Here is a 54813-nt window from a genome sequence, read left to right on the forward strand (position 1 = left end):
CTCGGCCGGGCGCGCGCTGGGTTTGGGGGCCGCCGGCCTCGCGCCGGGCTTGGGCGCGGACGGCGCCTTGGCCTCCTTCTTGCCCTCCGCGGGCTTGGCGGCCTTGGAGGCCGCGGCGGCCTGGGCCGCGAAGTGCTCGCGCACGCGGCGCGCGACCGGGGGCTCAACCGCTGAGGAGGCCGCCTTGACGAACTCCCCCTGATCCTTGAGCCACGAGAGGATCATCTTCGAGGTGATCCTCTTGCCAGTGGGGTCGAGCTCCTTGGCGAGCTCGTGAACGCGTGGTTTTGCCACTTTTCTCCTGTCAGGTTGCCCGCTCCCTGACAGGAGCGGGCGCTAGTAGAGGCAGCTCATCGCTGGGTACTCATCGGGTGCCCATCGGCTTCCTACCCGCCTTCGCTATCGGTGGTCCGGCCCCGCGCGGGGCCGGTCGGATCATGCGCGGCCGCCTGCGCCGCATGGGCGGCGAGCCAGTCGCGCACAGGGGCCGCGTCGAGCGGTCCCTCGGCGCGCAGCGCGCGCCCGGGGGCGCGCCTGCGCTCGGCGAGATCGAGGCACGCTGGATCCGCGTGGATCCAGGCGCCGCGCCCCGGCATGAGGGCCCGGGCGTCAACCGCGAGCTCGCCACTCGTGGTCAGGGCCAGTCGCAGCAACTGCGATCTGGGGGCCTTGGCGCGGCAGCCGATGCAGGTCCGCTCGGGCACGTGCGAGGAGGCTGTCACCGACTCACCGTGTCCTTCCGGGAACTCATCGCCCACTGCTCGCGGGCGCGAGAACGCGCTCAGCGTCTGCTCAGCGTCCCGCGACCCGCCCAGGGCCCGCGGGAATTCTACCGAAAGCGCTGTCAGGAGCCGTCGTCGGGGGTTGAGGTACCTGTCACGTCGTCGGCGCGCGACCCGTGGCCCGGGGCGATCTCGCCGAGCTCGGCGTCGGCGTGGATGTCGATCTTCCAGCCGGTCAGGCGCGCGGCGAGGCGGGCGTTCTGGCCCTCCTTGCCGATGGCGAGCGAGAGCTGGAAGTCCGGGACGACGGCGCGGGCGGTGCGCTCGGCCTCGTCGATGACCGTCACCGAGGCCACACGGGCCGGGGACAGGGCGTTGGCCACGAAGCGGGCCGGGTCCTCGGAGTGGTCGACGATGTCGATCTTCTCCCCGCCGAGCTCGGCCATGACGGCGCGCACGCGCTGGCCCATGGGGCCGATGCAGGCGCCCTTGGCGTTGACTCCGCGCGTGCGGGCGCGCACCGCCATCTTCGTGCGGTGCCCGGCCTCGCGGGCGATGGCGACGATCTCGACGTCGCCGGAGGCGATCTCGGGGACCTCGCGCTCGAAGAGCTTCTTGACCAGCCCGGGGTGGGTGCGCGACAGGATGATCTGGGCGCCCTTGATGCCCCGGGAGATCTCGGTGCAGTAGACGCGGATGCGGTCCCCGTGGCGGTAGCGCTCGCCGGGCACCTGCTCATGGGGAGGCATGATCCCCTCGTGCTCCTCATCGAGGCGCACGTGGATGATCCGGGGGTCACGGCCCTGCTCGACGACGCCGGAGATGAGCTCCCCGGTTTTGTCCTTGAAGGCGCCCAGGACCTCGAAGTCGCGGCGGTCCTGGATGCGCTGGACGATGACGGAGCGGGCCGTGGCCTGCGCGATGCGGCCGAAGTCGTCCGGGGTGTCGTCGAAGAACTCGCCAGTGGGCTCGTCCTCCTCGTCCACCTCGGGGGCCAGGACCGACATGTGGCCGGTCTTGCGGTCGATCTCCACGTGGGCGCCGCGGATGGCCCCGGGGACCTTGGAGTAGGCGCCGAGGATGGCGTCCTCGATGGCGGGCAGCAGGGCCTCGAGGTCGATGCCCAGCTCGTCGGCTGCGACGCGCAGCTCCGGCATGTTGATGTCCATGGTTCCTCTTGTCTGGTGCCGTGTGCGGATTCGGGGTGGGGGCGGCGGGCTCGGGTGGTCAGAAGACGACGATCATCCGCGCGCTGGCGATGTCGTCGAGGCGGAGCGCCGTGGTGGCGCCGTCGGCCTCGATCGTGACGGTCTCGTCGTCGGCCTGGGTGACGACGCCGGTCACGGTGGTGGGGGCCGCGCTCCCAGCGCCATCGCCGCCAGTGGTGGTGATGGTGGCGCTGTGGCCGACGGCGCGGCGGAAGTGGCGGGGGTCGCGCAGCTCGCGCTCGGCGCCCGGGGTGGAGACCTCGAGGGTGTACTGGCCCTTGACCGGGTCGGCGTCGTCGAGGGCCGCGGAGATCGCGGCAGTGGCCTCTCCGATGCGGTCGAGGTCGAGGTCGCCGGGGCCATCGGGGAGGTCGATGAGGACCCTCACCACCGAGTGCTTGCCGGCCCGGGTGGTCTCGATGCCCTCGAGGAAGAGGCCCTCGGCCTCGACGACGGGGGCCAGCAGGTCGGTGAGCCGCGACGCGAGCGTGTCCGTCATGGTGTCCCTCGTTCCTCATCGGCGTGGATGGTCTCGTCGTGATGCCGGCGGGCATCGCGCGTTCGGTCGGGCCAATCGTACCTGTCGTGCCTGCCCGTGCCAGGCGGCGCTGTGGACGGGCGGGCCGCGCGGCGCCGCGGCGGCGTCGGGCCCCGCGCGGCGCGCGACCCGGCCTCCCCATCCCCCATGGGGCGCCTCATGCTGACCATGGCGGCGTCGCGTGGGAGGATCGGGGCGTGAACGACACCGCGCGCCCACGCTCCCCGCAGCCCTTCCCCCAGGCGGCCCGCCCCCTGCCCTCCAGGCGCGCCGCTCTGGCCAGGATGGGTTTGGCCGCGCTCGGAGTGGCCGCCATCGCGGGGACCGCGGCCTGTGAGGTCCCGCTGGGCGCCTCCGAGCCGGACCCTCTGCCCACGATGGCGGGGGACGAGGCCTCGCGCGAGGCGCTGGCCCGCCGGGCCGCCCTCATCGCCTCCGCCGCGCGCGCCGTCGCCGCTCAGGGCGGGCAGGGGGATATCAGCGCGCAGGCGGGCGTGATCGCCGAGGAGGCGGATGCCCAGCTCGCCGCGCTCGGGGGAGTGTGGGAGCCCTGGCCCACCGGCGCCCCGACCGGATACCCCACCGCCACCCCTGTGGAGACGGCGCCCGGGACAGCAACGAGCGAGGATCTGGTCTCAGCGCTGCGCGATGGCGCGGCGTCGGCGCGCTCGGCGCTGGAGGCCGCTCAGGCGGAGGACATCGCGAGGCTCGCCGCCTCGCTGGACGTCGCCTGGTCCCTGCGCCAGGAGGAGCTCTCCCCCGGCTCGGTGACGGCGCCCGCGCGATCAGCCTCGACGACGACCTCCCCGCTGCCGGATTCCACCCTGGCCCTCTACGACCAGCTGCGCTACACCGGCGAGCTGCTCGCGGCGGAGTCGGCCTCCGACTCGGCGACGAGGAAGCGGGCCGTCGAGGACGCCAAGGCCGCCACAGCGGTGGTCAACGCCTCCATCGCCGCCAAGGGACCGGCGACGGCGCAGGCCTCAGACCCGCGCCAGCCGGCCTATGGGGCGCCCGCGGGGGCCGACTCGGCGGACACAGCCTCTGGCCAGTGGATGGGGGCGCTGTGGCGCTCGATCATGGTCGAGGAGCTGTCGATCGCCGTCGCGGGCTCGGGCGATCAGCGCATGGTGGCCGCGGACGCCGCCGTGGCAGCCGCCCTGCGGGCGACCTCCTGGGGGGTCGAGACCGCCGAGGCGCTGCCCGGGACCGCTGGCTGAGGCGCCCGCCGGCCCCGCGCGGGTTCACCAGGCCCGCTTCCCCGCGCCCTCCGGCCTGTCCCCGGTGCGCCGGGGTCAGTCCCAGATCCACAGCCGCGTGGCCCGCACCCGGCCCGCGGTCCCGTCCAGCCCGCGCGCGGCGGTGAGCGCCCCGAGCCCTTCGGTCCCCTGAACCAGGTGGAGGCGGCAGGGTCCCACGGTGGTCCGCCACGCCGTCGCCAGGGCCTCGGCGCCCTCGCGGGAGCGGCCCAGGGCGGTGGGCAGGGGCAGGGCGAGCTCGCCGGCGCGCAGGGGCTGGAGAAGGTGCTCCAATGCGGCGGCCGCGGCCCGGTGCCGCAGGCCCGGGCGGGTCCTGAGCGTGCGCCGGTAGGCGATCCTCGCCAGGCGCCAGCGCAGGCCGTGGGCGCCCGTGGCAGCGGTCATGAGCGAGATGGCGGTGCCGACCAGGACGAAGCGGGGCCTGCGCTCCATGGGGGCCAGGAGGTCGGCGAGCGCGCCCATGGCGGTCTCGGCCTGCGCGGTCCAGGCCGGATCCGCCCCGTGATCGGGCGGCGCGCAGGAGACCAGCACGTTGCCAGAGGCGTCGCGCCAGGCCTCGAGGCGATCGGCGCCGAGCTCCGCGCCCACGCGTCCCGTGGCCCGCAGCGAGGCCAGGACGCAGCCCGCGACGCTCGTCCAGAACTCGGGGGCCTGCCCGGCGATGATGCCGTCCAAGGCGCTGATGCGCACGGCGGGCCGCGCCCCGTGGTGGGTGGTGTGGGTGGAGTGGGTGCTGGAGCTCCCCGCGCCACTCGGGCCGACCAGTCCCGTGCTGGTGATGGCATCGATATGCCAGGCGTCGCGCTCGGCGGAGCGGTCCCCGAGGGTGGCCAGGGTGATCGCGTTGAGGCGGGCGATGAGGGCCTCGTCGACGGCGCTCGCCTGCCCGGAGGCCCCCAGCCCGAGGATGCCCATTTGCTCCTCCTCCAGGACGGCCGGGGCCCCGGTGGTCAGCAGCGCGCCGCCCGCGGGTCCCCTGGGCCCAGCCTGACCGACGGCCTCGGGCGCGAGGGCGGATCGCGGCACCGCCCAGAGGTGGGCGTGGCGGCGCTCGAAGCGGTCGAGGTCCGCGCGGGCGCGCAGGCCGTCGTCGCCGGGCAGGAGGCAGACGACGGACCAGTTGTGCGAGACCTTCCCCTCCCAGCCCGGGTCGATCCTGATGGTCCGCCCGCGCAGTTGCTGGACGGCGGCCGAGGTGGTGACGGTGGTGAGGTCCACGAGGGTGTTGACGGCGGGGCAGTCCCAGCCCTCCCCCAGCAGCCCGCGCGTTCCCACGATGATCCGGATGTCCCCCGCGGCGATGAGCTCGCTGATGGCCAGCACGACCTCGGCGCTGCGGGCGCCCCCGCCAGTGACGCTCAGCGTCCAGCCGTCGTCGATCGCGGGCAGCTCCAGGCCGGTGCGCTCGCGCAGGGCGTCGAGGATGGCGCCGTCATCGCGGGCCACGGCCAGGCGGGAGGCGGTCAGCAGGACCGGGTGGAGGGCGCGCAGGGCGCCGTCGCTCAGGATCGTGGAGAAGCAGCGGGTGGCGCCTCCGGCCGCCCCGGGCCGGTCGGCGCCGATGAGGACGTCGAGGGCCCGGTGGGGCGCGGAGCGCTCGGCGGCGTCGGTGACGACGACGGCGCGCAGGCGCTCCCCCAGGGCGTCGAGCTCGTGGCGCAGGATGTCGATGACGGCGGTGTCCTTGGCGCGCGAGGCCGCCGTCATGACGTCGAGGGGCGAGCGCCCGGCCCGGATGCCCGAGTCGGTGAGGCTGATGCCGAATCCTCGCAGTCCCTCGCGGGCGTCGTCCCAGTCGGCGCGCCTGGCGGGGTCGGGCAGGAGGCGGTCGAGGGCGTAGCGGGCGAGCAGGGAGAGCTCCTCCTCGGTGTCGGGGCTCGCCAGGCTCGGCAGCAGGGGCGTCACGAGGGTGCTCAGCGGCGTGGGAGTGTAGCGGTCGGCACGCGACAGGAGCGCTGAGGCGGTGGCGGCCTGGTCGGGGTCGGCGTCGAATCCGGCCGCCAGCGCGGCCAGGAGCCGGGGGTCATCGGCGGCCAGTGGCTGGGGCCCGCCGTCGCCCGGGTCCCCGCTGCCCTGGGCCGGAGCGAAAGCGTCGGGGCTGATCCCCGGCGCGACGAGGCCGAGGAGGTAGTCGATGCCGTCGGGGGCGAGGAGGTACTGGCCGATGCGGTGGGAGAGCTCGGCGCCGGCGGTGGACAGGAAGGAGCGCTCCTCGGGGGTCGGCAGCGTGAACCAGGCCAGCGGCCGGTAGGGGGCGAGGTGTCCGGAGCGCACGACGGCGGGGATGGGGACGGCGGCGTCGACGTCCCCCAGGAGCGCGTGGTAGCGGTCCCAGGCGGGGTCCTCGCGACTGGGCTCGGTGGCGGTCAGCCCGATGAGGGTGGGGCGGGCGCCGACGGCGCGCAGGCGCCGCAGCAGGTAGTGGACGACGAGGGCCCAGTGGGCGCGCAGGTGGTGGCACTCGTCGACGATGATCGTGGCGATCCCGGCGGCGACGAGGGCGTCGAGGCGCTTGCGGGCGCCGGCGCCGAGGAGGGCGGCGATGGCGTCGTCGTCGAGCTCGTCGACGCGGGAGCGGATCGTGGAGGCGCGCGAGGCGATCCCGCGCTTGTAGGCGGCGGGGTTGTCGCGGGCGAGGGCGTCGAGCCAGTCGGTGGCGCGCTCGCGGGCGCGCCCGTCGCGCATGAGGTCGGTGGTCCAGCGCTCGCGGGCGGCCTCCTCCCAGGGCCCGTCGGTCTCGACGACGGACAGGGCCTGGTAGGTCAGGGCGGTGAGGTCAGCCGGGGCCCGGCCCTCGGTGGGGGCCCCGTCGGCGGTGCTGGGCGCCCCGCCGTCCGGCAGGGAGAAGAACTCGGCGGCCTGCTGGATCCATTGGGCGCGGATGACTGTTGTGGGGGCCAGGACGAGGGCCCGGCGCCCGTTGCGCGCGGCCAGGCCGAAGCCGATGACGGTCTTGCCAGCCCCGGGTGGGGCGACGATGTGGAGGGTGGCGCCGTCGTCGGGTCGCGCGGAGCGCAGGATGTCGGTCTGGTAGTCGCGGAACGGCGCCCGCTGGCTCCAGGAGGCCAGCGGGCGCGCCTGAGCCCCCGTCATCGCGGTCTAGCGGGCGAGGGCGTCGCGCACGAGGGCGGCCACCTGCTCGGCGGCATCGCCCGCGGGCACGGAGCGGCGCTCGCCACTGCGGCGGTCGCGGATCTCGACGGTGCCCTCCTTGGCGAGGTCGCGGCCGACGACGATGGTGAAGGGCAGGCCGAGGAGCTCGGCGTCGGCGAACTTGACGCCGGCGGAGACCCTGCGGCGGTCGTCGTAGAGGACCTCGACGCCGTCGGCGTCCAGCGCGGCGGCGATCCCTTCCGCGGTGGAGAAGACGGCGTTGTCCTTGCCGGTGGCCAGGACCTGCACGTGGTAGGGGGCCACCGCGATGGGCCAGGCCAGGCCGTGCTCATCGTGGTTGGCCTCGGCCAGGGCGGCCATGACGCGGGAGACGCCGATGCCGTAGGAGCCCATGGTGACCACGCGGGCCTTGCCGTTCTCGTCGAGGACGGTCAGCCCCAGGGCCTCGGAGTACTTGCGGCCCAGGGCGAAGATGTGCCCGACCTCGATGCCGCGCGCCAGGGTGAGCAGGCCGGAGCCGTCGGGGGCGGGGTCGCCCTCGCGGACCTCGGCGGCCTCGATGGTGCCGTCGGCGGTGAAGTCGCGGCCCATGACGAGGCCGAGGACGTGCTTCTTGGGCTCGTTGGCGCCGGTGACCCAGCTGGTGCCGTTCACGATGCGAGGGTCGACGAGGTAGCGCACGGAGCCCACGAGGCGCTCGGTGCCGTCCTCGTCCTTCTCCACGCGGCGCAGGGGAGAGTTGGGCCCGATGGCGGCGGGGCCGATGTAGCCGCGCACGAGCTCGGGGTGGCCCTCGAAGTCCTCCTCCTCGGCCATGGCGACCTCGGCGGGGGCGACGGCGGCCTCGAGGCGCTTCATGTCGAGGTCGCGGTCACCGGGGATGCCGATGACGAGGAGCTCCTTCTCCCCACTGGGGTGGGTGAGGGTGACGACGAGGTTCTTGAGGGTGTCGGAGGCCTGCCAGGCGCGCCCGTCGGGGCGCGGGTAGGCCTCGTTGCACAGGGCGACGAGGGTGTCGATGGTGGGCGTGTCCGGGGTGTCGACGACGCGGGCCTCGGGGGCGCCGGTGGCGTCGATCTCCTCGGGGACGACCGTGGTGACGGCCTCGGCGTTGGCGGCGTAGCCGCCGGGCGAGCGCACGAAGGTGTCCTCGCCGATGGGCGAGGGGTGGAGGAACTCCTCGGAGTGGGAGCCGCCCATGGCGCCGGACATGGCGTTGACGATGGCGTAGTCGAGGCCGAGGCGCGTGAAGAGGCGCTCGTAGGCGTCGCGGTGGAGCTGGTAGGAGGCGTCGAGGCCCGCGTCGTCGATGTCGAAGGAGTAGGAGTCCTTCATGACGAAGTCGCGTCCGCGGATGATGCCAGCGCGGGGGCGGGCCTCGTCGCGGTACTTCGTCTGGATCTGGTAGATGATCGCGGGCAGGTCCTTGTACGAGGAGTACATGTCCTTGACCGCGAGGGTGAACATCTCCTCGTGGGTGGGGGCCAGGAGGTAGTCGCCGCCCTTGCGGTCATTGAGGGTGAACAGGGTGGGGCCGTACTCGGTCCAGCGCCCAGAGGCCTTGTAGGGGTCGGCGGGCAGCAGACCGGGGAAGTGGAGCTCCTGGCCACCGATGGCGTCCATCTCCTCGCGCACGATCGCCTCGATCTTCCGCAGAGTGCGCAGGCCCAGGGGCAGCCAGGTGTAGATGCCGGGCGCGGCGCGACGGATATAGCAGGCGCGCACGAGGAGCTTGTGGCTGGCGACCTCGGCGTCGGCGGGGTCCTCGCGCAGGGTACGGATGAAGGCGTTCGACATCGTCTGTAGCACGGCCCGATCCTACGTGCTTGGCGCGCGGAGGCCCCAATCAGTACGGGCTTGGCGCCGGGCGGCGGCGAGGCCGGGATGATGGTGGCGCCTGCTCGGAGTGGGCGGGGCCCACTGGTTCAGCACCGTGCATCATGAGATGATGCAGTCATGCGCACCACTGTTGATCTGCCGCCCGCGCTCCATCTGAGGGTCTCCCGTGTGGCGGCGGCCCGCGGAGCCTCGCTCTCATCGACCATCAGCGAGCTCACGGCGATCGGCCTGGAGCGGGAGGAGGGCCCGGATATCCCCGAGATCCCCACGAGCCCGGTGACCGGGCTTCCCCAGTTGAGGGTCGGGCGCCCGGTCACCGCCCGCGAGATCGATGATTTCCTCGCGGAGGAGGAATGAGCGCCTTCCTCGCCGACGCGAATGTGCTCATCGCGCTACTCGTCCCCACGCATGAGCACCATGATGCCGCTGAGCGGTGGATGATGGCGCTCACCGACGATGATTCCGTGGCATCAGATCCCGTGACGGAGGGCGCTTTCGTTCGTTACGCGGTTCGAGTCGGATATCCAGCAGGGCACGCGCAGCGCATCCTCGAGCATGTGCACAGCGTCAAGCGCTGGGAGTTCTGGGATCGTGGTATGTCCTATGCCGACGTCGATCTGCGCGCAGTCCGGGGCCATCGGCAGGTGACGGATGCCTATCTGGTGTCCCTGGCTCGCAGCCATGGAGGCATTCTCACTACTTTCGACCAGCCGCTGGCAGCGCGCTTCCCCACCGACGTCGTGCGCATCGACTGACCGATCACCCTGGTGTCCGCAGGCGGCGGGCCGCCCCCTTCACGACAAAGGCGCGGTCGCGGGCATGCCCGGGGCCTCCGGCAGCTCGGGCCGCCTGGCGCGCCGCTGCGCCAGGAGCAGGAGGGCGAGCTCCTCACCTGTCATCGGCAGGACGTCCGCGCTGATCACCCCAGGCGGGACATTGAAGCGGGCATTGGAGCGGATGAGGAAGCGGGCGATCGGACCAGCGGTGCGCATCGGGTAGCCAGGATCGGCCCAGACGACGGAGACGAAGTCGTTCGTCACCCCGACTGTCTGGAATGGCGTGGGGAAGAATCCTGTCGCCTGCTCCCACGGGATGAAGCCGACCGACATCCCCGAGGTGTTGTCGTGGATCCCGGCGTCGTCGATGGCGAGGATGGGACGGGTGAGCATTCTCAGGCCCAGGAACCCGAAGAAGCCGAAGACGACGACGGCGATGAGGCCGACGATTCGCAGCAGCGGGAAGAGCGCCTCACGGGAGGAGAGAAGCGACGGGTCGAGGAGCATGACAATGCCGATGAGGACGAAGGCCGCGCTGCCGATAAGCGTGAAGGCCATACGGCCACGGCTTCGAGGGTACTGAACTGCGGGCAGTGAGGACATATCGTCATGGTGCCACAGGTCACTTCCACGGGGAACGACCCGGATGGCGCCTGGCATCCTCGCGGTGAGGCCCCGGGCCAGCCCTGATGAGCAGCGCCACGGGGCGCGACGGGCGGCTCAGAGCAGGACCGTGGCGAAGGCCCCGTGCGGGGTGAAGCCAAGCGAGTCGTAGAGGGCGCGCGCCGGGGCGTTGAAGTCGTTGACGTACAGGCTCACACCGCCGCCCGGCCCCACGTGCTCGCGCCGCACGGCGTCGACGACGGAGGCCAGCGCCACGCTGCCCACTCCCCTGCCGCGCAGGTCCGGGCGGGTCCAGACGCCGGTGAGCTGGGCAACCGCGCCGTCGGGGGCGTGCCAGATCCCGCCGACGTCGGCTTTGAAGGCCACCCGCGCCGGGCGGTCGGGGAGCGCGGGGCCCCCGTGGCCGTCGTCGAGGAGGATGTAGCTGCGCCCCTGGCCGATGAGCCAGGAGACGTTGCGGGCGTAGGAGCCACCGGCGGACATGGGGTCGTAGCCGACCTCCTCGGTGAACATGGCCACCGAGGCCGGTAGGACGAGCGTTTCCTCCTCGGGGCGGGCCTTGCGCGTCCCTCGCGCGGCCCAGGACAGGCTCTGCCGCCGGGCCACCGCCTGGGCGGCGAGGCCCCCGGGCGGGCTCGGAGCCACGAGGACGGGCTGGTTCCAGCGGGCCTCCCGGCAGCGCATCCCAGCGGCCTCGAGGCGCTCCCATAGGAGGCCGACGTCCTCGGGGGTGCCGAGGATCGATCCATTGCGGGTCAGGCGCGGGCGCGCGTGCTCGGCGAGCGCCTGGGCACTGGCGCGTCCCGCCCCAGGCAGGCCGAGCTCGGGGCGCGGGGCGAGACCGGTGACGATGAGGGAGCCAGTGGACCATGCGGCGGCGTCGGGGGCGGCGGGCCGGCCCAGGACGACGACGTCGCCCGATCCCCAGTGCTTCCAGCGCTCGAGCTGCTGGGCGAGCGGCAGACAGAGGACGGGGTCGCGGGAGCACAGGGCGAGCACGCCCCCGGCACGGCGGGGGCTCACGGGGGTCAGTCGGCGCGAGAACAGGGGCATACCGCGAGTGGCGGGCGCGCCCGCCGGAATGGGATCCCTCTCAGACCAGGACCGAGGGGGCCGTGCCCTCCAGGGCTTCCTCGCCGAGCTCAGCGCGCATCTGCTCGGCCATGGCCTCGGCGTGCTTGATGAGTGTCTCGACGACCTGGTCCTCCGGGACGGTCTCGACGACCTTGCCATGGACGAAGATCTGCCCCTTGCCGTTGCCCGACGCGCAGCCGAGGTCCGCCTCGCGGGCCTCACCGGGGCCGTTGACGACGCAGCCCATGACGGCCACGCGCAGCGGGGCGCTGATGGACTTCAGGCCCTCCTCGACGGACTCGGCGAGGGTCCACACGTCCACCTGGGCGCGCCCGCAGGAGGGGCAGGAGACGATCTCGAGTTCGCGCTCGCGCAGGCCCATGAACTCCAGGAGCTTGGTGCCGACCTTGACCTCCTCGACCGGCGGTGCGGACAGGGAGACGCGGATGGTGTCCCCGATGCCCTGGGCGAGCAGCGTGCCGAAGGCGGCGCAGGACTTGATGGTGCCCTGGAAGGCGGGGCCCGCCTCGGTCACCCCGAGGTGGAGGGGCCAGTCGCCCTTCTCGCTCAGCAGTTGGTAGGCCTGCACCATGGTGACGACGTCGTGGTGCTTGACCGAGATCTTGAAATCGTGGAAGCCGCACTCCTCGAAGAGGCCGGCCTCCCAGACGGCGGACTCCACGAGGGCCTCAGGGGTGGCCTTGCCGTGCTTCTTGAGCAGGCGCGGGTCCAGGGAGCCTGCGTTGACGCCGATGCGCAGGCTCACCCCGGCGTCGGAGGCGGCCTTGCAGATCGCCGCGACCTGGTCGTCGAACTTTCGGATGTTGCCGGGGTTGACGCGCACCGCGCCGCATCCGGCCTCAATGGCGGCGAAGACGTACTTGGGGTTGAAGTGGATGTCCGCGATGACGGGGATGCGCGACTGCTTGGCGATGATGGGCAGCGCCTCGGCGTCCTTGTCCGTCGGGCAGGCGACCCGGACGATGTCGCAGCCGGCGGCGGTGAGCTCCGCGATCTGCTGGAGGGTGGCGCCGATGTCGTGGGTCTTCGTCGTCGTCATCGACTGCACGGTGATGGGGGCGTCACCGCCGACGAACAGGTCTCCGACCCGGACCTTGCGGGTGGGCTTGCGGGGGGCGAGAACAGGGCGCTCCTCGCGCATGGAGGGGATGCCAAGGGCGATCGCTTCAGTCACGCGCTCCAGTATGTCACCGCGCTGCGCGCGCGCACGACGCCGCCGGGTGTGGTGAGCGCGATGAGCCACCACGGCACCGGGCGGCTGGGCGCCAGCCTGAAAGAGTTGCTGAACAAGGCAGCGACAACCGCGCGATAGCCTGCGAGCCCTGCCCAGCCACCGAGCATGTAGCCGAGCAGCACTCCACCCACGTGCCCATCCGCTACCAGGCACACGCCCACGATGATGGGCTAGCAGAATACTCCTGATCAGCGCGTTCAACCGGTGATCGGCGCGACGAGGTCGACCCACACGAGGATGACGGTCATGACGATGAGCACGCCGAAGACCACCTGCCCCACGGGGAGGAGGCGCGCGGTGTCCACGGGGCCGGGGTCGGGGCGCCCGTGCGCCAGGGCCCAGCGTCGCCGGGCCCCCTCCCAGAGCGCGCCGGCGACGTGGCCGCCGTCGAGGGGCAGCAGGGGGATGAGGTTGAAGGCGAAGAGCGCCAGGTTGAGGGAGCCGAGCAGCATGAGCATCTGGGCCACGCGGAGCGACAACGGGATGCTCCCGGTGTCCGCGCCCGTGCCGGCGCTGGAGACCTCCCCCGCGATGCGCCCGACCCCCACCAGGCCGATGACGCCGGTGGCGGAGCGCTCCTCGTGGCCGAGCCCGGCGGACACGGCGTGGTAGAGGCCCACGGGAAGGGTGACGATCGCCTTGAGCGTGCCGGTCACCGCCTGCCCGATCGTGGAGGGGAGCTCGCCGACCGGCATGGGCACCGCCCCGTAGGTGGGGGTGATGCCGACGTAGGGGCGGGCGGTGGTCGTGGGATTGCCGTCCGCGTCGAGCACGGGGTTGCCCTGGGAGTCGCGGACCTTGCGCTGGACCTCGACGGCGGTGACCGTCAGGGTGACCTCCGCGCCATCTCGCTCGACGACGACGGGCACCGACCGCGTTCCGGACGCGGCGATGGCGCTCTGCACGTCCTTCCAGGACGAGGTCCGCGCGCCGTCCCAGGAGCGGATCTCGTCGCCCGCCTGGAGGCCGGCCACCGCGGCGGGGGAGGCGGGGTCGGACTGCCCGCAGGGGGCGTCGGACTCGACGTCGGCGGTCAGGCAGGTGGAGATGGACTTCAGGGTGGTGGTGCTGCCCGGCGCGCCGATGCCGCCCAGGGCGATGGCCAGCAGGACGATGCCGAGCACGAGGTTGGTGAGGATCCCCCCGGCCATGACGACGAGCTTGCGCGGAACGCTGAGGCGGTAGAAGGCGCGGTGCTCCTCACCGGGCCCGATCTCGGCCAGGGCGTCCGCGCGGGCATCGGCGACCTGCGAGCCCGGCTTGTCCGGGCGGTCCGCCCTCGCCGGGGGGATCATGCCGACGAGCTTGACGTAGCCGCCCAGCCAGATCCATTTCACGCCGTACTCGGTCTCCCCCCGGCGCGTGGACCACACGCGGGGGCCGAAGCCGATGAAGTACTCGGGGACCTTCACGCCGAAGCGCTTGGCGGGGATCATGTGCCCGAGCTCGTGGAGCGCCACCGAGATGCCGATCCCGATGACGAGGACGAGGATGCCGAGGGCGTATGCGAGGGCCTGGGTCATGCGCGCAGTCTGCCACGGGAGGCGATGAGCTCGTCGGCGCGCGCCCGCGCCCAGGCCTCCGCCTGCGCGACGTCGTCGAGGCTGGGAGCGGCCAGGCCCTCGTGCTCGCCCAGGACGGCGGCGTCGATGGCCACGATGTCGAGCCACTCGAGCCCGCCCGCCAGGAAGGCGGCGACGGCCTGCTCGTTGGCGGCGTTGAGGACGGCGGGGTGGGTGGCCGAGGCGGCGACGGCGCTGCGGGCCAGGCCGACGGCGGGGAAGGCCTCGTCGTCGAGGGGCTCGAAGCCCCAGGACACGGGCGCGGTCCAGTCGTTGGGGGCCACGAGCCCGGCGAGGTCCGGCCTGCGGGGCCATGTCAGCCCCAGCGCGATGGGCAGGCGCATGTCCGGGGGCGAGGCCTGGGCGATCGTGGCGCCGTCGATGAACTCGACCATCGAGTGGATGACCGACTGGGGGTGGACGACGACGTCGATGCGCTCCGGCGGGATGTCGAACAGCAGGTGCGCCTCGATGAGCTCGAGGCCCTTGTTGATGAGGGTGGAGGAGTTGATGGTCACCACGGGGCCCATCGCCCAGGTGGGGTGGGCCAGGGCCTGCTCGGCGGTGACGCCCGCGAGCGAGTCGCGGTCGCGGCCGCGGAAGGGGCCGCCGGAGGCGGTGAGGACGAGGCGGCGCACCTCGCTGGCACCGCTGACGACGGGGCTGGTCAAACCCTTCTCGTGGCGGCCCGACGCGAGCGCCTGGGCGATCGCGGAGTGCTCGGAGTCCACGGGGACCACCTGGCCGGGGCGGCGCAGCGCCTCCTTGACCAGCGCTCCGCCGACGACGAGCGATTCCTTGTTCGCCAGGGCGAGGCGCGCCCCGCTGGCCAGCGCCGCCAGCGTGGGGCGAAGGCCCACCGAGCCGGTGATGCCATTGAGGACGGTGTCCCCCTCCCCCGCGCCGGAGGCCTCGATGACCGCGGTGGCGGCGTCGGGGCCGGTGAGGATCGTGGTGACGGGGTCGGGCCGGCCCAGGCGCTGGGAGGCGGCGGCCAGGGCATCGCGCAGCGCCTGCTCGGCCCCCGGGCGCTGGGAGGCCAGGGCGATGAGGGGGACGTTGAATCGCAGGGCCTGCTCGGCCAGGAGGTCGAGGCGGGAGCCGCCGGCGGCCAGGGCGCTCACGCGGGGCGCGCGCTGGCCGAGGCGCCGGACGACCTCGAGCGCCTGGGTGCCGATGGATCCTGTGGAGCCGAGCAGGACGAGGGACTTGGGGGCTCCGGCGTGGGTGGTCGTGCTGGTCATGCTCGTCCCTTTCCGGACGCGGCCCAGGAGGGCATCACTCGACGGAGAAGACGACCTCGACGACGCGCGCGAGGTAGCGGTCGACGCTGGACTCGTCGTAGGCCTTGGCGCCGCGCGCCGTGCCGAACACGGCGGTGCGGACCTCGGCGGAGGTCAGGGGCTCCTCGGAGTCGAAGTAGGCGGCGATGCGATTCATGAGGGCGTCGACGTCGGCCTTGGCGTAGCCGTGGCGGCGGGCCGGGGCGAAGCGCTCCCCGGAGGGGCGCAGGAGGCGGGGGTAGAGCGTGGTGGCGAGCTCGGCGACCTGGTCCATCCAGGCCTGGCGCCCGTTCTGGGCGACGAACTCGGCCCTGCGCCGCTGCAGGAAGGCGGTCTCGAGGCGGTCGAGGGCGGCGTCGACGGCACCCGGCTCGTAGCCGCGGCGCACGATGTCGAAGGCGACGGTGCGCACGCCCTCGGAGTCCATCTCGTCGAGGTCCTCGGACTCGTAGATGTCCTTGGCCGTCTCGAAGTAGCCGTCCACCTGCGAGGGACGGTATCCCCGGCGGAAGAACGACGTCCTGGGGAACATGGTCATGACCTGATCCTCTCCTGCTTGTCCTGCTTGAGAACCTCCGCCGCCAGTTGGCCGCAGGCTCCATCGATGTCGCTCCCGCGCGTGTCGCGCACGGTGGTGGTGATGCCGGCGCGCCGGAGCGTGCCCACGAATAGATCTTGCACGCTGGGCTCCGAGCACGTCCAGATCGAGCCCGGCGTGGGGTTGAGCGGAATCGGATTCACATGCGCCCAGCCGTGCCCGCGCCGGTTCAGCTCATCGGCGAGCATCTGGGCCCGCCAGGCGTGGTCGTTCATGTCCTTGATGAGGGCGTACTCGATGGACACGCGCCTACCGGTGGCCCGGAAGTAGTCGTGGGCGGCGTCGAGGAGCTCGCCGACCTTCCACTTGGAGTTGACCGGGATGAGGGCATCGCGCAGCTCGTCGTCCGGCGCGTGGAGGGACACGGCGAGCGTGACGGGCATTCCCTCCCCCGCCAGCTTGCGGATGAGCGGGACGAGGCCGACGGTGGAGACGGTGATGCCGCGGGCGGACAGGCCGAAGCCCTCCGGGGCGGGATCGATGAGCCGGTGGAGGGCGGCGACGACGTTCTTGTAGTTGATCATCGGCTCGCCCATGCCCATGAAGACGACGTTGCTCAGCCGCGCGGGACCGCCGGCCAGGGCGCCGTCGGCGGAGACGCGGGCGGCATGGCGGACCTGCTCGACGATCTCAGCCGTGGTGAGGTTGCGGGTGAGTCCCATCTGCCCGGTGGCGCAGAAGGGGCAGGCCATGCCGCAGCCCGCCTGGGAGGAGACGCACAGGGTGGTGCGGTCCTTGTAGCGCATAAGCACGGACTCCACGCGCACCCCGTCGTGGAGCTCCCAGAGGTGCTTGAGGGTCCGGCCGCCGTCGGCGCGCATGACCCTCGCCTCGGTGATGAGCTCGGGCAGGAGCTCGGCGGCCAGCTGCTCGCGCACGGCGGCGGGCAGGTCCGTCATCTCGGCGGCCTCGCGGGTGAAGCGGGTGAAGTAGTGGCGGGAGAGCTGGTCGGCGCGGAAGGCGGGCAGGCCGGCCTCGGCCAGTGCCTCCTTCCTGCCCGCGAGGTCGAGGTCGGCCAGGTGGCGGGGGGCCTTGCCCCGGGCGGGCGGGACGGCGAAGGACAGGCGGGGGCGCGCGTCGGGGGTGGTGGCGCCCTCGGGCGGCTGGTCCGTGGGCATCACCTGGACCTCGCCGGGCGCGGGCCCACCGGCCCGGCGCTTCAGGGCGACGGGCTCGGGGCGCCTCGTGCGGGCGCGGCCGGCGGTGGGGCTCACGAGGCTCAGGGTCCTTTCTCTCAGTGGCGTCTCAGGTCTCGTCCCGGGCGGCTCTCACCAGGGAATGAGGGTGAACAGGTACACGATAGGCGCGGTGACCAGGATGGAGTCGAGCCGATCCATGAGCCCGCCGTGCCCTGGCAGGAGGGTGCCCATGTCCTTCAGGCCGAGATCGCGCTTGAGGAGGGACTCCCCCAGGTCCCCGAGCGTGGCCACGAACGTGCAGCAGGCGCCGAGCGCCGCGCCCGCCCACAGCGGCCCGTCGAGGAAGAACAGGCAGGCCGCCCCCGCCCCGACGGCGGCGATCAGCGATCCGGCGAAGCCCTCCCACGACTTCTTCGGGGAGACCGAGGGCGCCATGGGGCGGCGGCCAAAAGTGATGCCGGCGAGCCAGCCGCCGGTGTCATTGGCGATCGGCAGGGCGAAGAGGGTGATCACCTTGGCCACGCCGTGGTCCTGGGCGACGAGCAGCACGGCGAAGCTCGCGAGGAACGGGAGGTAGGTGGCGGCCAGGACGGAGGCCGTGGCGTCCACGGAGCGCGAGCGCCGGGCCTCGTCATGGGCATCGGTGCGCGGAACGTCGTGGGGGCTGTCCTCGAGGACGGTGCCGTCCTCGGCCTCGGCGCGGTCCACGAAGGACCACAGGACGCAGGCCCCGACGGTGGCGAGGTAGGCGCCGAAGGCGCCCTCGGCGCCGAGCTTCCAGGCCGTGACGGCGATGCCCGCGGTTCCCACCCACAGGGGAAGGAGCGGGAGGGCGACGCCCTTGCGGGCGAAGGCGCCCGCGAGCTCCCAGAGCGCCCCGCACACGGCGAGGATGACCACGCCGACGAAGTACTTCTTCTCGAAGACCAGGGAGGCCAGGATGCCGCTGATGAGGACGGCGGAGACACCGATCGCGGCCGGCAGGTTGCGACCGGCCCGGCCCGTGGCGGGCAGGGGCGCGCGATTGCGCGTCGGAGGCGGTGTCAGCAGGGCGTTCAGAATGGTCACGAGGGGTACTTCGGGTTGGGGCGGGGCCGCGCCGTTCTCGTCCTCCCCGCGCGGGCGGGGCGGGCAGCGGGCTCAGACGGAGAGGAGCTCGGACTCCTTGGAGGCCAGGGACTTGTCGATGGCGTCGACGAAGCGCTTGGTGAGGTGGTCGAGCTCGCCCTCGGCGCGCTTGACGTCGTCCTCGCCGGCCTCGCCGTCGCGCTTGATGGCCTCGAGCTCCTTCTTGGCCTTGCCGCGCACGCCGCGGACCTGCACGCGGGCCTCCTCGGCGCGGGAGCGCGCGAGCTTGACGTAGTCCTTGCGGCGCTCCTCGGTCAGCGCGGGCAGGGTGACGCGGATGACCGTGCCGTCGTCGGTGGGGTTGACCCCGAGGTCGGACTCGCGGATCGCGGTGGTGATCGCCTTCATCGCGGAGCGGTCGAAGGGGCTGACGATCACCGTGCGGGCCTCGGGGATCGTCAGGGAGGCGAGCTGCTGGAGGGGGGTGGGGGCGCCGTAGTAGTCGACCAGGATCGAGTTGAACATGGAGGGGTTGGCGCGGCCGGTGCGGATGGCGGCGAGCTCCCCCTTGGCGGCCTCGAGGGCCTTCTCCATCTTCTCCTCGGTGGAGAGCATGACATCGTCGATCATCGTTCTTCCTTCGCTTGGGGTGGCTGGGTGGTTGTCGCGCCGCGGCGCTGGGTGGATCGGACGTTGATGGGGGGCTCGCGCGCCCGGGGGCTCAGGGCTTCGGGCTGGCCACGAGCGTGCCGATCTTCTCACCCAGGAGGGCCTTGGTGATATTGCCGTCCTTGCCCATGCCGAACACGCGCATCGTCAGGCCGTTGTCACGGGACAGGGCGAAGGCGGAGGCGTCGACGACGGCGAGGCCGTCCGCCAGGGCCCGCTCGTAGGTGAGGTGGTCGAGCTTGACGGCGCTGGGGTCCTTGCGGGGATCGGCCGTGTAGACGCCGTCGACGCCGTTCTTGCCGACCAGCAGCTCATCGCAGCCGGTCTCCAGGGCGCGCTGGGCGGCCACGGTGTCGGTGGAGAAGTAGGGCAGGCCCGCGCCCGCTCCGAAGACGACGACGCGCCCCTTCTCCAGGTGGCGGATGGCGCGCAGCGGGATGTAGGACTCGGCGACCTGCCCCATGGCGATGGCGGTCTGCACGCGGGCGGGGACGCCGGCCTTCTCGATGAAGTCCTGGAGGGCCAGGGCGTTCATGACGGTGCCGAGCATGCCCATGTAGTCGGCGCGGGCGCGTTCCATGCCGCGGGCGGAGAGCTCGGCGCCCCTGAAGAAGTTGCCGCCGCCGACGACGACGGCGACCTGCACCCCGGCGCGCACGGCGTCGGCGATCTGCGTGGCGGCATCGGAGACGACATCGGGATCGAGGCCGATGGAGCCCCCGCCGAAGACCTCACCCGAGAGCTTGAGCAGGACGCGCCGCGGGTGGTGCCCGTGCGCGACGCGATCGTCTCTGCTGCCCGTGCCTGTCATCTCTGCCTCTCTGCCTGTGCCGTGGATCGCCCGCGGGCGACCGGGGAACGCCCGCGCATTGGCGGGGCCGCGGTCGCGGGCGGGCATTGCGCCGTCCGATAGAGCGTACCCGCTCGCGGCGTCCCGGGCGGCCCGCATGAGTCGGCGAAGCAGCGCTTGGCACGTGGCGGGCGCTCGTCGAGCGCGGGCAGATCGGGGCTCCGAAACGGTCACAATCCGTTATCACGGGCGTTAGGCTCACGAGGAGCACCCATTCACGTGTCTCGGTTCACACGCAGGAGGCGTTGATGGCCCTGTCCCACTCGTTCCTACCCCTCGCCGCTTCGGGCTCCTCCACCCTGCTAGAGGCCCGCTGGTACGACTACTTCCCCATCGTCGTCTACTTCGCCTTCGTCCTGGGCGTCGGCTTCATGGCCAAACGACGCATGGCCTCCTCCGATGACTTCCTCACCTCCGGCCGCTCCCTTCCCGCCTGGGTCACCGGCATCGCCTTCGTGTCGGCCAACCTCGGCGCGGTGGAGATCATGGGCATGTCCGCCAATGGCGCCCAGTACGGCCTGCCGACCTTCCACTACTTCTGGATCGGCGCCATCCCGGCCATGATCTTCCTGGGCCTGGTCATGATGCCCTTCTACTACGGCTCCGGCGTGCGCTCGGTGCCGGAGTTCATGCTCAAGCGCTACGGCAAGGCCGCCCATCTCATCAACGCGCTCTCCTTCGCGCTGGCCCAGCTGCTCATCGCCGGCGTCAACCTCTACCTGCTGGGCTCGATCGTCCACCGGCTGCTGGGGTGGCCACTGTGGGTGGCGCTCATCGTCGCCGCAGTCATCGTGTTCAGCTACATCAGCCTGGGCGGCCTGTCCGCCGCCATCTACAACGAGGTCCTCCAGTTCTTCGTCATCATCGTGGCGCTGCTCCCGCTGACCCTCATCGGCCTCAACCGCGTGGGCTGGTGGGGCGGCCTCAAGGAGAAGATCACGGAGGCGGCCACCGCCCACGGCACCGGCGCCTACGCCGACCCGAGCGCGCAGCTGCACTCCTGGCCCGGCAACCTGCTGTCCGGTTTCGACTCCTCGGCCCTGTCCGTCTTCGGCATCGTCTTCGGCCTGGGCTTCGTGCTGTCCTTCGGCTACTGGACGACGAACTTCGTGGAGGTCCAGCGCGCCATGGCGGCCGACTCGATCTCCGCGGCGCGCTCGGCCCCGATCATCGGCACCTTCGCGAAGATGATCGTGCCCTTCCTCGTCATCATCCCGGGCATGGTGGCCGCGGTCCTCGTCTCCGAGATCGTCGGGCTCAAGCAAACCTCGCTCAGCGGCGCGACGGCCAGCGGGGAAGTCACCTACAACGACGCCGTCTTGCTCCTCATGAGAGACGTCCTGCCCAACGGCCTGCTGGGCCTGGCGATCACCGGCCTGCTCGCCTCCTTCATGGCGGGCATGGCGGCGAACATCTCCGCCTTCAACACGGTGTTCACCGTGGACCTCTACGAGCGCTACATCAACACGAAGGCCGATGACGCCACCTACCTGCGCATGGGCAAGATCACGACGGCGATCGCCACGACCGTCGCGATCTTCACCGCGCTCATCGCGTCGAACTACTCCAACCTCATGGACTACCTCCAGCAGCTCTTCTCCATGTTCAACGCGCCGCTGTTCGCGACGTTCATCATCGGGATGTTCTGGCGGCGGGCCACGAGCCACGCGGGCTGGTCCGGGCTGGCCTGCGGGACCCTGGCGGCCCTCGCCCTCAACGTGGCCTCCTGGACGGGGCACCTGACGCTGCCGGGCCAGGGCCTGGCCTTCCTCGCCGCGGGCACGGCCTTCGCCGTCGACATCCTCGTGACCGTCATCGTCTCCATGATGACGGCGCCCAAGCCCGCGGCGGAGCTGGAGGGCTTCGTCTACTCCCTCACCCCGCACGAGGCGCGCACCGACCCGAACGAGGCGGCGCTGCCGTGGTTCCGCAGGCCGGTCCCACTGGCGATCTGCGCGGGCACGCTCGTCATCCTGCTCAACTCGATCTTCCACTGAGGAGCCACCGACATGTCACTGCTGTCAAAGATCCTGGCCGATATCCGCACGGTCATCGCCGCGGTCCTCGGCATCTTCGGCCTCTTCCTGCTCGTGTGCTCGGGCTTCCTGAACGGCGAGGACGAGATGACCAAGACCGGCGGCGTCAACGCGAACCTGTGGGCGGGCATCGCCCTCATCGTGGTCGCCGTGCTCATGGGCCTGTGGTGGGGCGTCTCCCCCAGCGAGTCCGGCAAGGGCTCGGGCGGCTCCCCCTCCGACCCGAACGGCGCGGCCCAGGGCTGAGCCCAGCCGCCCCGACCCGAGCAAGGGGCCTGGATCCATGATGCTCATGGATCCAGGCCCCTTCATCATCGCTCTTCGTCCCCTACTCGTCGGGCTCGCACGGATGCTCCGGGCATCGCGGCGGCGCGCCAATGCCGCCAGGGCGCGGCGCGGGGTGTGACAAAGCAGGGCGTTGTCACACCCCGGGCTGCGACTCCTCCTGAGGATCTTCCTCTGATGGCGGGCCCGCGGATAGCGTCGGAGGCGCCACCGGGCCGCAGCGTCGCTGCCCGGAATCACGGAGCCAACGGAGTCCCCGGGAGGAACGCCATGACACGCATCCCTGATCACCCGCTCGTCATCGCTGTCGACTCATCCACCACATCCTCGAAGGCGATCATCGTTGACGCCACGGGCCGGGTCCTGGCCCAGGGCAAGCACGAGATCGAGCTCCACTCGCCCCGATCCGGCTGGTACGAGCACAACCCCGCGGACTGGTGGGAGAGCACCGAGGCCTCCATCGCCGACGCCGTCGGCCAGCTCGACGACGAGCAGCGCGCGGCCATCACCGCCATGGCGATCACCCACCAGCGGGAGTCCTTCGCGCCCTTCACCGAGGACGGCCAGGCGCTGCGCCCCGGGATCCTGTGGCTCGACGGGCGCGCCTCGAAGCAGATCCTCGCCTACGGCAGCGACGAGATCCACGCGCTGTCCGGCAAGCCCGCCGACATCACGCCCGGCCTGTACAAGATGGCCTGGGTCAAGGAGAACGAGCCCGAGGCCCTCACCAACGCCCACAAGGTGTCCGACGTGCACGGCTACCTCGTGTGGAACCTGACCGGCCGCTGGTGCACCTCGGTGGCCTGCGCCGACAGCCTCGGGCTGTTCGACATCTCCCGCCTGACATGGTCCGACACCCTGCTCGACATCGCCGGCGTCACCCGCGAGCAGATGAACGACCTCGTCAACCCGGGCGAGTTCATCGCGAACGTGAAGCCCGAGATCCGCGAGCGCTGGGGGCTGGAGCAGGGCCTGCCCGTCATCGCCGGCTGCGGCGACGGGCAGGCCGCCGGCATCGGCGCGGGCGTCGTCGAGCCCGGCTGCGGGGGCCTGCTCACGCTGCCGTACTGGCAGGCGGTCCAGTCCCCCTACTGGGACCCCATCGCGCGCGGCGCCTTCATCGGCTGGCGGGGCTCGCACGACCGGGCGGCGATGTACCGCTCGATCCTGGAGGGCCTGAGCATCGAGATGGCGCGCGACATCGACGCGATGCAGGCCTCGACAGGAGTGCCGGTCACGCGGATCGGGGCGATGGGCGGCGGCACGCGCAGCCCGCTATGGCGCCAGATCATGACCGACGCGACGGGCCGGCCGATCACCGCCTGCGCCGAGGACGAGATCGCGGCGCTGGGCGCGGCGATCATCGCCATGGCCTCCACGGGCGCCCATGGGGACACGACGATCCCGACGGCCGCCAAGGCGATGGCTCGCTTCGGCGACACCACCGAGCCCGACCCCGCGACGCATGAGCGCTACAGCGAGGCCGCGGCGATCCAGGGCGAGATCTACCGGGCCATCAAACCGGTCGTCGACCGCATCGACGCCTTCGCGGAGAAGTACCCGATGGCGGCGCCCGCGGGAGCCGACGCCTGACGCCGGGGCGGCGCGCCACAGTCCGCAGTCCAGGCGACGAAGGAGAAGAGCAATGAGCACGATCACCGTTCTGGGAGCGGGCGCGATGGGCTCGGCCCTGTGCACGCCCGTCGCGCGGGCGGGCTGGGATGTCCGGCTATGGGGCACCTGGCTCGACGACCACCTCCTGGACGCCCTGGAGGCGGGCAGGCCGCACCCCGCACGAATGCCCCACTGCCGAGCAGTGTGGCCCTCTTCCGCTCCGATGACCTCGAGGAGGCCCTCGACGGCGCCGACGTCGTCGTCATGGCGGTCGCGTCGGTCGGCGTCCCGAGGGTGACCGAGATGGCCCTCGATGGGATCACAAGGGCCCAGGCCCTGTGGCTGACGAGCAAGGGATTTTGCCCCGACGCCGAGGGGCGCGTCCAGCTCCTCCCCGACGCCATCCGCCGGATCGCGGGCGATCGCGGGCTGCCCCCGATCGTCGCGATCGCCGGTCCGGTCAAGGCCAACGAGTGCGGCGTCGAGGAGCCCACCGCCACGATCTTCGGCTGCCGGGACCTGTCCGTGGCGCAGGAGTATGCCCGCCAGGCCCGCACGGACCGCTACGCCATCGCGCTCGGCGTGGCCGACGGCCTGGAGGAGAGGACGGGCGTGCCCCACCACAACCTCAAGGCCGCCGCATTCGCGCGCGGTCGAGGAGATGTCCCTGCTCGGCCGAACCCTGGGAGCCCGGCCCGAGACGGCCTTCGGCCTGGCCGGCGTCGGCGACCTCGAGGTGACCGGGCTGTCCGGCCGCAACAAGGTCTACGGCACGCGCCTCGGCCGGGGCGAGGGCGCGGCCCAGGCCCTTGAGGAGATGACCCGCCTCGAGCAGACCGTCGAGGGCGTGCCCGCCGTCGCGCTGGCGACGAGGCTCGTCGAGCAGTCCGCCCCTCAGCTCGTGGGCGAGTTGCGCTTGCTCGCGGCCGTCGCCCGGCTCGTCGCCGGCGGTGTCGACGACCCGCAGGAGCTCCTCATCCCCGCGGTCCTCCCCGCGCGGCCGTGATCGGGGCGCGGTGATGAGCCAGATGATGGATGCGGCCGTCATGCACGGCCCCGACGACATCCGCTTCGAGAGCGTCCCGCGGCCGGCGTGCCCGCCGGGCGGCTTCGTCGTGCGGGTCGACGCCGTCGGCCTGTGCGGCTCCGACATCCGCAACCTGACGACGGACTCGAGCAAGGGCGCCTACCCCCACATCTACGGCCACGAGGTGGTCGGCGAGGTGGTCGAGGCCGATCCGTCGGTCAGCGCGTGCGCGGTGGGCCAGGAGCTCTACATCTACCCGGTCGCCCATTGCCTGCGCTGCGAGCAGTGCCGCTCGGGCCACCACGAGCAGTGCACCGAGGTCGAGGAGTACACCGAGCGCCCCGGTGGCTTCGCCCAGTACATCTCCTACACCGCCACGCGCGCCGGGCGCGGGGCATTCTTCGCGCTCCCCGACGGCGTCGGCCCGGTCCTCGCCACGCTGGCCGAGCCGCTGTCCTCGACCTACGCGTGCGTGGAGAACATCGATGTCCGCATGGGCGATACCGTCGCGATCCTCGGCGCGGGGCCCGTGGGCGTCATGCTGGCGGTCCTCAGCCGGATGCGCGGGGCGGACAGGGTGATCCTCATCGACATCAACGCCGAGCGCCTGGAGAAGTCCCTCGCCTTCGACATCGACCACCGGATCGACTCCAGCCGGGACGACGCCGTCCAGGCCGTCCTCGATCTCACCGATGGGCGCGGGGCCGACAGCACGCAGGTGGAGAGGGCCTTCGAGCTGGCGATATCGCCGCGCTTCCCCACGCGGCAGTTCCTCACCCACGTGCTGCCGCTGTCCGAGATCAACGAGGCCATCCGGCTGCCCCGCACGGGCGAGGCGCTCAAGGTCGCCCTCCTGCCCCAGCAGCGGCCTGCCGCATGAGACCCGACCACACCACTGAGGAGCACCACCATGATCCTCCACGACGAGCGCGCCAGCGTTGTGCGCGCGTGCCAGGAGATGCAGCGGCTGGGACTCGTCGTCGGCACGGCGGGAAACGCCTCGACGCGAGTCGGCGACCTCGTCGTCATCTCTCCCTCCGGCGTCGCCTATGAGGAGCTCAAGCCGGGGATGATCGGCGTCCACGATCTTCAGGGGGCGCCCGTGGACGCGCCCCTCAAGCCGTCGAGCGAGCTGCCCCTCCACCTCGCCATCTACAACGGCACCCAGGCGCGAGCGGTCACGCACAACCACGCCCCCGCCTCGACGGCGATGGGCCTCGTGCGCGACACGGTCCCGACCTCCCACTACTACTCCGCCTTGTTCGGCGGAGTAGTGAGGGTCGCCCCGTACGCGCCTTTCGGAACCCAGCGGCTCGCGGACAATGTGCTCGCGGCGCTGGAGGACCGGCTCGGCGCGCTCATGCGCAACCACGGGGCCGTGACGATAGGCCCGAGCCTGGACAAGGCATTGTCCTTGCTGCCCTATCTCGAAAACATTTGCGATTCCCACCTGCGCGCGATGGCGAGCGGCGCCCCCGTGGCGCTGCTGAGTCAGGCGCAGGTCACCGACGCCGTCGAGGCGCTCAAGGGCTACGGCCAGGGCCACTAGGGCAGGGGCCGGGGCCCACCGGCAGCGCCGTCAGGAGGGACATGGCAACCGCGATGACGCGGGCGCAGCGGTTGGCGACGATCGCTGACTCCGTGATGGAGGCCGGCGCGCTCACCGTCCACGAGCTCGCCGATCGCTTCCGCGTCTCACGGATGACCATCTACCGCGATCTCGCCGAGCTCGAGGCCGCGGGCAGCGTCTGGCTGGAGCAGGGCAAGGCGACCGCGCGCAGGTCCTCCTTCACCGAGACCTCGAGCGACTTCCGCGCCACACTGCGCCAGGCGCTCAAGCAGTCGCTGTGCGAGGCGCTGCGCCCGATCCTCCGCCGCGGCCAGACGATCATGCTCGACGACTCCTCGACGGTGCGCCCGCTCATCGCCATGCTCGGGGGCGCCGGGCCCATCACGCTCATCACGCATTCCCAGACGGTGGCGCTCGAGGCCCGCCAGCACCCGGAGCTGCGGCTCATCCTGGCCGGGGGCGCCTACAACCGGGCGCTGGACTCGTACTACGGGCTGACGACGCTGTCGGTGCTGCGCTCGCTGCGGGCGGACCTGTGCGTGATGTCGACGGCGGCGCTCCAGCGCGGTGTCCTCTACCACCCGTTGGAGGAGGGGGCGGCGGTCAAGGCCACGATGCTCGAGCAGTCCGAGAGACGGGTCCTGTTGGTGGATCACGCGAGGTTCGGCCATCACGCGACGCATGTCGTCGCGCGCGCCGGCGGGAAATAACGGGCCCCGCCGCTCCGATGCGGAGCGGCGGGGCCGGTTGCCGCGGGCGCGCGATCAGGCGCCGACGCGGAAGCGGACGAAGCCGACGAGCTCGCCGCCGGTGGCCTCGATGACCTTGCCGACCGTGGTCTTGGGGTCCTTGGCGAAGGCCTGCTCGACGAGGCAGTTCTCCTTGAAGAAGCCGCCCAGGCGGCCCTCGACGATCTTCGGGATGGCCTTCTCGGGCTTGCCCTCGGCGCGGGTGGTCTCCTCGGCGATGGCGCGCTCCTTCTCGACGACGTCGGCGGGGACGTCCTCGCGGGTGGCGTAGGCCGGGGAGTAGGCGGCGGTGTGCATCGCGACGTCGTGGGCGACCTCGGCGGCCTTGGCGTCGGTGCCGACGAGCACGCCCACCTGCGCGGGCAGGTCAGGGTTGGTGCGGTGCAGGTAGAGTTCGACCTTGGGGGCGCTCAGGCGGCCCACGCGGCGCACGACGATCTTCTCGCCGATGACGGCCTGCATGCCGTCGGTGAGGTCCTTGACGGTGGAGCCGTCGACCTCGACCTCGGCCAGGGCCTCGGCGGTCTCGGCGCCGGAGGACAGGGCCGCGGAGAGGACCTTGTCGGCGAAGTCGAGGAACTTCTCGTTCTTGGCGACGAAGTCGGTCTCGGCGTTGATCTCGACGAGCACGCCGGTCTGGCCGTCGGCGTCGTCGACGACCTTGGCGGCGATGAGGCCGGCCGAGGCGGCGCGGCCCTCGCGCTTGGCGATGCCCTTGAGGCCCTTGACGCGGATGATCTCGATGGCCTTGTCGACGTCGCCAGCGGCCTCGTCGAGGGCCTTCTTGACGTCGAGCATGCCGGCGCCGGTCTTCTCGCGGAGCGCCTTGATGTCAGCGGTGGTGTAGTTCGCCATGGATTCTCCTGGTGTTGGAACGTGAGGAATGTCGTCGGGGTCGCTCAGGCCTGCTCGGCCGGGGCCTCGGTGGCGGCCTCAGCCGGGGCAGCATCGGCGGGAGCCTCGGCCGGGGCCTCAGGGGCCTGCGCGGACTGCTCGGCCGTGGCGGCCTCAGCGCCGGCCAGGAGCTCGGCCTCCCACTCGGGCAGCGGCTCGGCCTCGGGCGTGCCGGCCTCGGGCTCGGCGCCGGTGCGGGCGCGGCCAGCGGAGCGGGCGAGGAGGCCCTCGGCGGCGGCGTCGGCGACGACGCGGGTGAGCAGGCTGACGGAGCGGATGGCGTCGTCGTTGCCCGGGATGCCGTAGGTGACCTCGTCGGGGTCGCAGTTCGTGTCGAGGATCGCGATGACCGGGATGTTGAGCTTGGAGGCCTCGGAGATCGCCAGATGCTCCTTCTTGGTGTCCACGACCCACACGGCGGCGGGGAGCTTGGCCATGTCGCGGATGCCGCCGAGGGTGCGGATGAGCTTGTCCTTCTCGCGGCGCATCATGAGCAGCTCCTTCTTCGTGCGGCCGGAGCCGGCCACGTCGTCGAAGTCGATCTGCTCGAGCTCCTTCATGCGGTCCAGGCGGGCGCGCACGGTGGAGAAGTTGGTGAGCATGCCACCCAGCCAGCGCTGGTTGACGTAGGGCATGCCGACGCGCTGGGCCTGCTCGGCCACGGCGGCCTGCGCCTGCTTCTTGGTACCGACGAACAGGATGTTGCCGCCGCGGGCGACGGTCTCCTTGACGAAGTCGTAGGCGGTGTTGATGCCCTCGACGGACTTCGTGAGGTCGATGACGTAGATGCCGTTGCGCTCAGTGAGGATGAAGCGCTTCATCTTGGGGTTCCACCGGCGGGTCTGGTGCCCGAAGTGGACACCGGACTCGAGGAGCTGGCGCATGGTCACGACTGCCATGACTTGTCCTTTCGCGCGGCCGGGAGGTTGCCCGGTCCGCCATGTGTCAGGGGGCGCCGCCGATCGGCGACGACGTCCCATGGGTTCTTTGAGTTCGTTCCCCATGCCCGGGCGAGCCGGGTCCGCCCTGGGGCGGGCGGATAGGGCCTGGTGCCCGCGACGCGCGGCCACCCGCCTGCGCCTCCCGTTGCGTCAGGAGGGGCCTGCGGGACCGCGACCGCGGCGTCCGAAAGGACGATCCCAGGGCCCGAGGGCCCTGGGTGCGGGCACGCGAAGTCAGTCGCTGCTGCGGGATCCGGGGAGGCCGGGTCCGCGCTGGACCGGTGATCCCAGAGGAGGTCATCCCGTGGGAACTCGACCAGCACGCTTCACAGCGGACCGCGTGCGCGAGGCTATCACAGCGATACCGACCTTTCCGCATCGTGACGGGCAATGACGGCACTGCTCAAGTGTCGTTCTCGTCACGGGGGTGGGAGCCCGCCGGGAACCACAGGCGCGGTGGCGCAGGGGCTCCCAGCGCTCCTGTGCGGACGGACGGCGACGGGGCGATGGCGGGGCCGAGCATGGGGCATGACCTCCTCACGGCCGCGCCACGCGCTCCTGGCACCGGTGGCCCTGCTCGCCGCACTCGCCCTCGCGCTGCTCGTCCCCTCCCCCGCCGCCGGCGCGCCGCCGGTGGGAGGCGGCACCGGGGCGGCGGCAGCTCACAGCGGGCCCGCGAGCGCGCCGGTGGCGCGTGAGGATGACGCGCGTCGGCGCACGCGCTACGTGTGGCCCACGGGAGGGCCGGTGGCCGTGGTCGAGGGCTTCGATCCTCCCGCCGTCGTCTGGGGCTCGGGGCACCGGGGCGTGGACCTGGCCCTGGCGGCGGGCAGCCCCGTGCGCGCGGCGGGCGCGGGCACGGTGGCCTTCGCGGGGATGGTGGCGGGGCGGCCCGTGGTCTCGATCGATCATGCGGGCGGGATCCGCACCACGTATGAGCCCGTGGAGGCGTCGGTGTCGGCGGGCGAGGCGGTGAGCGCGGGGCAGGTGATCGGCACGCTGGCGCCGGGCCACCGCTCGGACGGCGTCGACGCGCTGCACTGGGGCGCGCGCACCGGGAAGAAGTCCTATATCAACCCCCTGCGCCTCCTGCGCCCGCCCGTCATCCGCCTCAAGCCCGTGTGAGCGGGACGCATCACTCGGGCGTGGCCCGGGGGCCTGCTCAGGCGCGAGGGAAGGCCTGGTCGTAGACGGCGCGCAGGCGCTCGGCGCTCACATGCGTGTAGCGCTGCGTGGTGGCCAGGGACGAGTGCCCCAGGAGCTCCTGGACGCTGCGCAGGTCCGCTCCCCCGCCGAGGACATGCGTGGCCGCGGAGTGCCGCAGGCCGTGCGGGCCGAGGTCCGGGACCCCCGCGGCCGCCGTCGCCCAGTGGACCACCTCGCGGATGGCGCGGGTGTCGACGCGCCCGCCCCTGGCGCCGAGGAACAGGGCGGCACCGGTGCGCGGACCGACCAGGGCGGGGCGCTCATTGAGCCATCGCTCCAGGGCCCGGGCCGCGGGCGCTCCGTAGGGGACGGTGCGCTCCTTGCCGCCCTTGCCCAGGACGCGAATGGTGCGCCGGCCGGCGTCGACGTCGCCAAGGTCGAGGCCGGCGAGCTCGGAGACCCGCATACCGGTGGCGTAGAGGACCTCCAAGAGCGCGAGGTCGCGCTCGGCCAGAGGACGCTCCTCAGCAGGAGCCTGGCTGGCGCGCTCGGCCGCGGCGGCCAGGAGCGCGGCGGCCTGCTCGGCGGTGAGGACCGTGGGCAGGCGGTTGTCCACGCGCGGGGAGCGCAGGCGAGCAGCGACGTCGGAGGACAGCAGGCCGCAGCGGTGGGCCCAGGTGGAGAAGGAGCGGATGGCGGCGCTGCGCCGGGCCATGGTGGCCCGCGAGTGGCCGGAGCCGGACATGCTGGCGAGCCAAGCGCGCAGATCGGCGAGGTCCAGGCTGGCCAGGGCAGGACCGATGGGCTCTGCCTCGGCCGGGCCCACCCCCAGGAAGTCGAGGAGGTCCTCCAGGTCGCCCACGTAGGCGCGCACGGTGTGCTCCGACAGGCCCCGCTGGAGGCCAAGATGCCGGAACCAGGCGTCCAGGAGCTCGCCGCGCAGCGAGGGCGCCGAGGACGCTGGGGGCGGGGCCTGGCCCGACCTGGGGCTGTGGTCGCGCTCGGGGCTCATGCGCCCAGGGTAGAGGACGCCGCGCCGCCCGCCGGGGCACGGCGGCGCTGGGCGGGGCGGCGCCAGCGGGCGCCGTCGCGCTGGGCGCGGCCGGCCAGCTCGAGAGAGCCCAGGGCGGCGAGCGTGTCACGCTCGGACAGCCCCGCGGCCCGGGCGACGGACTCGATGCTGGCCGCGGTGCGCACGGGCAGGGCATCGACGACGGCGGCCGAGACGGCGTCGAGCCCATCGAGCAGGCCGGGCTGGCGGGCCTCGGCGCTCTTCTCCTTGGGGGCATCGGCGTCGGCGGCTCCCACGGGCAGGAGGAGTTCGAGGGACTCCTCGACGTCGGTGACGCAGGTGGCCCCCTGCCGCAGGAGCCGGTGGCACCCACCGGAGGCCATGGAGGTCACCGGCCCGGGCACGGCCCCCACGGGGCGACCGATCTCCATGGCGTGGTGGGCGGTGGACAGCGCGCCGGAGCGCCAGGCCGCCTCCACGACGACGGTGGCGCCCGTCATCGCGGCGATGACACGATTGCGGGTGAGGAAGCGGTGCCGCCCCGGCTGGCTGCCGGGCGGAACCTCGGCCACGAGCGCCCCGTGGTCGACCACCGCCTGGAGGAGGGCGGAGTTGCCCGCCGGGTAGAGGCGGTCCACTCCCCCGGCGGAGACGGACAGCGTGGGCCCGGCGGCGAGGGCGCCCCTGTGGGCAGCGGCGTCGATGCCGAACGCGCCGCCGGAGACGATGAGCGCCCCGCGCTCGGTGAGCCCCTGGGCGACCTCGATGGCCATGCGCTCTCCGTAGGCGGTGGAGTCGCGGGCGCCGACGAGCGCGAGCGCGCGGCCGGCCCCGCGACCGGCTCCCTGGCCATCCCCCATGCGGTCCTCCCGTGTTGGCAGGCCCGACGTCCCAGCGGCGGGGACCATCTCCTCGCGGCCCACGAGCAGCGCCGGATCCCCGCGCAGCCAGAGGCAGAAGGGAGGCTGCTCCAGGTCGTCCAGGCCCGGCGGCCACCAGGGGTCGCCCGGGACGACGAGCGAGCCGCCCAGGCGCTCCAGGACGTCGAGCTCGCGGCGGATGTCCAGGCCGGTCAGCCTGGGCGCCCAGCGCTCGACAGCTTTGGCCCATTGGCGGGGCGTGGTATCCGCGAGCAGATGGTCGGGCAGCGGCGGGTACTCGGGGCTCCCGGAGCCCTGCTCGGCCCTGTGACGCGCCCAGGCCAGGGCCTCGGGCGCTCCGAGGCCCGCCACGAGGAGGGCCGCGGCATGGTCAGCGGGCTCGGCCAGGCGCGACCAGGTGGCGCGCGCCAGGAAGTCCGGCTCGCTGGGCGCGGTGACGGTCTGTGCGCTCATGGGCGGGCTCCTCGTGTGCGCAGGGCCAGGGCGGCCCCGAGGTCGGGCAGGGTGGGACGGTCGCGCTCGGCGAGGTCGGCGAGCGTCCAGGCCAGGCGCAGGACGCGGTCCACTCCGCGAAGAGTGAGGTCTCCCCGGTCGAGGGCCTCCATGAGCGGGCGCATGAGCTCGGGATCGGCCCCGCCCTCCTCGCTGCGCAGGTAGGAGCCCGGGACCTGGGAGCTGAGGCGCCAGGGCGTTCCCGCCAGCCTGGCCGCGGCCCGCTCGCGCGCGGCGAGCACCCTGCGGACCACCACGGCGCTCGACTCCCCGGGGGCGCCCGAGGCGAGATCGGCGGCGCTCACGGCGTCGACCTCCACCTGGATGTCCACCCGGTCCAGGAGGGGCCCGGACAGCCGGGAGAAGTAGCGGCGGCGCTGCAGCGAGGTGCAGGTGCATTCCAGGCCCTTGCCGCTGGCGCGCCCGCAGGGGCAGGGGTTGGCGGCCAGGACGAGTTGGAAGGCCGCCGGGTAGTCGGCGCGCCCGCCGACGCGGTCGATGCTCACCTCCCCGGCCTCGAGGGGCTGGCGCAGGCAGTCCAGGACGCTGGCGGGGAACTCCGGGGCCTCGTCGAGGAAGAGGACGCCGCGGTGCGCCAGGGACACGTCCCCCGGGCGGGGCAGGCCGGAGCCCCCGCCGATGATGGCGGCGCGCGTGGCGGTCTGGTGCGGGCAGCGCATGGGTGGCTCGGAGAGCAGGCCAGCGTCGGCGTTGAACAGGCCCGCCAGGGAGTGCAGGGAGGTGACCGTGACGGCGTCGCGCTCGGTCAGGGGAGGCAGGATCGAGGGAAGGCGCTCGGCGAGCATGGTCTTGCCCGCCCCGGGCGGCCCCACCATGAGCAGGTGATGCCCGCCAGCGGCGGCGACCTCCAGGGCGTGGCGGGCCTGGGCCTGCCCGACGACGTCGGCGAGGTCGGCCCGGTGGGCGGAGGCCGCGCGGCCGCTCGTGGGCGCGGCGATGGGCGCCGGGGGACGCGCCTCGGCCCCGCGCATGATCTCGACGGCGGCGCGCGGCAGGCGGCCCCCGTAGCCCTCGACGAGCTCGCCGATGTGGTGGACCGCCTGGATGCTCGCACCCGGCACCAGGGAGGCCTCCCTCGCGCAGGCGGCGGGGACGACAATGCTGCTCACACCCGCCTCGACGGCGGACAGGACGGCGGGGAGCACGCCGCGCACGGGATGCACGGCGCCGTCGAGGCCGAGCTCGCCGATGTAGACGACGCGGGCCATGGTGGCCAGCGCCCGGGGTGGGAGGGCGCCGCGCGCGCCGAGCACGGCCAGGGCGAGGGCGAGGTCGAAGCCCGTGCCGGTCTTGGGAAGGTCCGCCGGGGACAGGTTGACGGTGAGGCGCTGCTCGCCCCAGGTGGTGCCGCAGACGGTGAGGGCCGCGCGCACGCGCTCCCGGGACTCGCGGATCGCGGCGTCGGGCAGGCCCACGAGCATGAAGCCCGGCAGGCCGGAGGCGGCGTGGGCCTCAACGTCGACGAGGTGGCCGCGCAGCCCGGTAAGGGTGACGGCGAGGGTGCGCGCGATACTCATGATCCGCACACCGCCCGGTGGTGGCGCAGGAGGGCGGGGGCGCCCTCGCGCAGGAGCACGGAGACGACGTCGAGGCGGAGGCGGTGCTGCGGGGCTCCCCGCTGCCCGGCCCAGGCGGCGGCCAGTCGGCGCAGCCGCGCCTCCTTGGGCGGGGTGACGGCCGCGGCGGGCGGCCCGGCTCGCAGGCTGGATCGGGCCTTGACCTCGACGATGACGAGGGCTCCGGCGGGGTCCTCGGCGATGAGGTCGAGCTCGCCGCGCAGCCCGGATCCGGCGGGGGCGCGCCAGTTGCGCTCGAGGATCCGCCAGCCGGAGTCCCGCAGGTAGCCCGCGGCGATGTCCTCGCCCCGCTGGCCGGTGAGGCGGCGCTTGTCCGCAGGGCTCGTGGGCGGGGCGGGCGGGGCCTCCCGCGGGGCGGGTGGGGTCTCCCTCGAGGCGGGAGGGCTCGGCTGTTTGGGCAGCGCGGCGGGTGGCGCGGGGATGGTCGGGTTCGTCGGGGTCACGGTGGTCACCTCCGTGACCACGGTGCACCGCCGTCGTCCTCACCGGGGCCCGCCGTCCCCAGGAGCGGGCGGGGCCCGCGCGCGGCGGGCCCGGTGGTTCCCGGCGCGCGTGGCCGCAGGAGCGCGCCGGTCAGGCCCTCAGGAGGGGATCTCCATCTCCGGCTTGGACAGCTCCTCGACGTTGACGTCCTTGAAGGTGACCACGCGGACGGACTTGACGAAGCGGGAGGAGCGGTAGATGTCCCACACCCACGCGTCCTCCAGGCTCAGCTCGAAGAACACCTCCCCGCCGTTGGTGCGCACCTGCACGTCGACGGAGTTGGCCAGGTAGAAGCGGCGCTCCGTCTCGACGACGTAGTCGAACAGCCCCACGACGTCCCGGTACTCCCGGTACAGGTCGAGCTCCAGATCGTTCTCGTATGCCTCAAGGTCCTCTGCACTCACCGGGCCATCATGCCCGCCGCCCCTGCCCTGGCGCGAGAGGCGGGCGGGTTGCGTCGCCCACCCGCGGCCGCCCCGATCCCACACGCGGCGCCCCCATCCCCGCCGCGGCGGGCGCAGTGGCCTCAGCGCAGCCCGGGCAGGCGCCAGCTGCGTCGGTGCTGCTCGCAGGCGCCGAGCTCGGCGAGGCCCGCCTGGTGCGCCGCCGAGCCGTAGCCCTTGTTGGAGGCCCAGCCGTAGCCGGGGTCCGGCAGAGCGGACATGATCGCGTCGCGCTCGACCTTGGCCAGCACGGAGGCGGCCGCGACGACGGCGCAGCCCGCGTCGGCCTTGACGCGCATGACGACGCCGGGGACGTCGTCGTCTGGGATGGCGGGGCCGTACTCGCTGGTGGGGGCAGGCGCGCCTGGCTGGTCGAGGGCGGTAAGGAGGTCGCCCGCGGGCTGGGCCAGCCAGTTCGCGGTGCCGTCGAGGATGATGATGCCGGGCAGGTGCCCGCGCTGGCGGACCTGGGCCAGGGCGCGGCGCCCCGCCAGGCGCAGGGCCGCGGCGATGCCGAGGGCGTCGATCTCGGCCGGTGAGGCGTGGGCGATGGCGTGATCGGCGAGCCATGCGGCGCAGGGGGCGACGAGGGCCTCGCGCCGGGCGGGGCTGAGCATCTTGGAGTCGGCCAGGCCCTCGGGGAAGGCATCGGCGGTGCTCCGGGAGACGATCGCGAGTCCGACGGTGACGGGGCCGGCCAGCGCGCCCCGGCCAACCTCGTCGAGCCCGCCCACGAGCTCGTGGTCCTCCAGGAGCGAGGTCTCGAGCTCCCTGTCTGGGCACAGGCGCGCCATGGGTCAGGCCGCGCGGACCATGCCGTGGGCGGCGTCAGTGCCGTCAGCCGCGTCCCGGGCGGCGGGGGCCGCTGCTGCGGCGGCAGGGTCCGCGGCGGGGATGTCCTTGAAGGCGTCGCGCCCGCCGGCGAGCGTGTCCCAGTGGGACAGGGGCCAGACGATCCTCTTGGCCACCCCCACGACGTTGGTCAGGGGCAGGGCGCCGCCGTGGGCGTCGGAGGTGTGGAAGCGGGAGTCGGCGGAGTTGGATCGGTTGTCCCCCATGACCCACACGCAGCCCTCGGGCACGACGACGTCGAAAGCCGTGGTGGACGGCGAGGTCCCCTCGCGCAGATAGGGCTCGTGGAGCTGGACGCCGTTGACGGTGAGGCTGCCGTGGCCGTCGGCGGCGACGTGGTCCCCCGGCATCCCGATGATCCGCTTGATGAGGTGGTGCCCGGAGTCCTCCGGCAGGAGGCGGATCGCGATGAAGAAGTCGCGCATCGCGCCCTTGAAGCCCGTTGGGTCGGTGGTGTCGAGCCAGGAGTCGGGGTCGCGGAAGACGATGATGTCGCCGCGGTGCAGGTCCGTGGAGTCGTACATGGTGACGGCCACGCGATCCCCGTTGACGAGGGTGGGCTCCATGGAGGCCGAGGGGATCTCGAAGGTCTGGACGACGAAGGACTTGATGAGCGCCGAGCCGGCCAGGACGACGGCGATGACGATGATGCTCGAGAGCAGGCGCCGCCAGCGGCTGGGGACGGCGGGGGTGGGGGCGGAGTCGACCAGGCGCGTGCCCGTGGCGTTGGCGACGGACTGGCGTGGGGGGAAGGTGGGAGGGAGGGGCTCGGGGGTGTCCTGGCCGTCCCCGCCGCCGGCGCGGGGGTCCTCGTCCTCAGGGTCATCCTGGGAGGTCCCCAGGACGATGATCGGCTGGCGCTGATCGGTCACAGGGCCTCCTCTCGACGATCGTGGTGGTGGGCGTGGGCGGGGCGGCGCCAGGCGCCGGATGGACTCAGCGCCCGGGGCGCGGTGCCCCGGGCGCTTGAGGGAGAAGCGGGATCAGGCCTCCCGGCGCTCCTTGATCTTGGCGGCCTTCCCGCGCAGGTTGCGCAGGTAGTACAGCTTGGCGCGGCGCACGTCACCACGGGTGACGACCTCGATCTTCTCGATCGAGGGGGTGTGCACCGGGAAGGTGCGCTCGACGCCGACGCCGAAGGAGATCTTGCGGACCGTGAAGGTCTCGCCGATGCCGCCGCCGTGACGGGCGATCACGACGCCCTGGAAGACCTGGACGCGGGAGCGGTTGCCCTCAACGACCTTGACGTGCACCTTGACGGTGTCGCCGGGGCGGAAGCTGGGGATGTCGTCGCGCAGCGACTTGGCGTTGATCTCGTCGATCAGGTTCATTGTTCTCTCCTGCGCACGTGCCACTGGTCATGAGCGCTTGCTAAGTGGGGCCGCACCATCCGCGCTGGATGGGGCCGCCCCGGTGCGTGAGCCCGACGGGTCCTGCGATAGCGGGCCCTCCCCAGTGGCGGAGGCGCCCCGAGTCCCGTGGGCGGGCCCAGTCTGCCACAGGGCCGCGGGGCGCGGCGATGACGCCCGCGCCCAAGTGCGCGACCTCACGCGCGCCCGCGGCGTCAGGAGGCGGCGGGCACGCCAGCGAAGGCGCTCTCGCCGTCAGTGAGGCCTCCCCAGCGGGAGATGGGCCAGGCCACGCCCTTGGCGACACCGACGACGTCGCCCAGCGGCACGAAGCCGCCGTTGGCGTCATCCTGGTGGTAGCGGGAGTCCTGGGAGTTGGCGCGGTTGTCCCCCATGACCCAGACCTTGCCCGGCGGGACGACGACGTCGAAGGCGAGCTCGGAGGGGGCGCGGCCGGGCTTGATGTAGGGCTCGTTGATCGGGGTCCCGTTGACGGTGATGGGGCCGACGCCGTCGGCGACGACGTGGTCCCCGGGCATCCCGATAACGCGCTTGATGAGGTAGTCGCCGGTGCGGTCGGGCAGGACGCGCACGGCGATGAGGGCGTCCTGGAGGAGCCCCCTCAGGCCGGTGGGCTGGGGGTCGTTGAGCCAGTCGTCGGGATCGGCGAAGACGACGACGTCGCCGCGCTGGATGTCGGTGCTGTCGTACATGGTGACCACGACCCTGTCGCCCTTCTGGAGGGTGTTCTCCATCGACCCGGATGGGATGACGAAGGACTGGGCGACGTAGGACTTGAACAGCGCGGCGCAGACGAGCCCGATGACGAGGAAGGCGGCGACGATGAGGCGGCCCCGCCAGCGGCTGGACCGGGACTGCTCGGCATCGGCGTCCTGGGTCTCCTCGGCCTCCTCAGCAGCGCTGGTCTCCTCGGGGGCCTCGGCCGGGTCCTGCGCGGCCTGGTGGTCCGGGGCGTCCTCGGCACGGGTGGGCGCGTCGCTCATGGGCGCGGCTCCTTCCTGGGGCTGGGCTCGACAGCGGGGTCGAGGGCGAGGGACATGACGACGTCGCGGCAGGTGGTTCCACCCACGTCGTAGCTGCGCTTGCCGCGCAGCCGGAAGCCGGCGCGCTTGTAGGCCTTCTGCGCCCGCTTGTTGCCCTCGTGGGTGCCCAGCCAGATCTCGGTGGCGCCGGCGCGGGTGGCGGTCTCGATGGCGTGGGCCATGAGGGCGGAGGCCAGTCCCGAGGATCGCAGACGGGCATCGGCGTAGACCTTGGACAGCTCGGCCACGGCCCTGCCGCTGGCCGGGTCGGGCGCGGCGATGCTGGGCGGGCGGGCGTCGAGGCCCTCGGGCAGGGCGCCGTCGGCGTCGGGGGCCTCGAGGAGCCAGACCGTGTAGCCGACGAGCTCGCCGGGGGCGATGCTCTCGGGGCCCGTTGCCGCGGGCGAGCCCTCAGGCAGCTCGGCGACGGCGACGCCGGCGCGATCGTCGGCGATCCAGCGGGCGAAGCGCTCGGAGGTGAGGGCATGGGCGACATGCGCGCCGATCTGCTCCTCGGTGAGGAAGGGCGGGCAGGCGTCCGGGAAGGTCCGCGCGGCCAGGGCGGCGAGGGAGGCGGCGTCGGCGGGCTCGGCGGGGCGCAGGCGCATGGGGACGGGCCGCGGGGCGTGGCCGGGCACCACCCAGCCGTGGCGGGCGAGGGCGGCGCGGTCCTGGGAGTCGAGGCCAGCGGGCTCAAGGGCGCGGATCATGTCGGGGCGCCGGGCGGCGGTGCGGGCGATGGCCTCATCGCGGCGCGCGCGGGCGATACGGGCGTGGTCCCCGGACAGGAGAACCTCGGGGGCGTCCAGCCCCCGCCAGGACACGGGGCGGGTGAGGACCTCGTGCTCGAGGAGGCCGGCGGTGCTGTGGGACTCCTCGACGACGGAGGCGGGGTTGCCGACGACGCCGGGCAGGAGCCGGGCGATGGCCTCGATCATGACGATGGCGGCGACCTCTCCCCCGTTGAGGACGTAGTCGCCGATGGACAGCTCGCGCACCTCGATGCCGCGTGACGCGTAGTGGCGGGGCACGCGCGAGTCGATGCCCTCGTAGCGCCCGCAGGCGACGACCAGGCGGTCGGCCCCGGCGAGGTCCTCGGCGGTGCGCTGGGTGAAGACCTCCCCGGCGGGGGTGGGGATGAGGAGGACGGTGCGGCCAGCGCCCGCCCCGGGCGCGCTCGTGGTTCCCTCCTCACCGGCCAGGACGTCGTCGAGGGCCTCCCCCCAGACGTCGGGCTTCATGACCATGCCGGCGCCGCCGCCGAGCGGGGTGTCGTCGACGGTGCGGTGGCGGTCGTGCGTCCAGTCGCGCAGGTCGTGGACGCGCAGGTCGATGAGGCCGTCGGCGCGGGCGCGCCCGATGAGGGAGAGGTCCAGGACGTCGAGGAAGGCGGGGAAGATGCTGACGACGTCGATGCGCATCCGCTGGGCGGGCGCCGCGGCGGTGCTGGGCTCAGTCATGGTCACCGCCGTCGGCCGTGGTCTCCTCGCTGACGTCGATGGCGCCCAGGCCGGGGAAGAGGCCGCCGGGCGGGTCGATGAGGACGAGGTCGGCCTCGGGGTCGACCTCGGGCACGAGCGCCTCGACGAAGGGGACGGCGACGCGCTGCCCGTCGGGGGTGGTGACGATGAGCCGGTCCTGGGCGACGCCGGGCTCGAGGTCGGTGACGGTGCCGAGCCCGGTGCCGTCGACGTGGCGGGCGGCCAGGCCCACGAGCTGGTGGCGGTACCAGGCCTCGTCGTTCTCGTCCTCTTCCTCGGCGTCGGTGTCGATGAGGAGGCGGTGCCCGCGCAGGGCCTCGACGGCAGTGCGGTCGGGGGCCTCGGCGAAGGCGGCGAACCAGCGGGTGCCGTCGAAGCGCAGGCGCTCCACGGTGAGCTCGGTGGCGGGCCTGCCGGAGCGGTCCTGTGTGGCCAGGACAGTGCCGGGGGCGAGGCGGCCCTCGGGGTCATCGGTGCGGATCTCCAGGCGGACCTCGCCCTTGAGGGCGTGGGCGGGGCCGATGATGGCGACGGTGAGCTGCACCTGGTCTCCTGTGGGGGCGTGGGTCGGCGGCGAGATCGATCCGCCGTATCGGCCACCAACCTACCGCGCCGCCGGCCCGGGCCCCCGCGCCAGCGCGAGGAGGGGCGAACCTCACTCCCCGAGCAGGAGGTATCCCTGGCGGCGAAGGCTCAGGCGACGGCGTCGGACAGGCGGGTGAGGCGCTCGGCCTCCTCGGGGGCCAGGGCGAGGTCGAGCGCGGCGGTGATGGCCGGGAGCTGGGCGAGCGAGCGGGCGGAGGCCAGGGGCGCGACGACGCCGGGGCGGTCGCGCAGCCAGGCCAGGGCCACGGAGGCGGGCTCCACGCCGTGGGCGGCGGCGATCTCGACCACCGCGTCGACGACGTCGAAGCACTCGGGGCGCAGGTAGTCGGCGACCATGCCCGCGCGGTCGCCCGTGGGGGCCTCATCGCGCCGGTACTTGCCGGCGAGGAAGCCCGCGGCCAGGGAGAAGTAGGGCACGAGGCCGAGGCCGTGCCGGGCGGCGACCTCGCCGCGCCCGCCGGGCCCCTCGACGTCGCCGCGGTGCAGGAGGTTGTAGTGGGGCTGGAGGGCGACGGGGGCGGCGGCGCCCTGCTCGGCGGCCAGGCGCATCCACTCCTCGATGCGCTCGGGGGTGTAGTTCGACAGGGCGACGTAGCGGATCTTGCCGGCGGCGCGGATCTCCTCGAAGACGGCGATGGTCTCTTCCAGGGGGACGGTGGGGTCGTCGAAGTGGGCGTAGTAGAGGTCGATGGCCTCGACCCCCAGGCGGGCCAGCGACTCGTCGACGGCGAGGCGCACGTTGTCGGGGGCCAGGCCCGCCCGGTCGGGCTTGGTGGAGACCTTCGTGGCGATGACGACGTCGTCGTGGTGTCCCCGCGCGCGGACCCAGGAGCCGATGACGGTCTCGGACTCCCCGCCGTGGTTGCCCGGCGCCCAGTGGGAGTAGCCGTCGGCGGTGTCGATGAAGTTGCCGCCAGCGGCGACATAGGCGTCGAGGACGGCGTGGCTGGTGGCCTCGTGGGCGGTCCATCCCAGGACGTTGCCGCCGAATCCGATCCTGGCGACGTCGAGGTCCGAGTCTCCCAAGCGCATGAGTCTGTCTCCTTCGTCGAGGTGGGCGGTGCGGGCGCGGCGCGCCCACGGCCCGGATACGGGCCGGTGGGAGGCACAACGCCGTCGCCCGGCCTTCCATTCCTGGAGGGCCGGGCGACGGCGTTAAGGAGTGCTGAGGCTGCTCGGTTGGCGCGCGCTCAGCGGCGGTCGGTGTCGACGACGTCGACGCGCACCGGCGAGTCCGCCAGGGCGCCCACGACCGTGCGCAGGGCCCGGGCGGTGCGGCCCGAGCGGCCGATGACGCGGCCGAGGTCCTCGGGGTTCACGCGCACCTCGAGGAGGTCGCCGCGGCGCAGCGACCGGGAGGTGACGGTGACGTCGTCGGGATTGTCGACAATCCCGCGGACGAGGTGCTCGAGCGCGTCAGCCAGCATGTCAGGCCTCCTCGGCGGGGGCCTCGGGAGCGGCCTCCTCGGAGGACTCCTCCGCGGCCTTGGCCTCGGCGGCGGCAGCGTCGGCCGCCTCCTTCTCGGCGTCGGCCTTCGCCTTGGCGGCGGCGGCCTTGCGCTTCTCGGCGTCGTCGGAGACGGCCTTGACAGCGGCCTCCTTGGCGGCCGCGGCGGCCTCGGCGTCCTTGACCTTCAGGCGGCCCTCGGCGCCGGGCAGGCCCTTGAACTTCTGGTAGTCGCCCGTGATCTTGAGCAGGTTGAAGACAGTGTCGGAGGGCTGGGCGCCCACGCCGAGCCAGTACTGGACCCGCTCGGAGTCGATGCTGATGAGCGAGGGCTCCTGCATCGGGTCGTAGAGGCCGACCTCCTCGATGACACGGCCGTCGCGCTTCTTGCGGGAGTCGAGGACGACGACCCGGTAGAAGGGGGCGAACTTCTTGCCCATGCGCTTGAGGCGAATCTTGACTGCCACTTGGTTGAACTCCTGGTTCTGGATGGTTTGGCCCGCGCCGATCCCCGGTGGGGTCAAGCAACGGTTTCCGGCGGGAGCCGAGACGCGAGGGCGCGAGGGAGAGGGGCCTCGCGCGCCCGAGTGCACAGGGGATTGTGCCAGATGCCGCCAAGAGGCCGCCACCGCGAGCGCCGCCGACCGGCCGCGACGCGGTGCGAGATCGCCCACAGGGCCCTCATCGCCATACCGCCGCGCTTCCGCGGCGCCCGGGGGAAGCCGGGCCGCGAGCCGGCCTGGCGGGGCGGGGCGGGCCCCGGGAGGCTCAGCCCTCCTCGTCGAGACTGGCCACGCGCGCGGCGGCCTTGTCAGCCGTCCAGATATCGCCCTCGAGGGCCCCGGGCAGATCGGCGCGCTCGGCGATGAAGGCGGGCTCGGCGACGCCGTCGGCTCTCTGGCGGTCGTAATCGCGCAGGACGGCGAAGACCCAGCGGCTCAGCCAGAGCACGGCCACGAGGTTGAGGATCGTCATGAGGGCGAGGGCGACGTCGGCCATCACCCAGGCGAGCTCGAGGGCGACGATGGCGCCCAGGCCCGTGGCCGCCGTCATCGCCAGGCGCAGCGCGACTCCCGCGCCGCGCCCACCGCCGAGGTAGCTGAGGTTGATCTCGGCGAAGTTCGAGTAGCCCAGCACCGAGGAGTAGGCGAAGGTCGCCACGACGAAGGTCATGAACCACACGACCCACCCGCCGGGCAGGGCATCGGCCAGGGCGTGCTGGACGAGCGTCGTCTCGGCCCACTCGGGCTGGATCCCCGGGGTGTAGATCGAGGGGGCGGCCAGCAGGACCGTCAGGCCCGTGGCGGTGCAGATGACGATGGTGTCGATGAAGACGCCGAGGGACTGGATGAGGCCCTGGACCACGGGGTGGGCGACGTCGGCGGTGGCCGCCCCGTTGGGGGACGATCCCTGGCCGGCCTCGTTGGAGAACAGGCCGCGCTTGGTGCCGTTGAGGAAGGTGGCGAACAGGCCTCCGCCCACGCCGGCCAGGCCCGGCCGCAGTCCGAAGGCGCCAGCGATGATGTCCCTGAAGACCGCGGGGACGCTGGGCAGGGAGACAGCGATGACGACGGCGACGACGGCGAGGTAGGCCAGGGCCATGAGCGGCACCAGCCACTCGGTCACCCGGGCCACGAAGCGCATCCCAGCCAGCAGGATCGGGGCGGTCACGAGCATGAGGATGATCGCGGTGGCCGTGGTGGACACGTGGTGGGAGGAGTCGAGCGTGGCCGCGATCGTGTTGGACTGGACCATGGGGAAGATGAGCCCGTAGGAGAAGATGAGCATGACCGCGAAGACGATGCCCATCACCCGCCCGATCCCGCCGCGGCCCTTGAGGGCGAGGCCGCGCTGCATGTAATAGGCCGGGCCGCCGCGGAAGATGCCATCGGCGTTGCGGACCTTGAAGACCTGGGCGAGGGTCGACTCGGCGAAGGAGGTCGCCATGCCGAGCAGGGCCACCACCCACATCCAGAACAGGGCGCCGGGCCCGCCCAGGGTGATGGCCAGGGCGACGCCGGCGATGTTGCCCGTGCCCACGCGCCCGCCCAGCCCGATGACGAAGGCCTGGAAGCTGGAGAGGGATCCGCGCTGGTGGCGCGAGCGCAGGACGAGGCGGATGCTGCGGGAGAAGAGGCGGAGCTGGACCCCGCGGGTGCCCAGGGTGAGGAGCAGTCCCGTGCCCAGCAGGATCCACACGAGGATCTTGCCCGAGACGAAGCCCTCGAAGGTCGACAGCAACACCGTAAGGCGCTCGGTCAGCGGCGCCTGGGAGGCCGCGGCGGTGATCGCCGTTGGGAGGGCGAGGGGCGTGGCGGTGGGCATAAGGGGTCCCGTCAGTCCGGTTCCGAGGTGAACCCCGCGAGACTAGCCGAGTTCCCGAAACGCGCCGTTCTCACGTCCGCTCCCCGGAGCCCTGGCGCCGCGGCGCCGGGCGACGGCGATCGCCCCGCCCGCATGACATCTGTCATCGACGGGCGGTGACAGCGCTCAGTACCCGGCGTCGGCCTCCTCCCCGAGGATGGAGCCATGACACAGAACATGCCGGGCGCCCCGAGCGCCCCGACCTCCCCTGATCCCTCGCTCGCCCCGGCCGTCGAGGTCGCCGGCCTGGTCAAGACCTTCGGGCCGGTGCGCGCCGTCGACGGCATCGACCTGCGGGTGGCCCCCGGCGAGATCGTGGCCTTCCTCGGCCCCAACGGCGCCGGCAAATCCACCGCCCTGGACGTCATCCTCGGCTTCTCCACCCCCGACGCCGGAAGCGCCCGGGTCTTCGGCCTGGCCCCCGCCCAGGCGGCCCGCGAGCTGCGCACCGGCGCGATCCTCCAGGAGGGGGGCCTCCTGCCCGACTACACGGTGCGCCAGACGATCACCGCCGTGGCCGCCATGCGCGGCGCCCGCCACGACATCCCCGCCGTCGAAGAGCTCGCCGGCATCTCCCCGATCCTGGGCAGGAAAGTCGTCAAGTGCTCCGGCGGCGAGCGGCAGCGCCTGCGCCTGGCCCTCGCGCTCCTGGGCAACCCGGATCTCATGGTGCTCGATGAGCCCACCGCCGGCATGGACGTCACGGCCCGCCGCTCCTTCTGGGCCGCGATCCGCGAGCGCGCCGCCGGGAACAAGGCGGTCCTCTTCGCCACCCACTACCTCCAGGAGGCCGCGGACTTCGCCGACCGCATCGTCATCATCAACCGGGGGCGGATCATCGCCTCGGGATCGGTGGACGATGTGCGGGCGCTGGGCGAGGGCACGGTGGTCACCGCCACCTGGCCGGGCCTGTCCGGCGTCGGTCCCCTCGATGAGGCGCTGGCCGAGGCGCGCGCCAGCCTCCAGGATGTGGCGGTGCGCGGCGAGCACGTCGAGATCCGCACCACCGCGCCCGACGACGTCGCCCGCATCCTCCTCACCCGCACTCCCTCCCACCACCTGGGGATCACCGCGCTGAGCCTCGACGATGTCTTCGCCGAGCTCGTCGAGGACGCGGCGGAACCAGGACAAGCACCGCGACGGGCCGCCTGAGCCCTGCCCCGCACGACCACCCCTCGATCCCCTGGAGACAACCATGAGCAACCCGACCACCACTCCGACACCCACCATGAGCACTGCGGCGGCTCGCGCGGCATCCACTCGCCACTCCCCCGACGAGCGCCCGAGCCTCCTGCCCTACCTGCTCACCGAGCTGCGCACGACGATCCTGCGGGCGGACACGATCATCTTCATCGTCGTCATGCCGCTGGGCATGTACCTGCTGTTCGGGACGATGACCTCCTACAGGGATATCGACGCGGGCCGGGGCAACGTCAACGCCGTCATCATGGTGACTATGGCGGCCTTCAGCGCCGCCATGGCGGCCACGAGCGTGGCCGGGAGCTCCGCCGTCGAGATGGCCGGGGGCTGGGGGCGCCAGATGGGGCTGACCCCGGGAGGGATGCGCTCCTACTACCTGGTCAAGGCCGCGGCCGCCGTCCTGCTCTCGCTCGTGCCCATCACCCTTCTCTTCGCCGCCGGGGCGATCATGGGCGCCCACTGCGACAACCCCCTCGTCTGGCTGGGCTCCTTCCTGGGCTGCCTGCTTCCGACGATCCCCTTCGCCCTGTACGGGCTGGCCATCGGCATGTGGTTCCCCTCCCAGGGCGCGGTGGGCACGGCGGCAGCCTCAGTGACGGTGTGGGCCTTCCTGGCCAACATCTTCATGCCGCTGTCCGGAACACTGTTCACGATCGCGCACGTCACACCGCTGTACGGGGCGGCGACCCTCGCCGAGCGCCCCATCATGGGCGATGTCGTCAACACCGCCACGGGCATCGTCCACGAGAACTCGTGGCTCCAGGTCGCTAACCTCGTCGCATGGACGCTCATCCTCGCCGGCATCTGCCTGGTCTCCCGCCGTCGGGGAACGAGCCGGCGATGAGAGGGCCTGCCGCGCGCGGGCCGGCAGCCCCCTCGCAGGCGCCGAACTGGCGCGATTGGCGCCGGACCTGGCCTGGCACACCGGGGTGGCTCGGCGTCGACTGGCAGTCCTCGATCTGGATCGGTTTCCTCGTCGCGACGGCCGCCTTCCTCCTGAATTCGGACGCCCCCGTGTGGATGAAGGTGCAGGGGACCTCGGCGGTGGCCGCCTTCGCCGTCGTCTACGTCATCGAGGTCAGCCTCATCGCCAAGCGCTTTGACTTCGCCCGCATCACCCCGGACTCGACGCTGCGCGAGGAGATGGCCCCCGCGATCCGCCCGCTCGTTCTCATGGGGCTCTGCGCCGTGGCGGCGACGATCGCGATCACCTGGTACTTCCCGGTGTTCCTGCCCTACTTCTGCGCGGTCGTCCTGTTCACCACGAGGCTGCGCACGGGCCTGGTGGCGACTGCGGGGATGTGCCTGATGAGCCTGCTCATCGTGCTGATCGCGGACGTGGGCGAGCCCGGGATCGTGTACATGACGCTCGGCTGCATCATGTCGTCGTGCTTCGTCGTCCTGTCCCGCTTCTATGCCGAGCAGGAGGAGCAGCGCGCCCGTCGGGCCCGGGCTGAGGCGGCGATGGCCGAGCGCGACGAGATCGGCCGGGACGTGCACGACATCCTCGGGCACTCGCTCACCGTGCTCACCCTCAAAGCAGAGGTGGCCCAGCGGCTCCTGCGCCGGGATCCCGAGGCCGCCGAGCGCGAGCTCACGGAGGTCATCGAGCTCTCGCGGGCGGCGCTGGCCGACGTGCGGGCGACCGTCACGCGCCTGCGAACCCCGGACCTGGCCAGCCAGATCGAGTCCTCGCGCACCGCCTTCGCCGCCGCCGGGATGGAGGCGGAGTTCGCCGGCTCCGCCGATGACATCGCGCTGGGGCAGCGCGAGCTGGCCTCCTGGGCCCTGCGCGAGGCGACGACGAACATCCTCCGCCACGCGGCGGCCACCCGGGTCCACGTCACGCTGTCCCCGGGGCGGATCATCGTGACGGACAATGGGCGCGGGCTGGAGGGAACCCTGCCCGGCAATGGGCTGCGGGGACTGCGCCAGCGCGTGGAGTCGGCGGGCGGCGACCTGCGCCTGACGAGCCCCGCGCCGTCGCCGTCGTCCGATTCAAGCGCGGGTGGCGCGGCTGGCCCGGGCACCGAGATGGAGGTCGTGCTGTGAGCACAGGGAGCACTGGCGCCGCTGCGCCCACGGGCGAGGGCGGCGCGATCCGCCTGCTCATCGCTGACGACCAGGCGCTGGTGCGCGGGGCGATGGCCACCCTGCTGGGCCTGGAGCCGGACCTGGAGGTGGTGGCGCAGGTGAGCACCGGCAACGAGGTGGTGGCCGCCGCCCGCGAGCACGGCGCCGATGTGGCCCTTCTGGATATCGACATGCCCGACGGTGATGGCCTGGCCGCCGCCGCTGCCCTGGCCGCCTCGGGGCTGGCCTGCCGCAGCCTCATCGTCACGACCTTCGGGCGGCCGGGGTACCTGTCCCGGGCGCTGGAGGCGGGGGCGAGCGGGTTCCTGGTCAAGGACACGCCCCCGGAGCAGTTGGCGGACGCGATCCGCCGCATCCACTCCGGCCTGCGGGTGATCGACCCGACCCTGGCCCAGGAGTCGGTGCTGCTGGGCCCCAATCCGCTCACGGAGCGGGAGAAGGAGGTGCTGCGCCTGGCGGCCCGGGGCGACGACGCCCATGGGATCGCGGCGGGGCTGCACCTGGGCGAGGGGACGGTGCGCAACTACCTGTCCAGCGCCATCGCCAAGACCCACGCCCGCAATCGCACCGAGGCCGCCCGCACCGCCGAGCGCAACGGCTGGCTGTAGGGCCTGGGCGGACCGAAGATCCGGCTCAGGGAGTCAGGCCCCAAACGCTCGACGGTCGGCACACTCAGCGTGGACAGGGGCGCGATGTCAATTCTGCTGCCGTCGAGCGGTCCCCCCAGGATGGCGGAGATGACGATCGTTGGAACCCCAACGCTTCCTCCTGCGATCTCTCCGCACCCATTCCTCGACGGCAGCAGAATTGACAGGCCTGCCTCCGCACACAGCAGTGGCCAGCGCCAGCCCCTGGCTGAGCCTCAGCCCGGAGGCCTCTACTCCACCACGCCCACCCTGAAGTGCATGTAAAATGCATGCATGGTTGCTCTTCAGATCCGCAATGTCCCCGACGACGTCCGCGACGCGCTCGCCGAGCGGGCGAGGAGCCGCGGGGAGTCGCTGCAGGCCTACCTCCTCGAGATGGTGACCCGGGAGGCGGGTTGGAATCGCAACGTTGAGATCCTTGAGAGGATCTCCAGGCGTCTCACGGACTCACAGCAGCCGTCCCCGAGCACGGAGGACATCCTTGAGAGCATCGACCTCGCGCGCCAAGAGCGCGATGCCCGGCTGCTCCAGCAGTCGGGGGAACAGGCATGATCGTCGTCGATTGCTCAGCGCTTGTGCATGCGCTCGCCCACCTCGGTGACGCGGGTAGAGATGCGCGTAGCCGCCTCACTGATGACCCGCATTGGATCGCTCCCGACATCCTGACCCTCGAGGTCGTCTCTTCCCTGCGAGGCCAAGCGCTCGGACGCAAACTCACTGAGGAGACCGCGTTGAGCGCGCTGGCCGAGTTCAGGGCGATGGACATCAGCACCTATCCCACCCGCCCCCTCATCGGCCGGATCTGGGAGCTGCGGGACAACCTGAGCGTCTACGACGCCGCTTACGTGGCCCTCGCGGAGGCGGAGGACTGCGCCCTGGTCACCCGCGACGCGCGCATCGCCAAGGCCCCGGGAACCCGGTGCCGGATCGAGGTCCTCGGCGCCTGAGACCCGGGCCCCACCGTCGAGTTCGTCGCTTTGATGCCGAGTTCGTACCATTACCCGTCGAAGTCGGCGTCAAAGGTACGAACTCGATGACCGCAAGGAGCGCGGTTCAGAGACCGAGGCGGCGGCGCAGGTCCTCGGGGAGGGCGGCCATGGCGTCGGCGACGTCGTCGCCGCTGGAGGCCGCCTGCTGCGGCTGCGCGGGCGCCTGGGCCGGAACGGCCTGCTGGCCCGGCATGATGCCGTAGCCACCGGCGGCACTGCCCGTCCCACCCGCAGCGCCGCTCGCGCCCCCGGCTGGCGCAGAGCCCAGCCCGAATGAGGAGCCGGCCACCGGCGCCGCGGGCGCCTCCTGGGCTCCCTGCCCGGCCTGCTTGGCCTGGCGCGCTGCCTTGGCGGGGTTGCCGGAGCGGCCCTTCTTGCCGCCCTTGCCCTTCTTCTTGGCCTTGGGGGCCTGGCGGGCCTTGGAGTGCTTGCCCGTGGACGGCAGCGAGCCCATGCCGGGCATGCCGCCGCCAGCGCCACCTATGCCGCCCATGCCGCCGGAGGCCATGGCCTCCATCATCTTCTTGGCCTGCTCGAAGCGGTCGACGAGCTCGTTGACCGCCTGGACGGTGGTGCCCGATCCCTTGGCGATGCGGTTGCGGCGCGAGCCGTTGAGGATCGTGAGGTCCTTGCGCTCCGCGGGCGTCATGGAGCAGACGATCGCCTCGATGCGGTCCACCTCGCGGTCGTCGAAGGCCTCGATGGCCTCGCGCATCTGCCCCATGCCGGGCATCATGCCCAGCAGCTTCTTCATCGAGCCGAGCTTGCGGATCTGGCGCAGCTGGGAGAGGAAGTCGTCGAGCGTGAACTCGCCCTTGGCGAGCTTGGCGGCGGCATCCTCGGCCTCCTTGGCGTCGAGGGTCTTCTCCGCCTGCTCGATGAGGGTGAGCAGGTCGCCCATGTCGAGGATGCGGCTGGCCATGCGGTCGGCGTGAAAGCGCTCGAAGTCGTCCAGGCCCTCGCCGGTTGAGGAGAACAGGACGGGCGCGCCGGTCACGCCGCGCACGGACAGGGCCGCGCCGCCTCGGGCGTCGCCGTCGAGCTTGGACAGGACGACGCCGGTGAAGCCCACGCCGTCGCGGAAGGCCACTGAGGTGTTGACGGCGTCCTGGCCGACCATCGCGTCCAGGACGAAGAGGATCTCGTGGGGGGCGACGGCGTCGCGGATGCGGATCGCCTGATCCATCATCTCCGCGTCCACGCCCAGGCGGCCAGCGGTGTCGACCACGACGACGTCGTAGCCCTTGGCGCGGGCCTGCTCCACGCCGCTGCGGGCCACCTGGACCGGGTCGCCAATGCCGTTGCCCGGCTCGGGAGCCCAGATGTCCACGCCCGCGCGCTCGGCGACGACGCCCAGCTGGGTGACGGCATTGGGGCGCTGGAGGTCGGAGGCGACGAGGAGGACCCGCTTGCCGTCGTCCTTGAGCCAGCGGCCGAGCTTCCCGGCCAGCGTCGTCTTACCGGCGCCCTGGAGGCCGGCGAGCATGATGATCGTGGGGCCGCGATCCGCCCAGTTGATCTCGCGGGTCTCGCCGCCCAGGACCTCGATGAGCTCGTCGTTGACGATCTTGATGACCTGCTGGGCCGGGTTGAGCGCCTGGGAGCGGGCGGCGTCGACGGCCTTCTCGCGCACGGCGGCGGTGAAGGCGCGCACCACCGGCAGGGCGACGTCGGCCTCGAGGAGGGCGCGGCGGATCTCGGTGACGGTCGCCTCGACGTCGGCCTCAGTCAGGCGGCCCTTGCCGCGCAGCGAGTTGAAGGAGGCGGTGAGCCGGTCGGAGAGGTTGCCGAACACGGGGGTCCTTCCTGGGGCGCGGGCGCGCCGGTCGGGGGTGCGGGGCCCGGGCGGCGTGGGACCGCCCGGGCATCGCGCGTTGCTGCCGCCCAGGATAGCGGCACGGGCAAGCGCTCTCCCCCACCCCGCGCATCACTCCCAGGTGACGGACTGCGGGTCCACCCCCTGGGCGAGAGCGGAGGCGTCGATGATCTCCTTGAGCCAGGCGGCCAGGCCCTTCTCCTTGGCGTCGTAGTAGTCGGTGAAGCGCTGGTCGGCGACGTAGCCGCGGGCGATGAGCACCTGCTTGGGCACGGTCACCTCGAACCAGCGGTTCAAGTCCGCCCTGTGGCGCTCGGCCAGCGCGTTGGCCTCCTCGCTTCCGGGGGCAACGCCGCGGCGCAGGGCATCGGCGAGATCGGTCTCCAACTGCTCTGTCTCGGCGGCCGCCCGCTGCCAGTCCCGGGGCGTCATGGCGGCCTTGCGGCGCTCGGACTCGGCCCAGTCGTCGGTATCGCCCCAGCGCTCCTCGGCCTCGGCCGCGTACTCCTCTGTCCACTGGCCGCCCCAGGCCTCGGCCCGCTCGGCCCCGCTCATGTGGTTGCCCATGGTCTCTGCCTCCATCATGGTGTCGATGACGCGGACCATCCGCGTCAGGCGAGAGACCCTCTCGGTCAACAGGCGCCGCTGCTGCACCAGGTGCTCGATCGCCGTCGTCGGGGCGGCGTCGAGCAGCTCGCCGATCGCGGACAGGCTCATACCGGTCTCGCGGTAGACGAAAATCTGCTGGGCGCGGTCGATGTCGGCGTCGCTGTAGAGGCGGTAGCCGGACCAGCTGCGCCCCGAGGGGGTGAGCAGGCCGATCGCGTCCCAGTGATGGAGCGCGCGCACGCTCACGCCCAGCAGCCGCGCGGCGGCGCCGACCGTGCGGTCGCTCTCTCGCGCGGGGGCCTCGGCAGGGGCGGGGGCCGGTGCCGGGGCGCTGGGGTGGGGCGCGTCGTTCATGCCCTGAGGATCTCTCATGCGACGCAGCCTGTCGCCTCACGCCGCGTGAGGGTCAAGGATGCGGCCGAGTCCGGGCCCTGTCCCTCCGATCCCCGCCCGGGCCCGGACCTCACCAGGACTTCGCCGGCCCCCTGCTGACCACAAGAGACAAAATGGCGCAGGTCAGAAAATTCCAGTGAAGTCGAGCAAGAATAGCGACACCATTAGAAAGACGGCCGCCACGGCCGCAACGGCAATCAATCTCCAGCCAAGGGCCTTCTGACCGGAAGACGATTTGCCGGCCAATGAGCGGGACAGAAATTCCGCTTCCAGGATTAGAATCAGAAACGCGGCCCCCCAAGCCCACCAGGGAATACCTCGACTGAACATCGATGCAACCCCAAGAATACAGGCCACAATAAGAAAATTATTGCCACGACTGACGCGCATTAACACATTCCCCCGTGAAGCCAATATCAATCGTCAGCAGGAAATCGCAGTGACCAGCGCACCGCCAGCAGCTTCGCAAGCAGCGGCCGTAGCAGCGCCAGCGATCGGAGTGGCAACACCGCTCGCGCCCGCCGATGCTGGAAGACACACAAGCCCTCCCCAGGCGATATTGAAAGCCCAACCAATCCATTTCGGCATGCAGTACCCTTGAGGAAGATCAGGCGAAACGAACGATGCTCCCTCTTCTCGAATCATCTGAGTAGATTCATCGAAGTAGAATGTCATTCCGGAATCTGGAGAAGTTATGTCAATCCTCGCTACAATCAGTCCGGCCGAGTCGGTCCACGTGACAGCATCACCTTCAATTGAGATTTCATCCCCTTCAACCATATTCAATTTAAGACCTTGCCCCTGCACGGGAACTGCGGAACGCTGAGCACCGGTCCGAGGATCTACTGCAACTTGATCCTGAGACGCAAGAACCTACTGATCTCTTTCTCGGACTACCGCACCTGCGGGAGCACCGATCGATGCGCACAGCACAGTGGCGGCAATCACGAGCATGATCGACTTCACTGTCGTTTTCATAATGCACTCATCTCCCTTAGTGGCGCGCGCATACATGGCTTGAAGATCAAGCGCCCTTGATCCGATCCCCAAGCGGCAAAATCGTAATACTGCTGGTCAAAGGATGTCAAGAGGTCGACTGGACTCATCTTGGACGCCCGCACAGAACTGCGCCTCACATGAATACGCGCTCGGCGTCGATGGACTCGGCCTTGCACAGATCGTTGACCGTCTCGGTCATCGCTTTGTCGTAGCTGTATCCACGGCCCCAACCGGGGCGCGGGGATAGCGGGAAACGCCCAGCCAACGATCCGGCGGGTGAAGACATCGGCGATGAATACAGTGCGACAGAACCCGGTCCGCGCGCAGGAAGGGGCAGCCTCCCACTCGCGGAGTTGAGGGCCTCGGAGCCGGCCGCTCGGCCGTCTTTCACGCGGTGGCCCGCAACCAGGCGAGGACGGCGCGCACGCGCCGGTTCTCCTCCTCGGGCGGCAGATCGAGCTTGGCGAGGATATGCGCCACGTGCTTGGCCACCGCACCGTCGGAGACCACGAGCCGGGCGGCAATCTGGCTGTTGGACAGGCCCTCAGCCATGAGGGCCAGGACCTCCCGCTCGCGCTCCGTCAGGCGGTCGACGGCGCCCTCCGGCGCGGGCCCGGTGCTCCCCGCAGTGCCCCGGGCCGTTCCCGCTGGCGACGACGGCGCGGGGCCAGCCCCGCCAGCACTCGCCGCCGCCCCACTGGCAGGGGCCGCCGTCGTGCGGGCGAGGAGGCCGGCCACGACCTCCGGATCCACGACCACTCCCCCGCTGACGACGACCTGGAGGGAGCGCATGAAGTCCTCAACGCGCCCCACCCGCTCCTTGAGGAGGTAGCCGACCCCGCCGGACTCCTCGGCGAGGAGGTCGCGCACGTACTCGCCAGCCGTGTAGGCGGACAGGACGACGACGGGCAGCCCCGGGTGGGCCCCGCGCAGGGCGACGGCGGCCTTGAGCCCGTCGTCGGCATTGCCCGGGGGCATGCGCACATCGGTGATGACGGCGTCGGGAAGCTCGCCGCGCGAGGCCAGGGACTCGACGGCGTCCAGGAGCCCGGGCGCGTCATCGGCCTGGGCGACGACCTCGTGCCCGGCGTCGGCCAGGAGCGCGGCCAGTCCCTCGCGCAGGAGGGCGGCGTCGTCGGCCAGAACGATCCTCATAGGGGTGATTGTGCACGAAAGGCCCGCGGCGCTCACCGGGGCCCCGCCGCCGGGCCTCCGGATGTCCCGTCCGCCTCACCAGGGAGGCGCGGCCGGGGCGCTCAAGTGGAGGGTCGTGCCCCGTCCGGGCGGGGAGTCGATGACCAGCTCGCCGCCGACGGTCGCCATCCGCTGGGCGATGCCCGCCAGGCCCGTGCTGCCGCTGCCGGCCTCCTCGATGCGGGCGCCGCCGACGCCGTCGTCCTCGACGCTGGCCTCCACGCCCGCGGCGGAGCAGACCATCGCGACTCGCGCGCGCCCGACTCCGGCGTGGCGGGCGACGTTCGTCAGGGCCTCGCTGATCGCGAAGTAGACGGCGGTGGCCACGGGCGGCGTGATCGCCGAGTCGTCCCCGCTGATCGACACCCCCGGCTCCAGGCTGGAGCCCGCGCACAGCTCGCGGACGGCGGCGGCCAGGCCCCGGTCGGTGAGCACGGCGGGGCGCACGGCGCGCACGGTCGCCCGCAGCGAGGCGAGGGCGGCCTCGGACTGCTCCTGCGCGCGGTCCACGCGGGTGAGGATAGCGTCGCGCGCTCCCTCGTCCTCCAGGCGGGCGGCGGCGAGCCGCACCGAGCCGAGGGTCATGGCCAGGGCGCTCAGGTGCTGCTGGGCGCCGTCGTGCAGGTCGCGCTCGATGCGGCTGCGCTCGGCCTCGAAGGCGTCCACGAGCGTGGCCCGCCCTCGCGTGAGATCTCCGACCTGCGCGTCGAGCTCCTTGGCTCTCTCGGCGACGGCGTCGCGGCCAAGGATCTCTGTGACCACGAGGCGCAGCCGGCCGATGCCCGCGAGGACCGCCAGGCAGATCGCGGCAAGGAGGAGGCTCGCGGGGATCGCCCACCAGGCGTCGATCGGGCGGGTGGCCGTCCCCACCCCGAAGCCCACGGGGTGCTCCTCGGAGACGATCCACGGGACGCCGGCCGCGATGACGACGAGGACTCCCCCGATGACCGTCACGAACATGGAGGCCAGGCCGAGGACGAG

The 54813-nt window shown here is 72.3% G+C and carries 56 protein-coding genes and 2 pseudogenes (1 of these 58 cut by a window edge); 18 read left to right on the plus strand and 40 right to left on the minus strand.

Translation table 11 applies throughout. The features are described 5' to 3' along the window. From A1QA_RS12890 to A1QA_RS0100570, 4 genes and pseudogenes are all read right to left on the minus strand, one after another. A pseudogene (locus A1QA_RS12890) lies at nt 1-294 on the minus strand (translation initiation factor IF-2 N-terminal domain-containing protein); the annotation flags it as partial. Between the two features lie 92 nt (nt 295-386). Next, nucleotides 387-722, minus strand: a complete 336-nt coding sequence (locus A1QA_RS0100560; protein ID WP_017176989.1) for a YlxR family protein — start codon at nt 720-722, stop codon at nt 387-389. 122 nt (nt 723-844) lie between these two features. Further along, nucleotides 845-1891, minus strand: coding sequence for a transcription termination factor NusA (nusA, locus tag A1QA_RS0100565; protein ID WP_017176990.1), 1047 nt, complete (start codon nt 1889-1891; stop codon nt 845-847). A 58-nt stretch (nt 1892-1949) separates the two neighbouring features. Then, nucleotides 1950-2429 (minus strand): ribosome maturation factor RimP, encoded by a 480-nt coding sequence (locus A1QA_RS0100570; protein WP_017176991.1) that lies wholly within the window; start codon nt 2427-2429, stop codon nt 1950-1952. 236 nt (nt 2430-2665) lie between these two features. Here A1QA_RS0100570 and A1QA_RS0100575 point away from each other — a divergent pair, with 236 nt between their 5' ends. Further along, nucleotides 2666-3688, plus strand: coding sequence for a hypothetical protein (locus tag A1QA_RS0100575; RefSeq protein ID WP_017176992.1), 1023 nt, complete (start codon nt 2666-2668; stop codon nt 3686-3688). A gap of 75 nt (nt 3689-3763) precedes the next feature. Here the strand turns inward: A1QA_RS0100575 and A1QA_RS0100580 are convergent, their stop codons facing one another. Together A1QA_RS0100580 and A1QA_RS0100585 are read right to left on the minus strand one after the other, a co-directional pair. Then, complete coding sequence (locus A1QA_RS0100580; RefSeq protein WP_017176993.1) at nt 3764-6820, minus strand: DEAD/DEAH box helicase family protein; 3057 nt, start codon at nt 6818-6820, stop codon at nt 3764-3766. A 6-nt stretch (nt 6821-6826) separates the two neighbouring features. Then, nucleotides 6827-8638: a proline--tRNA ligase gene (locus tag A1QA_RS0100585; protein WP_017176994.1), complete on the minus strand. Its 1812-nt coding sequence runs from the start codon at nt 8636-8638 to the stop codon at nt 6827-6829. A gap of 159 nt (nt 8639-8797) precedes the next feature. On the opposite strand from A1QA_RS0100585, the gene A1QA_RS0100590 reads away from it, so the two are divergent. Continuing rightward, nucleotides 8798-9037, plus strand: coding sequence for a hypothetical protein (locus tag A1QA_RS0100590; protein ID WP_017176995.1), 240 nt, complete (start codon nt 8798-8800; stop codon nt 9035-9037). After that, nucleotides 9034-9435 carry a TA system VapC family ribonuclease toxin gene (locus A1QA_RS0100595; RefSeq protein WP_017176996.1) on the plus strand — a complete coding sequence of 134 codons (402 nt, stop codon included), beginning with the start codon at nt 9034-9036 and terminating at the stop codon, nt 9433-9435. Before A1QA_RS0100590 ends, A1QA_RS0100595 begins: the two co-directional genes overlap by 4 nt. 39 nt (nt 9436-9474) lie before the next feature. On the opposite strand, the gene A1QA_RS0100600 is transcribed toward A1QA_RS0100595, so the two are convergent. The 11 genes from A1QA_RS0100600 to pyrH form a co-directional block, all read right to left on the minus strand. Then, the gene (locus A1QA_RS0100600) at nt 9475-10014 is read right to left on the minus strand and encodes an STM3941 family protein (protein ID WP_017176997.1); all 540 of its coding nucleotides are present in this window, start codon (nt 10012-10014) and stop codon (nt 9475-9477) included. Between the two features lie 162 nt (nt 10015-10176). Then, a complete protein-coding gene (locus A1QA_RS0100605; RefSeq protein ID WP_017176998.1) occupies nt 10177-11133 on the minus strand; it encodes a GNAT family N-acetyltransferase in 957 nt (318 codons plus the stop codon). Between the two features lie 40 nt (nt 11134-11173). Then, on the minus strand, nt 11174-12316 hold the full coding sequence (gene ispG, locus A1QA_RS0100610) for a flavodoxin-dependent (E)-4-hydroxy-3-methylbut-2-enyl-diphosphate synthase (protein ID WP_244266076.1): 1143 nt from the start codon (nt 12314-12316) through the stop codon (nt 11174-11176). Between the two features lie 29 nt (nt 12317-12345). After that, the gene (locus A1QA_RS16100; protein WP_167320629.1) at nt 12346-12531 is read right to left on the minus strand and encodes a hypothetical protein; all 186 of its coding nucleotides are present in this window, start codon (nt 12529-12531) and stop codon (nt 12346-12348) included. A 75-nt stretch (nt 12532-12606) separates the two neighbouring features. Beyond that, complete coding sequence (locus A1QA_RS0100620) at nt 12607-13932, minus strand: M50 family metallopeptidase (protein WP_017177001.1); 1326 nt, start codon at nt 13930-13932, stop codon at nt 12607-12609. Beyond that, nucleotides 13929-15215 (minus strand): 1-deoxy-D-xylulose-5-phosphate reductoisomerase, encoded by a 1287-nt coding sequence (gene dxr / locus A1QA_RS0100625; protein WP_017177002.1) that lies wholly within the window; start codon nt 15213-15215, stop codon nt 13929-13931. Before dxr ends, A1QA_RS0100620 begins: the two co-directional genes overlap by 4 nt. A gap of 34 nt (nt 15216-15249) precedes the next feature. Continuing rightward, nucleotides 15250-15792 (minus strand): DivIVA domain-containing protein, encoded by a 543-nt coding sequence (locus tag A1QA_RS0100630; RefSeq protein WP_017177003.1) that lies wholly within the window; start codon nt 15790-15792, stop codon nt 15250-15252. Next, nucleotides 15789-16970 carry a dual-specificity RNA methyltransferase RlmN gene (rlmN, locus tag A1QA_RS0100635; protein WP_208853892.1) on the minus strand — a complete coding sequence of 394 codons (1182 nt, stop codon included), beginning with the start codon at nt 16968-16970 and terminating at the stop codon, nt 15789-15791. Before rlmN ends, A1QA_RS0100630 begins: the two co-directional genes overlap by 4 nt. Before the next feature lie 150 nt (nt 16971-17120). Further along, the gene (locus A1QA_RS0100640; RefSeq protein ID WP_043508064.1) at nt 17121-18050 is read right to left on the minus strand and encodes a phosphatidate cytidylyltransferase; all 930 of its coding nucleotides are present in this window, start codon (nt 18048-18050) and stop codon (nt 17121-17123) included. A gap of 81 nt (nt 18051-18131) precedes the next feature. Beyond that, nucleotides 18132-18689 carry a ribosome recycling factor gene (gene frr, locus A1QA_RS0100645; protein ID WP_017177006.1) on the minus strand — a complete coding sequence of 186 codons (558 nt, stop codon included), beginning with the start codon at nt 18687-18689 and terminating at the stop codon, nt 18132-18134. Between the two features lie 91 nt (nt 18690-18780). Beyond that, nucleotides 18781-19539 (minus strand): UMP kinase, encoded by a 759-nt coding sequence (pyrH, locus tag A1QA_RS0100650; RefSeq protein ID WP_017177007.1) that lies wholly within the window; start codon nt 19537-19539, stop codon nt 18781-18783. 287 nt (nt 19540-19826) lie between these two features. Here pyrH and A1QA_RS0100655 point away from each other — a divergent pair, with 287 nt between their 5' ends. From A1QA_RS0100655 to A1QA_RS0100685, 8 genes and pseudogenes are all read left to right on the plus strand, one after another. Further along, the gene (locus A1QA_RS0100655) at nt 19827-21575 is read left to right on the plus strand and encodes a sodium:solute symporter family protein (RefSeq protein WP_017177008.1); all 1749 of its coding nucleotides are present in this window, start codon (nt 19827-19829) and stop codon (nt 21573-21575) included. 12 nt (nt 21576-21587) lie between these two features. Continuing rightward, nucleotides 21588-21860 carry a hypothetical protein gene (locus tag A1QA_RS12895; protein ID WP_017177009.1) on the plus strand — a complete coding sequence of 91 codons (273 nt, stop codon included), beginning with the start codon at nt 21588-21590 and terminating at the stop codon, nt 21858-21860. A gap of 309 nt (nt 21861-22169) precedes the next feature. Continuing rightward, on the plus strand, nt 22170-23492 hold the full coding sequence (locus A1QA_RS0100665) for a xylulokinase (RefSeq protein WP_017177010.1): 1323 nt from the start codon (nt 22170-22172) through the stop codon (nt 23490-23492). A gap of 285 nt (nt 23493-23777) precedes the next feature. After that, nucleotides 23778-23978 (plus strand): annotated as a pseudogene (locus A1QA_RS16380) (NAD(P)H-dependent glycerol-3-phosphate dehydrogenase); the annotation flags it as partial. Nucleotides 23979-24174: 196 nt separating this feature from the next. Next, nucleotides 24175-24519, plus strand: coding sequence for an NAD(P)H-dependent glycerol-3-phosphate dehydrogenase (locus A1QA_RS16385; RefSeq protein ID WP_017177011.1), 345 nt, complete (start codon nt 24175-24177; stop codon nt 24517-24519). 13 nt (nt 24520-24532) lie between these two features. Next, nucleotides 24533-25420: an alcohol dehydrogenase catalytic domain-containing protein gene (locus tag A1QA_RS16725; RefSeq protein ID WP_026048560.1), complete on the plus strand. Its 888-nt coding sequence runs from the start codon at nt 24533-24535 to the stop codon at nt 25418-25420. 30 nt (nt 25421-25450) lie between these two features. Then, nucleotides 25451-26089, plus strand: a complete 639-nt coding sequence (locus tag A1QA_RS0100680; protein WP_017177013.1) for a class II aldolase/adducin family protein — start codon at nt 25451-25453, stop codon at nt 26087-26089. Between the two features lie 41 nt (nt 26090-26130). Continuing rightward, a complete protein-coding gene (locus tag A1QA_RS0100685) occupies nt 26131-26820 on the plus strand; it encodes a DeoR/GlpR family DNA-binding transcription regulator (protein WP_017177014.1) in 690 nt (229 codons plus the stop codon). Between the two features lie 54 nt (nt 26821-26874). Here the strand turns inward: A1QA_RS0100685 and tsf are convergent, their stop codons facing one another. Further along, complete coding sequence (gene tsf / locus A1QA_RS0100690) at nt 26875-27714, minus strand: translation elongation factor Ts (protein ID WP_017177015.1); 840 nt, start codon at nt 27712-27714, stop codon at nt 26875-26877. Nucleotides 27715-27758: 44 nt separating this feature from the next. Continuing rightward, nucleotides 27759-28652, minus strand: a complete 894-nt coding sequence (gene rpsB, locus A1QA_RS0100695; protein WP_017177016.1) for a 30S ribosomal protein S2 — start codon at nt 28650-28652, stop codon at nt 27759-27761. Between the two features lie 570 nt (nt 28653-29222). Here rpsB and A1QA_RS16665 point away from each other — a divergent pair. Next, nucleotides 29223-29819: a M23 family metallopeptidase gene (locus A1QA_RS16665; protein ID WP_017177017.1), complete on the plus strand. Its 597-nt coding sequence runs from the start codon at nt 29223-29225 to the stop codon at nt 29817-29819. A gap of 37 nt (nt 29820-29856) precedes the next feature. Here A1QA_RS16665 and A1QA_RS0100705 read toward each other — a convergent pair whose 3' ends face one another. From A1QA_RS0100705 to A1QA_RS0100775, 15 genes are all read right to left on the minus strand, one after another. Beyond that, a complete protein-coding gene (locus tag A1QA_RS0100705; protein ID WP_017177018.1) occupies nt 29857-30852 on the minus strand; it encodes a tyrosine recombinase XerC in 996 nt (331 codons plus the stop codon). After that, nucleotides 30849-32186, minus strand: a complete 1338-nt coding sequence (locus A1QA_RS0100710; protein WP_017177019.1) for a DNA-processing protein DprA — start codon at nt 32184-32186, stop codon at nt 30849-30851. The genes A1QA_RS0100705 and A1QA_RS0100710 overlap by 4 nt, the downstream gene beginning before the upstream one ends. Further along, complete coding sequence (locus A1QA_RS0100715) at nt 32183-33763, minus strand: YifB family Mg chelatase-like AAA ATPase (protein WP_017177020.1); 1581 nt, start codon at nt 33761-33763, stop codon at nt 32183-32185. The genes A1QA_RS0100710 and A1QA_RS0100715 overlap by 4 nt, the downstream gene beginning before the upstream one ends. After that, nucleotides 33760-34266: a YraN family protein gene (locus A1QA_RS12905; protein ID WP_244266042.1), complete on the minus strand. Its 507-nt coding sequence runs from the start codon at nt 34264-34266 to the stop codon at nt 33760-33762. The genes A1QA_RS0100715 and A1QA_RS12905 overlap by 4 nt, the downstream gene beginning before the upstream one ends. A gap of 138 nt (nt 34267-34404) precedes the next feature. Continuing rightward, complete coding sequence (locus A1QA_RS0100725; protein WP_017177022.1) at nt 34405-34710, minus strand: DUF2469 domain-containing protein; 306 nt, start codon at nt 34708-34710, stop codon at nt 34405-34407. A 122-nt stretch (nt 34711-34832) separates the two neighbouring features. Continuing rightward, nucleotides 34833-35543 (minus strand): ribonuclease HII, encoded by a 711-nt coding sequence (locus A1QA_RS0100730; RefSeq protein WP_017177023.1) that lies wholly within the window; start codon nt 35541-35543, stop codon nt 34833-34835. A gap of 3 nt (nt 35544-35546) precedes the next feature. Then, nucleotides 35547-36473, minus strand: coding sequence for a signal peptidase I (gene lepB, locus A1QA_RS0100735; RefSeq protein ID WP_017177024.1), 927 nt, complete (start codon nt 36471-36473; stop codon nt 35547-35549). A 111-nt stretch (nt 36474-36584) separates the two neighbouring features. Continuing rightward, nucleotides 36585-36932, minus strand: coding sequence for a 50S ribosomal protein L19 (rplS, locus tag A1QA_RS0100740; RefSeq protein WP_017177025.1), 348 nt, complete (start codon nt 36930-36932; stop codon nt 36585-36587). 233 nt (nt 36933-37165) lie between these two features. Beyond that, on the minus strand, nt 37166-37954 hold the full coding sequence (gene lepB / locus A1QA_RS12910; RefSeq protein WP_017177026.1) for a signal peptidase I: 789 nt from the start codon (nt 37952-37954) through the stop codon (nt 37166-37168). After that, nucleotides 37951-39414, minus strand: a complete 1464-nt coding sequence (gene trmD, locus A1QA_RS12915; protein ID WP_043508071.1) for a tRNA (guanosine(37)-N1)-methyltransferase TrmD — start codon at nt 39412-39414, stop codon at nt 37951-37953. The genes lepB (A1QA_RS12910) and trmD overlap by 4 nt, the downstream gene beginning before the upstream one ends. Before the next feature lie 31 nt (nt 39415-39445). After that, nucleotides 39446-40018, minus strand: coding sequence for a ribosome maturation factor RimM (rimM, locus tag A1QA_RS0100755; protein ID WP_017177028.1), 573 nt, complete (start codon nt 40016-40018; stop codon nt 39446-39448). Nucleotides 40019-40167: 149 nt separating this feature from the next. Then, the gene (locus tag A1QA_RS0100760) at nt 40168-41112 is read right to left on the minus strand and encodes an aldo/keto reductase (RefSeq protein WP_017177029.1); all 945 of its coding nucleotides are present in this window, start codon (nt 41110-41112) and stop codon (nt 40168-40170) included. A gap of 158 nt (nt 41113-41270) precedes the next feature. Beyond that, nucleotides 41271-41507: an RNA-binding protein gene (locus tag A1QA_RS0100765; RefSeq protein WP_003786440.1), complete on the minus strand. Its 237-nt coding sequence runs from the start codon at nt 41505-41507 to the stop codon at nt 41271-41273. Between the two features lies 1 nt (nt 41508). After that, entirely contained in the window at nt 41509-41994 is a 486-nt protein-coding gene (gene rpsP / locus A1QA_RS0100770) for a 30S ribosomal protein S16 (RefSeq protein WP_017177030.1), read from the minus strand. Nucleotides 41995-42295: 301 nt separating this feature from the next. Continuing rightward, on the minus strand, nt 42296-43852 hold the full coding sequence (locus A1QA_RS0100775; RefSeq protein ID WP_017177031.1) for an alanine/glycine:cation symporter family protein: 1557 nt from the start codon (nt 43850-43852) through the stop codon (nt 42296-42298). A 204-nt stretch (nt 43853-44056) separates the two neighbouring features. On the opposite strand from A1QA_RS0100775, the gene A1QA_RS0100780 reads away from it, so the two are divergent. The 6 genes from A1QA_RS0100780 (at nt 44057) to A1QA_RS15190 (ending at nt 48779) form a co-directional block, all read left to right on the plus strand. Then, a complete protein-coding gene (locus tag A1QA_RS0100780; RefSeq protein WP_017177032.1) occupies nt 44057-45043 on the plus strand; it encodes an ABC transporter ATP-binding protein in 987 nt (328 codons plus the stop codon). A gap of 43 nt (nt 45044-45086) precedes the next feature. Further along, nucleotides 45087-45935: a hypothetical protein gene (locus tag A1QA_RS0100785; protein WP_017177033.1), complete on the plus strand. Its 849-nt coding sequence runs from the start codon at nt 45087-45089 to the stop codon at nt 45933-45935. Continuing rightward, nucleotides 45932-47143: a sensor histidine kinase gene (locus A1QA_RS0100790; RefSeq protein ID WP_017177034.1), complete on the plus strand. Its 1212-nt coding sequence runs from the start codon at nt 45932-45934 to the stop codon at nt 47141-47143. The genes A1QA_RS0100785 and A1QA_RS0100790 overlap by 4 nt, the downstream gene beginning before the upstream one ends. Continuing rightward, complete coding sequence (locus tag A1QA_RS0100795) at nt 47140-47793, plus strand: response regulator transcription factor (RefSeq protein WP_017177035.1); 654 nt, start codon at nt 47140-47142, stop codon at nt 47791-47793. Before A1QA_RS0100790 ends, A1QA_RS0100795 begins: the two co-directional genes overlap by 4 nt. A gap of 312 nt (nt 47794-48105) precedes the next feature. After that, nucleotides 48106-48384, plus strand: a complete 279-nt coding sequence (locus tag A1QA_RS0100800) for a FitA-like ribbon-helix-helix domain-containing protein (RefSeq protein ID WP_017177036.1) — start codon at nt 48106-48108, stop codon at nt 48382-48384. After that, entirely contained in the window at nt 48381-48779 is a 399-nt protein-coding gene (locus A1QA_RS15190) for a type II toxin-antitoxin system VapC family toxin (protein WP_026048565.1), read from the plus strand. The genes A1QA_RS0100800 and A1QA_RS15190 overlap by 4 nt, the downstream gene beginning before the upstream one ends. 106 nt (nt 48780-48885) lie before the next feature. Here A1QA_RS15190 and ffh read toward each other — a convergent pair whose 3' ends face one another. From ffh to A1QA_RS0100825, 6 genes are all read right to left on the minus strand, one after another. After that, a complete protein-coding gene (gene ffh / locus A1QA_RS0100810) occupies nt 48886-50616 on the minus strand; it encodes a signal recognition particle protein (RefSeq protein WP_017177038.1) in 1731 nt (576 codons plus the stop codon). Nucleotides 50617-50748: 132 nt separating this feature from the next. Further along, complete coding sequence (locus A1QA_RS0100815; protein WP_154652180.1) at nt 50749-51618, minus strand: MerR family transcriptional regulator; 870 nt, start codon at nt 51616-51618, stop codon at nt 50749-50751. A 144-nt stretch (nt 51619-51762) separates the two neighbouring features. Further along, nucleotides 51763-52029, minus strand: coding sequence for a hypothetical protein (locus A1QA_RS15670; RefSeq protein WP_143221368.1), 267 nt, complete (start codon nt 52027-52029; stop codon nt 51763-51765). Between the two features lie 33 nt (nt 52030-52062). After that, a complete protein-coding gene (locus A1QA_RS16105; protein ID WP_167320630.1) occupies nt 52063-52314 on the minus strand; it encodes a hypothetical protein in 252 nt (83 codons plus the stop codon). Nucleotides 52315-53025: 711 nt separating this feature from the next. After that, on the minus strand, nt 53026-53793 hold the full coding sequence (locus A1QA_RS0100820) for a response regulator transcription factor (protein WP_017177040.1): 768 nt from the start codon (nt 53791-53793) through the stop codon (nt 53026-53028). Between the two features lie 75 nt (nt 53794-53868). Continuing rightward, on the minus strand, nt 53869-54813 hold the 3' portion of the coding sequence (locus tag A1QA_RS0100825) for a sensor histidine kinase (RefSeq protein WP_154652181.1). Its footprint extends 294 nt past the window's final position; 945 of the gene's 1239 nt are visible here — the last part of the coding sequence; the start codon falls outside the window, past its right edge; it ends in the stop codon at nt 53869-53871.

Source organism: Actinomyces timonensis DSM 23838, from assembly GCF_000295095.1.
GTDB lineage: Bacteria > Actinomycetota > Actinomycetes > Actinomycetales > Actinomycetaceae > Actinomyces > Actinomyces timonensis.

Excerpts from the sequence above, each read along its gene's own strand:
- nusA (WP_017176990.1), bottom strand. The coding sequence starts at position 1,891 with ATGGACATCAACATGCCGGAGCTGCGCGTCGCAGCCGACGAGCTGGGC.
- A1QA_RS0100570 (WP_017176991.1), bottom strand. The coding sequence starts at position 2,429 with ATGACGGACACGCTCGCGTCGCGGCTCACCGACCTGCTGGCCCCCGTC.
- A1QA_RS0100580 (WP_017176993.1), bottom strand. The coding sequence starts at position 6,820 with ATGACGGGGGCTCAGGCGCGCCCGCTGGCCTCCTGGAGCCAGCGGGCG.
- A1QA_RS0100585 (WP_017176994.1), bottom strand. The coding sequence starts at position 8,638 with ATGTCGAACGCCTTCATCCGTACCCTGCGCGAGGACCCCGCCGACGCC.
- A1QA_RS0100590 (WP_017176995.1), top strand. The coding sequence starts at position 8,798 with ATGCGCACCACTGTTGATCTGCCGCCCGCGCTCCATCTGAGGGTCTCC.
- A1QA_RS0100595 (WP_017176996.1), top strand. The coding sequence starts at position 9,034 with ATGAGCGCCTTCCTCGCCGACGCGAATGTGCTCATCGCGCTACTCGTC.
- A1QA_RS0100600 (WP_017176997.1), bottom strand. The coding sequence starts at position 10,014 with ATGGCCTTCACGCTTATCGGCAGCGCGGCCTTCGTCCTCATCGGCATT.
- A1QA_RS0100605 (WP_017176998.1), bottom strand. The coding sequence starts at position 11,133 with ATGCCCCTGTTCTCGCGCCGACTGACCCCCGTGAGCCCCCGCCGTGCC.
- ispG (WP_244266076.1), bottom strand. The coding sequence starts at position 12,316 with ATGCGCGAGGAGCGCCCTGTTCTCGCCCCCCGCAAGCCCACCCGCAAG.
- A1QA_RS0100620 (WP_017177001.1), bottom strand. The coding sequence starts at position 13,932 with ATGACCCAGGCCCTCGCATACGCCCTCGGCATCCTCGTCCTCGTCATC.
- dxr (WP_017177002.1), bottom strand. The coding sequence starts at position 15,215 with ATGACCAGCACGACCACCCACGCCGGAGCCCCCAAGTCCCTCGTCCTG.
- A1QA_RS0100630 (WP_017177003.1), bottom strand. The coding sequence starts at position 15,792 with ATGACCATGTTCCCCAGGACGTCGTTCTTCCGCCGGGGATACCGTCCC.
- rlmN (WP_208853892.1), bottom strand. The coding sequence starts at position 16,970 with ATGCCCACGGACCAGCCGCCCGAGGGCGCCACCACCCCCGACGCGCGC.
- frr (WP_017177006.1), bottom strand. The coding sequence starts at position 18,689 with ATGATCGACGATGTCATGCTCTCCACCGAGGAGAAGATGGAGAAGGCC.
- pyrH (WP_017177007.1), bottom strand. The coding sequence starts at position 19,539 with ATGACAGGCACGGGCAGCAGAGACGATCGCGTCGCGCACGGGCACCAC.
- A1QA_RS0100655 (WP_017177008.1), top strand. The coding sequence starts at position 19,827 with ATGGCCCTGTCCCACTCGTTCCTACCCCTCGCCGCTTCGGGCTCCTCC.
- A1QA_RS12895 (WP_017177009.1), top strand. The coding sequence starts at position 21,588 with ATGTCACTGCTGTCAAAGATCCTGGCCGATATCCGCACGGTCATCGCC.
- A1QA_RS0100665 (WP_017177010.1), top strand. The coding sequence starts at position 22,170 with ATGACACGCATCCCTGATCACCCGCTCGTCATCGCTGTCGACTCATCC.
- A1QA_RS16385 (WP_017177011.1), top strand. The coding sequence starts at position 24,175 with ATGTCCCTGCTCGGCCGAACCCTGGGAGCCCGGCCCGAGACGGCCTTC.
- A1QA_RS16725 (WP_026048560.1), top strand. The coding sequence starts at position 24,533 with ATGAGCCAGATGATGGATGCGGCCGTCATGCACGGCCCCGACGACATC.
- A1QA_RS0100680 (WP_017177013.1), top strand. The coding sequence starts at position 25,451 with ATGATCCTCCACGACGAGCGCGCCAGCGTTGTGCGCGCGTGCCAGGAG.
- A1QA_RS0100685 (WP_017177014.1), top strand. The coding sequence starts at position 26,131 with ATGGCAACCGCGATGACGCGGGCGCAGCGGTTGGCGACGATCGCTGAC.
- tsf (WP_017177015.1), bottom strand. The coding sequence starts at position 27,714 with ATGGCGAACTACACCACCGCTGACATCAAGGCGCTCCGCGAGAAGACC.
- rpsB (WP_017177016.1), bottom strand. The coding sequence starts at position 28,652 with ATGGCAGTCGTGACCATGCGCCAGCTCCTCGAGTCCGGTGTCCACTTC.
- A1QA_RS16665 (WP_017177017.1), top strand. The coding sequence starts at position 29,223 with ATGACCTCCTCACGGCCGCGCCACGCGCTCCTGGCACCGGTGGCCCTG.
- A1QA_RS0100705 (WP_017177018.1), bottom strand. The coding sequence starts at position 30,852 with ATGAGCCCCGAGCGCGACCACAGCCCCAGGTCGGGCCAGGCCCCGCCC.
- A1QA_RS0100710 (WP_017177019.1), bottom strand. The coding sequence starts at position 32,186 with ATGAGCGCACAGACCGTCACCGCGCCCAGCGAGCCGGACTTCCTGGCG.
- A1QA_RS0100715 (WP_017177020.1), bottom strand. The coding sequence starts at position 33,763 with ATGAGTATCGCGCGCACCCTCGCCGTCACCCTTACCGGGCTGCGCGGC.
- A1QA_RS0100730 (WP_017177023.1), bottom strand. The coding sequence starts at position 35,543 with ATGGCGCGCCTGTGCCCAGACAGGGAGCTCGAGACCTCGCTCCTGGAG.
- rplS (WP_017177025.1), bottom strand. The coding sequence starts at position 36,932 with ATGAACCTGATCGACGAGATCAACGCCAAGTCGCTGCGCGACGACATC.
- lepB (WP_017177026.1), bottom strand. The coding sequence starts at position 37,954 with ATGAGCGACGCGCCCACCCGTGCCGAGGACGCCCCGGACCACCAGGCC.
- trmD (WP_043508071.1), bottom strand. The coding sequence starts at position 39,414 with ATGCGCATCGACGTCGTCAGCATCTTCCCCGCCTTCCTCGACGTCCTG.
- A1QA_RS0100760 (WP_017177029.1), bottom strand. The coding sequence starts at position 41,112 with ATGCGCTTGGGAGACTCGGACCTCGACGTCGCCAGGATCGGATTCGGC.
- A1QA_RS0100765 (WP_003786440.1), bottom strand. The coding sequence starts at position 41,507 with ATGCTGGCTGACGCGCTCGAGCACCTCGTCCGCGGGATTGTCGACAAT.
- A1QA_RS0100775 (WP_017177031.1), bottom strand. The coding sequence starts at position 43,852 with ATGCCCACCGCCACGCCCCTCGCCCTCCCAACGGCGATCACCGCCGCG.
- A1QA_RS0100780 (WP_017177032.1), top strand. The coding sequence starts at position 44,057 with ATGACACAGAACATGCCGGGCGCCCCGAGCGCCCCGACCTCCCCTGAT.
- A1QA_RS0100785 (WP_017177033.1), top strand. The coding sequence starts at position 45,087 with ATGAGCAACCCGACCACCACTCCGACACCCACCATGAGCACTGCGGCG.
- A1QA_RS0100790 (WP_017177034.1), top strand. The coding sequence starts at position 45,932 with ATGAGAGGGCCTGCCGCGCGCGGGCCGGCAGCCCCCTCGCAGGCGCCG.
- A1QA_RS0100800 (WP_017177036.1), top strand. The coding sequence starts at position 48,106 with ATGGTTGCTCTTCAGATCCGCAATGTCCCCGACGACGTCCGCGACGCG.
- A1QA_RS15190 (WP_026048565.1), top strand. The coding sequence starts at position 48,381 with ATGATCGTCGTCGATTGCTCAGCGCTTGTGCATGCGCTCGCCCACCTC.
- A1QA_RS0100815 (WP_154652180.1), bottom strand. The coding sequence starts at position 51,618 with ATGAGAGATCCTCAGGGCATGAACGACGCGCCCCACCCCAGCGCCCCG.
- A1QA_RS15670 (WP_143221368.1), bottom strand. The coding sequence starts at position 52,029 with ATGCGCGTCAGTCGTGGCAATAATTTTCTTATTGTGGCCTGTATTCTT.
- A1QA_RS16105 (WP_167320630.1), bottom strand. The coding sequence starts at position 52,314 with ATGACATTCTACTTCGATGAATCTACTCAGATGATTCGAGAAGAGGGA.
- A1QA_RS0100820 (WP_017177040.1), bottom strand. The coding sequence starts at position 53,793 with ATGAGGATCGTTCTGGCCGACGACGCCGCCCTCCTGCGCGAGGGACTG.